The 57,671-nt window shown below is 42.3% G+C and carries 43 protein-coding genes (1 of these 43 running past the window's edge); 23 read left to right on the top strand and 20 right to left on the bottom strand.

The window, feature by feature from the left end:
* A partial coding sequence (locus AC1DV1_RS24850) for a transposase family protein (protein WP_477355482.1) occupies positions 1-121 on the bottom strand: 121 nt, incomplete at its 3' end.
* 201 nt (positions 122-322) lie between these two features.
* Here AC1DV1_RS24850 and AC1DV1_RS24855 point away from each other — a divergent pair.
* From AC1DV1_RS24855 to AC1DV1_RS24870, 4 genes are all read left to right on the top strand, one after another.
* Complete coding sequence (locus tag AC1DV1_RS24855) at positions 323-925, top strand: porin family protein (RefSeq protein WP_477365141.1); 603 nt, start codon at positions 323-325, stop codon at positions 923-925.
* A 219-nt stretch (positions 926-1,144) separates the two neighbouring features.
* A complete protein-coding gene (locus AC1DV1_RS24860; protein WP_477365145.1) occupies positions 1,145-2,950 on the top strand; it encodes a glycoside hydrolase family 9 protein in 1,806 nt (601 codons plus the stop codon).
* Positions 2,951-2,963: 13 nt separating this feature from the next.
* Positions 2,964-5,246, top strand: coding sequence for a glycoside hydrolase family 3 N-terminal domain-containing protein (locus AC1DV1_RS24865; protein WP_477365149.1), 2,283 nt, complete (start codon positions 2,964-2,966; stop codon positions 5,244-5,246).
* Between the two features lie 193 nt (positions 5,247-5,439).
* Positions 5,440-6,474, top strand: coding sequence for a glycoside hydrolase family 53 protein (locus tag AC1DV1_RS24870; RefSeq protein WP_477365152.1), 1,035 nt, complete (start codon positions 5,440-5,442; stop codon positions 6,472-6,474).
* Between the two features lie 85 nt (positions 6,475-6,559).
* Here AC1DV1_RS24870 and AC1DV1_RS24875 read toward each other — a convergent pair whose 3' ends face one another.
* Complete coding sequence (locus tag AC1DV1_RS24875) at positions 6,560-8,248, bottom strand: gliding motility protein RemB (protein WP_477365155.1); 1,689 nt, start codon at positions 8,246-8,248, stop codon at positions 6,560-6,562.
* Between the two features lie 201 nt (positions 8,249-8,449).
* Between AC1DV1_RS24875 and AC1DV1_RS24880 the strand changes: the two genes are divergently transcribed.
* Positions 8,450-11,476 carry a glycosyltransferase family 117 protein gene (locus AC1DV1_RS24880; RefSeq protein WP_477365158.1) on the top strand — a complete coding sequence of 1,009 codons (3,027 nt, stop codon included), beginning with the start codon at positions 8,450-8,452 and terminating at the stop codon, positions 11,474-11,476.
* Positions 11,477-11,718: 242 nt separating this feature from the next.
* Here AC1DV1_RS24880 and AC1DV1_RS24885 read toward each other — a convergent pair whose 3' ends face one another.
* The 9 genes from AC1DV1_RS24885 to AC1DV1_RS24925 form a co-directional block, all read right to left on the bottom strand.
* Positions 11,719-14,310 carry a BamA/TamA family outer membrane protein gene (locus AC1DV1_RS24885; RefSeq protein WP_477365161.1) on the bottom strand — a complete coding sequence of 864 codons (2,592 nt, stop codon included), beginning with the start codon at positions 14,308-14,310 and terminating at the stop codon, positions 11,719-11,721.
* A gap of 52 nt (positions 14,311-14,362) precedes the next feature.
* Complete coding sequence (locus AC1DV1_RS24890; RefSeq protein WP_477365164.1) at positions 14,363-16,711, bottom strand: GAF domain-containing protein; 2,349 nt, start codon at positions 16,709-16,711, stop codon at positions 14,363-14,365.
* A 20-nt stretch (positions 16,712-16,731) separates the two neighbouring features.
* Complete coding sequence (locus AC1DV1_RS24895) at positions 16,732-20,334, bottom strand: BamA/TamA family outer membrane protein (protein WP_477365167.1); 3,603 nt, start codon at positions 20,332-20,334, stop codon at positions 16,732-16,734.
* Complete coding sequence (locus AC1DV1_RS24900; protein ID WP_477365171.1) at positions 20,327-20,953, bottom strand: phosphatase PAP2 family protein; 627 nt, start codon at positions 20,951-20,953, stop codon at positions 20,327-20,329. The genes AC1DV1_RS24895 and AC1DV1_RS24900 overlap by 8 nt, the downstream gene beginning before the upstream one ends.
* 4 nt (positions 20,954-20,957) lie before the next feature.
* Positions 20,958-21,818, bottom strand: coding sequence for an SdiA-regulated domain-containing protein (locus AC1DV1_RS24905; RefSeq protein ID WP_477365174.1), 861 nt, complete (start codon positions 21,816-21,818; stop codon positions 20,958-20,960).
* Between the two features lie 4 nt (positions 21,819-21,822).
* Positions 21,823-23,862: a polyphosphate kinase 1 gene (ppk1, locus tag AC1DV1_RS24910; protein ID WP_477365177.1), complete on the bottom strand. Its 2,040-nt coding sequence runs from the start codon at positions 23,860-23,862 to the stop codon at positions 21,823-21,825.
* A gap of 38 nt (positions 23,863-23,900) precedes the next feature.
* Positions 23,901-25,124, bottom strand: a complete 1,224-nt coding sequence (locus AC1DV1_RS24915; protein WP_477365180.1) for a Pycsar system effector family protein — start codon at positions 25,122-25,124, stop codon at positions 23,901-23,903.
* 248 nt (positions 25,125-25,372) lie between these two features.
* The gene (locus tag AC1DV1_RS24920) at positions 25,373-27,958 is read right to left on the bottom strand and encodes a DUF3857 domain-containing protein (RefSeq protein WP_477365183.1); all 2,586 of its coding nucleotides are present in this window, start codon (positions 27,956-27,958) and stop codon (positions 25,373-25,375) included.
* A gap of 117 nt (positions 27,959-28,075) precedes the next feature.
* Positions 28,076-29,230: a putative sensor domain DACNV-containing protein gene (locus tag AC1DV1_RS24925; RefSeq protein WP_147060335.1), complete on the bottom strand. Its 1,155-nt coding sequence runs from the start codon at positions 29,228-29,230 to the stop codon at positions 28,076-28,078.
* 209 nt (positions 29,231-29,439) lie between these two features.
* On the opposite strand from AC1DV1_RS24925, the gene AC1DV1_RS24930 reads away from it, so the two are divergent.
* The 5 genes from AC1DV1_RS24930 (at position 29,440) to AC1DV1_RS24950 (ending at position 35,732) form a co-directional block, all read left to right on the top strand.
* Complete coding sequence (locus AC1DV1_RS24930) at positions 29,440-30,612, top strand: MFS transporter (protein ID WP_477365186.1); 1,173 nt, start codon at positions 29,440-29,442, stop codon at positions 30,610-30,612.
* Positions 30,613-30,746: 134 nt separating this feature from the next.
* Positions 30,747-31,556, top strand: a complete 810-nt coding sequence (locus AC1DV1_RS24935; protein WP_477365189.1) for a glucose 1-dehydrogenase — start codon at positions 30,747-30,749, stop codon at positions 31,554-31,556.
* A gap of 227 nt (positions 31,557-31,783) precedes the next feature.
* Entirely contained in the window at positions 31,784-32,263 is a 480-nt protein-coding gene (locus AC1DV1_RS24940; RefSeq protein WP_477365192.1) for a hypothetical protein, read from the top strand.
* 631 nt (positions 32,264-32,894) lie between these two features.
* A complete protein-coding gene (locus AC1DV1_RS24945) occupies positions 32,895-33,374 on the top strand; it encodes a hypothetical protein (protein ID WP_090650348.1) in 480 nt (159 codons plus the stop codon).
* Between the two features lie 147 nt (positions 33,375-33,521).
* Entirely contained in the window at positions 33,522-35,732 is a 2,211-nt protein-coding gene (locus tag AC1DV1_RS24950; protein WP_477365195.1) for a bifunctional alpha,alpha-trehalose-phosphate synthase (UDP-forming)/trehalose-phosphatase, read from the top strand.
* A gap of 133 nt (positions 35,733-35,865) precedes the next feature.
* Here the strand turns inward: AC1DV1_RS24950 and AC1DV1_RS24955 are convergent, their stop codons facing one another.
* The gene (locus AC1DV1_RS24955; protein ID WP_477365198.1) at positions 35,866-37,650 is read right to left on the bottom strand and encodes a glycoside hydrolase family 15 protein; all 1,785 of its coding nucleotides are present in this window, start codon (positions 37,648-37,650) and stop codon (positions 35,866-35,868) included.
* A gap of 149 nt (positions 37,651-37,799) precedes the next feature.
* Here AC1DV1_RS24955 and AC1DV1_RS24960 point away from each other — a divergent pair, with 149 nt between their 5' ends.
* The 9 genes from AC1DV1_RS24960 to AC1DV1_RS25000 all read left to right on the top strand — a co-directional run bounded on the left by AC1DV1_RS24960 (position 37,800) and on the right by AC1DV1_RS25000 (position 47,676).
* Positions 37,800-38,435, top strand: coding sequence for a peroxiredoxin (locus AC1DV1_RS24960; protein ID WP_274213402.1), 636 nt, complete (start codon positions 37,800-37,802; stop codon positions 38,433-38,435).
* Between the two features lie 140 nt (positions 38,436-38,575).
* Complete coding sequence (locus AC1DV1_RS24965) at positions 38,576-38,773, top strand: cold-shock protein (protein ID WP_090650362.1); 198 nt, start codon at positions 38,576-38,578, stop codon at positions 38,771-38,773.
* Between the two features lie 112 nt (positions 38,774-38,885).
* Positions 38,886-40,118, top strand: a complete 1,233-nt coding sequence (locus AC1DV1_RS24970) for an MFS transporter (RefSeq protein ID WP_477365201.1) — start codon at positions 38,886-38,888, stop codon at positions 40,116-40,118.
* Positions 40,119-40,247: 129 nt separating this feature from the next.
* Positions 40,248-41,162 carry an oxygen-dependent coproporphyrinogen oxidase gene (gene hemF / locus AC1DV1_RS24975; protein ID WP_477365204.1) on the top strand — a complete coding sequence of 305 codons (915 nt, stop codon included), beginning with the start codon at positions 40,248-40,250 and terminating at the stop codon, positions 41,160-41,162.
* An 11-nt stretch (positions 41,163-41,173) separates the two neighbouring features.
* A complete protein-coding gene (locus AC1DV1_RS24980; protein ID WP_477365207.1) occupies positions 41,174-41,572 on the top strand; it encodes a hypothetical protein in 399 nt (132 codons plus the stop codon).
* Between the two features lie 163 nt (positions 41,573-41,735).
* Positions 41,736-44,300, top strand: coding sequence for a DNA gyrase subunit A (gyrA, locus tag AC1DV1_RS24985; protein ID WP_477365211.1), 2,565 nt, complete (start codon positions 41,736-41,738; stop codon positions 44,298-44,300).
* Between the two features lie 47 nt (positions 44,301-44,347).
* The gene (locus tag AC1DV1_RS24990) at positions 44,348-45,424 is read left to right on the top strand and encodes a tetratricopeptide repeat protein (protein WP_477365214.1); all 1,077 of its coding nucleotides are present in this window, start codon (positions 44,348-44,350) and stop codon (positions 45,422-45,424) included.
* 6 nt (positions 45,425-45,430) lie between these two features.
* A complete protein-coding gene (locus AC1DV1_RS24995; protein ID WP_477365217.1) occupies positions 45,431-46,672 on the top strand; it encodes a tetratricopeptide repeat protein in 1,242 nt (413 codons plus the stop codon).
* Positions 46,673-46,881: 209 nt separating this feature from the next.
* A complete protein-coding gene (locus AC1DV1_RS25000; RefSeq protein ID WP_477365220.1) occupies positions 46,882-47,676 on the top strand; it encodes an SDR family NAD(P)-dependent oxidoreductase in 795 nt (264 codons plus the stop codon).
* Between the two features lie 78 nt (positions 47,677-47,754).
* Here AC1DV1_RS25000 and AC1DV1_RS25005 read toward each other — a convergent pair whose 3' ends face one another.
* Positions 47,755-47,952 (bottom strand): hypothetical protein, encoded by a 198-nt coding sequence (locus tag AC1DV1_RS25005; RefSeq protein WP_477365223.1) that lies wholly within the window; start codon positions 47,950-47,952, stop codon positions 47,755-47,757.
* A 224-nt stretch (positions 47,953-48,176) separates the two neighbouring features.
* On the opposite strand from AC1DV1_RS25005, the gene AC1DV1_RS25010 reads away from it, so the two are divergent.
* The 4 genes from AC1DV1_RS25010 to AC1DV1_RS25025 are packed head-to-tail and all read left to right on the top strand — an operon-like array spanning position 48,177 to position 51,169.
* Positions 48,177-48,620 (top strand): DUF4442 domain-containing protein, encoded by a 444-nt coding sequence (locus tag AC1DV1_RS25010; RefSeq protein WP_477365226.1) that lies wholly within the window; start codon positions 48,177-48,179, stop codon positions 48,618-48,620.
* Positions 48,621-48,629: 9 nt separating this feature from the next.
* Entirely contained in the window at positions 48,630-49,088 is a 459-nt protein-coding gene (locus AC1DV1_RS25015; RefSeq protein ID WP_477365229.1) for a GNAT family N-acetyltransferase, read from the top strand.
* Between the two features lie 25 nt (positions 49,089-49,113).
* On the top strand, positions 49,114-49,737 hold the full coding sequence (locus AC1DV1_RS25020; protein ID WP_477365233.1) for an AlbA family DNA-binding domain-containing protein: 624 nt from the start codon (positions 49,114-49,116) through the stop codon (positions 49,735-49,737).
* A 52-nt stretch (positions 49,738-49,789) separates the two neighbouring features.
* Positions 49,790-51,169 (top strand): MATE family efflux transporter, encoded by a 1,380-nt coding sequence (locus tag AC1DV1_RS25025; RefSeq protein WP_477365236.1) that lies wholly within the window; start codon positions 49,790-49,792, stop codon positions 51,167-51,169.
* Here AC1DV1_RS25025 and AC1DV1_RS25030 read toward each other — a convergent pair.
* The 7 genes from AC1DV1_RS25030 to AC1DV1_RS25060 all read right to left on the bottom strand — a co-directional run.
* Positions 51,166-52,068, bottom strand: coding sequence for a histone deacetylase family protein (locus AC1DV1_RS25030; protein WP_477365239.1), 903 nt, complete (start codon positions 52,066-52,068; stop codon positions 51,166-51,168). The genes AC1DV1_RS25025 and AC1DV1_RS25030 overlap by 4 nt on opposite strands.
* A 4-nt stretch (positions 52,069-52,072) precedes the next feature.
* The gene (locus AC1DV1_RS25035) at positions 52,073-52,927 is read right to left on the bottom strand and encodes a bestrophin family protein (RefSeq protein ID WP_477365242.1); all 855 of its coding nucleotides are present in this window, start codon (positions 52,925-52,927) and stop codon (positions 52,073-52,075) included.
* Positions 52,928-52,936: 9 nt separating this feature from the next.
* Positions 52,937-54,223: a kynureninase gene (kynU, locus tag AC1DV1_RS25040; protein ID WP_477365245.1), complete on the bottom strand. Its 1,287-nt coding sequence runs from the start codon at positions 54,221-54,223 to the stop codon at positions 52,937-52,939.
* A gap of 36 nt (positions 54,224-54,259) precedes the next feature.
* Positions 54,260-54,862, bottom strand: a complete 603-nt coding sequence (locus AC1DV1_RS25045; protein ID WP_477365248.1) for a DNA-3-methyladenine glycosylase — start codon at positions 54,860-54,862, stop codon at positions 54,260-54,262.
* Positions 54,862-55,509: an alpha/beta fold hydrolase gene (locus tag AC1DV1_RS25050; RefSeq protein ID WP_477365251.1), complete on the bottom strand. Its 648-nt coding sequence runs from the start codon at positions 55,507-55,509 to the stop codon at positions 54,862-54,864. The genes AC1DV1_RS25045 and AC1DV1_RS25050 overlap by 1 nt, the downstream gene beginning before the upstream one ends.
* Positions 55,509-55,985 carry a GAF domain-containing protein gene (locus tag AC1DV1_RS25055; RefSeq protein WP_477365254.1) on the bottom strand — a complete coding sequence of 159 codons (477 nt, stop codon included), beginning with the start codon at positions 55,983-55,985 and terminating at the stop codon, positions 55,509-55,511. Before AC1DV1_RS25055 ends, AC1DV1_RS25050 begins: the two co-directional genes overlap by 1 nt.
* 148 nt (positions 55,986-56,133) lie before the next feature.
* Positions 56,134-57,671: the 3' portion of a GMC oxidoreductase gene (locus AC1DV1_RS25060; RefSeq protein WP_477365257.1), read on the bottom strand. The gene runs 172 nt beyond the window's last position; 1,538 of the gene's 1,710 nt are visible here — the last part of the coding sequence; its start codon lies off the right edge, out of view — the gene reads right to left on this strand; it ends in the stop codon at positions 56,134-56,136.

The following is a 57,671-nucleotide window of genomic DNA, read 5'->3' on the forward strand; positions in this document are numbered from 1 at the left end:
CAGCACCACATAACACTGCCAAGACCGATAAAATGATTACTTCCAGTAAATTATGCTTCTTATTATTGCCCGTGCGTGGATCGGGTATCCATCTGAAATGATCGTGAAGGGATGTGGGCATATTCTTTTTTACAAAGAAAAAAACTTGAAAGCCTTTTTGACAACCGCAACCCTTAAACTTATCACCTCTTTATCAACATTTTGTTGGCAACACCTCCCGTTTTTAACGTTTCTTATGCGTCAGCCCTGTGCCGATAATCTACTTTTTAATTACTTCTAAATAATTTTCATAAATTTATCGACAAATCATAACCCTTTGAAAATGAAAAAAACATTCTTACTTACATTTAGTATCTGCCTGTTATCTATAGGCTTTGCATCTGCCCAGGTGATACCAAGCTTTTCATTTGGCGCTAAAGCCGGATTAAACTTTTCGGCATTTCCTGCAAACGGAAAATATGACAACAGCTCGCAAGCCGGTTATTTAGGTGGCGTTTGGGCACGGTTCGGCGCACTTGGCTTTAATTTTCAACCGGAATTATATGCCACAGCAAAAAACCTGACCATTAAGGACGATGCAGGAAATGAGAACAAGGCTAAGTTTACGAGTTTGGACGTGCCCTTGCTTATAGGTACAAAAATAGGCGCATTTGGTTTAGGCGGACGTTTTTATGGCGGCCCTGTTCTTTCTTTTACTATTAATAAAGATCAGAGTTTTAGCGGAGCGAGTAGTGAAATAACAAAATTAAACTATAAAGATGCTAATTACGGCATCCAGCTTGGCGCCGGTGTAGATATTAAAGATTTTTCGGTTGATTTAAGGTATGAAGGCGGTTTAAATAAAATCGGTTATGGCCCCGGTTATTCACATACCCGCGTTAGCATCTTTAGTCTTTCATTAGCTTATAAAATATTTTCGCTGTAAAAGGTTAAATCCTAAACGATATTATTACAAGGCTTGCCGTACTGTGGCAGGCCTTTTTTTATTCAAGTCTTACCGCTGGTTACTCAACATAAAAGTGTCTTTTTAGTATTATAATTTCAGGCTAATTGGCAATAATAGTATTATACTTATTGTAAGTTGTACACCTATATTTAAATTCCGGTTTTTATCTAATAAAAAACAGGTAAAGAGTGTAGCATAATGAGTATAAATTCAAATAAAGTTAAAGTTTTAGCAGGCAGATTAACAGGTATATTTTTATTGCTGTTGATTGTTCAATTAGGGGTTGCTCAAATTAAAGATACTTCGTCAAATCCAATCAGGTTAAACCAAATTGGCTTTTATCCAAATGGCCCTAAAAAGGCAATAGTTTTAAGCGGCGATGGCCGTTCATTTAACATTCGCGCGTTAAATAAACGTACTGTATTCAGGGGGATTTTAACACCGTCTGTAAACCCGTCGTTCGCGGGCAAAACCACATATATAGCAGATTTTAGCAGTTTTAATAAACCGGGCGAGTACGTGTTGACTGTAACCGGCGCAGGAAATTCTTATCCATTTAAAATAGCAGGTAATGTTCACCAAAACGTAGCTAAAGGGGTTATCAAAGCCTATTACTTTATGCGGGCATCAACTGCGCTGCCGGTAAAGTATGCCGGTAAATGGAGCAGGGCAGAGGGGCACCCTGATGATAAGGTATTGGTGCATCCTTCGGCCGCAAGCGATAAACGGCCGGCCGGTACCATTATCTCATCGCCCCGTGGTTGGTACGATGCCGGCGACTATAACAAATACGTGGTAAACAGCGGCATCAGCACAAGTACCTTACTTTCGTTATACGAGGATTATCCTGCCTATATGAAAACCGTTAAGCTTAATATACCCGAAAGCGGTAATGGCGTGCCCGACCTGCTGAACGAAGTGCTCTGGAACTTGCGGTGGATTCTTACCATGCAGGATCCTAACGATGGCGGTGTGTATCATAAATTAACCAATGCAGTATTTGATAAGTTTGAAATGCCGGATAAAGATTCCACGCCCCGGTATGTAGTGCAAAAAGGTACGGCCGCAGCTCTTGATTTTGCTGCGGTTATGGCACAGGCCTCAAGAACTTTTAAGCGATTTCCGCAACAAACACCGGGCCTGGCCGATTCATGCCTCATCGCAGCAAAAAAAGCCTGGCAATGGGCCGCTAATAATCCAAATGTTGCTTACCGGCAGGATGAGAATAATAACAAGTTTAGTCCGGCTGTAACCACCGGCGGTTATGGCGATAACAATTTTACCGATGAATTTATCTGGGCAGCATCCGAATTGTTTGTTAGCACCCGTGATGCTGGTTTCCTGAAAAATATCAGCCTGTTGCCCGATGATAAAATGCCTGTACCGGCCTGGGGCCAGGTGAAGCTACTGGGCTATTATACGCTGCTTAAAAACAACGCAGCCATTCCTGAATTGCCCGAGATTAAAAAAAGATTAATAAACACCGCCGACGGGTTGATCAAAGGTGTGGATGACAATGCTTACCAAACCTCGATGACACTATCTGCCCGGCATTTTGGCTGGGGCAGCAACTCAGATGCGGCCAACCAGGGGGTTTTACTATTACAGGCTTACCGGTTATCGCACGATAAAAAGTACCTGGATAACGCGCTGACCGACCTGGATTATCTGCTGGGAAGAAACGCTACAGGATACTCGTACGTAACAGGTTATGGCACTAAAACGCCTATGCACCCGCATCACCGCCCATCTGCAAGCGATGGGGTAACTGACCCGATACCTGGATTGTTGGTGGGCGGGCCAAACCCCGGCATGCAGGATGGTATCAAAGTGCCATCTAAAGTGCCCGACGAAGCTTACATCGACGATACCCAGGCCTATGCAGCCAATGAAGTTACCATAAATTGGAATGCCCCAATGGCATACCTTGCTAACGCGATAGAAGCTTTGCAAAGTCAGCTAAGCGTAAAAACGAAATCAACTAACTCGAAACCTCTCAAATAAAATCAATCAACAAATGCGAAAAATTTACATAACGGCAGCAAGTTTACTTTTGCTCAATGTAATGTCACCGGCAGTACAGGCTCAAAAAAAGCCGGTGGTGAGTGCTATCGATGCAAAGGTAAATGCCCTGATAGCTAAAATGACATTGGAAGAAAAAGTAGGTCAGATGACCGAAGTTACCTCCGATGTGGTGTCAAAAACAAATGTGGCCGATCATCAGCTAGATGCCGATAAGCTAAAAGAAGCCATCATGAAATATCATGTAGGCTCTATCCTTAATGTAAGCGGGCATGCCTACAGCCGCGAGCATTGGTATGATGTAATATCGACCATCCAAAAAGCCGCCGACCAGGACCGTTTAAAAATTCCGGTTATTTATGGTATAGATGCCATACATGGTGTAACTTATACCGTAGGCAGCACGCTGTTTCCGCAGGAAATTGCTGTGGCGGCCACATTTAACCGCGATATTGCCCATAAAGCAGGTGAAATTACTGCCTATGAAACCCGTGCCAGCTATATTCCATGGAATTATTCGCCGGTGCTCGATTTGGGAAAATCGGCCCTTTGGCCACGCATTTATGAAACCTTTGGCGAAGATCCGTACCTGGTGAAAACCATGGGCGCAGCTATCATAAAAGGTTACCAGGGTAATGATGTAGGCGATAAATACCATGTAGCCGCCTGTATGAAGCATTACCTGGGCTATAGCTTTCCGTTAAGCGGTAAAGACCGTACCCCGGCCTGGATCCCTGACCGTTATATGCGCGAATACTTTTTGCCTTCGTTTGCTGAAGCCGTAAAGGCCGGTGCCAAAACATTAATGATCAACTCGGGCGAAATTAATGGGGTACCCGTACATGCCAGCAAATATTTGTTGACCGATGTATTGCGCGGCGAACTGCATTTTGATGGCATAGCCGTTACAGACTGGCGCGATATTCAATACCTGCATGATCGTCATCATATAGCTGCCACCCAAAAGGATGCAGTGATGATTGCGGTTAACGCCGGTGTTGATATGAGCATGGTACCTTACGATTATACTTTTTTTACTTACCTGGTTGAGCTGGTTAAGGAAGGCAAGGTGTCCATGGCCCGTATTAACGAAGCTGTACACCGTATTTTGAAAGTTAAGTACGAACTGGGCTTATTTGAACGCCCGGTTGGCAATCCTGCTGATTATCCGAAATTCGGATCGGAAGAGTACCGTATGGCAAGCGTGCAGGCTGCAAATGAGGCCATCACATTGCTTAAAAACAACAGCAACGTGCTGCCACTTAAAAAAAGCATGAAGGTACTGGTAACCGGCCCTACGGCCAATACTATGCGTTCGTTAGACGGGGGATGGAGCTATACCTGGCAAGGTGATGAATCGGATAAGTTTGCCGCTAATAAAAACACCATATTGGAAGCTATTCAGCAAAAAATAGGAAAAAACAACGTTAGCTATGAAGCTGGTGCTGCTTTCGACAGCCTGCAAAACATCGACGAAGCTGTTAATGCCGCTAAAAAAGCCGATGTGGTGGTACTTTGCCTTGGCGAATTATCCTATACCGAAAACGTAGGTAATATAGAAGACCTGAATCTTCCTCCTGCTCAAATTCAACTGGCACAGGCCTTGGGAAAAACAGGTAAACCAGTAATATTGGTATTGGCTGAAGGCCGCCCAAGGATTGTTACTGATGCAGAGAAACTTTCGGCAGCTACGCTGATGGCTTATTTACCGGGTAATGAAGGCGGCGATGCTATAGCAAGCATATTATTTGGCGATGTGAACCCATCGGGTAAATTGCCGATAACCTATCCGCGTTTCCCTAACGCTTTAAATAACTATTACCGTAAAAACCTGGAAAACGGCAACCCTGATGATAAACATGGTTACAATCCATTATACGAGTTCGGCACAGGTTTAAGCTATACCACATTCAGTTACAATAACCTGCATATCAGCAAGCCTGAGCTAAAGGATAACGAAACCTTAACCGTTACGGTTGATGTTAAAAACACCGGGCAGGTTGAGGGTAAAGAATCGGTGCTGTTGTACACCAGCCAGCAATATGCCAGCATTGCTCCGGATACCAAACGTTTAAGGGCGTACGATAAAATCTCGTTAAAACCAGGCGAAACAAAAACTGTATCATTTAAAATAACCCCGAAAGACCTCGCCTTTGTAAACGATATAAGCAAAACCGTAACCGAAGCAGGGGAGTTTAAGATCATGGTAGGCGATCAAACGCAAAGTTTTAACTATGTATCTGCGGTTACGGTTCCATCGAGAACAGGTAGACTATAATTTGAGCTGAAAGCAGAAGGCTTAATGCCCAAAACCAGGAAATAACGTTACCGAAGCAGATATTGAGAATTTAGCGTGAGCCGAATTTTCAATATCTGCTTTCTGTTTTTGATGCCTGCTAAAAGCTTTCCGCCTTAGGCTTTCAGCTTTTAGCATTACATTTGTTTGCCGATTATTAATAATAATAACTAAGATGAAGAAGATTTTGTGCTCTGGTATTTTGCTGTTAAGCTTCCTTAATTTTTCGTGCTCAAAAGGTAAAACCGATAAAACGCCAGACCCGGTTGTTGATCCGCCTGTTACCATCGCGAAGGGTGCTGATGTTAGCTGGGTTACCGAAATGGAAGCCAAGGGTATCAAGTTTTATGATAAATCGGGCGCGCAGCAGGATTTGTTTGCACTGTTAAAAAGCCTCGGATTTAATGCCATAAGGCTACGTGCCTGGGTTAACCCAACAAATGGCTACTGCAACACTGCCGACCTTGTGGCTAAAGCGTTGCGGGCCAAAGCCCAGGGTTTTAATATTATGATTGATTTTCATTACAGCGATACCTGGGCCGATCCGGGCAAACAGGCCAAACCAGCCGCCTGGGCCGCACTCGATTTTGCCACTTTGACCACCACGGTGCACGATTATACCAAAAGTGTGATGAATACCTTAAAAGATAATGGTATAACCCCGATATGGGTACAGGTTGGTAACGAAACTAACGATGGCATGCTTTGGGAAGATGGCCGCGCCTCAAAAAACATGGCCAATTTTGCAGCCCTAATCAAAAGCGGTTATGCTGCAGTTAAAGAAGTGAGCCCAACAAGCCAGGTAATTGTACACATCTCCAACGGTTATGATAACGGTCTTTTTCGCTGGATGTTTGATGGGTTGAAAGCCAACGGAGCCCAGTGGGATATCATTGGCATGTCCTTATACCCATCCAAAACAAACTGGGCCGATTTGGATTCGCAATGTTTAAACAACATGAACGATATGGTTTCCCGGTATTCAACCCCGGTTATGGTGGTTGAGGCAGGGATGGAAGCTGGCGCACCGACAGAATCTAAAGCTTTCCTTTTGGATATTATCAGCAAAGTAAAAGCTGTAAATGGCAGCAACGGCAAAGGCGTTTTTTATTGGGAACCCGAAGCTTATAACAGCTGGCAGGGTTATGGTTTAGGAGCTTTTGATACCTCCGGAAAACCTACTGTGGCGCTGGACGCATTTGCCAATTAAAAGGCACAAAAAAACGCAACACAATTAAGCATCGCGTTTTTAATAATATTAAAATATCAATTTTGTAAAATCTCCGGGGTGTGATTTAAAAATCATGATATAGATTTCTGAACGAGCTTCTCAGTCCAAAGGTAAGCATCGTTGTTTTGTTATCTGCTTTAGCACTTTTTTCCTGGCGGTATAAACCGCTTAATTCAAAACGGAGGTTATATTTAGGGTTAATCAAAAATGAAATGGTGCCTTCGGCATAGTAAAGCTGGGTGCTTAGTCCCTGGCCAACGGTTGTGGTGGTAGTTGCCGTTGGTACAAATGGTTTATTCACAATTTTGCCATTGTTGCCGGCGGCGAGCGAATCGGTACCGTACTTGGCGTAATTTACCTGCCCTTGCAGATCAATCCTACCAAAAGAGTAGTTTAGGATACCCAGGGCTTCCCTGAAATTTGCACCATAAGGATGTGCTAACGGATCGCCATAAAAATTGTAGCTGCTTATGGTGTTGGCACTTTGATAAGTATACGGTTTAACTGTATTAAATTCAAAGAGGTAGTTAAAGTGCTTAACAGCAAAAAGATCGGCTCCGCGGATACCCACCTGAACACCATTGGTATTATCTGCATTATTACCCGAGAAAAAACTACCAGCTTTAAACCTATCCAGCAATAACTGGGCGTACAATGCGGTTTTATCAAGGATTTTGTATTTGGCTGTAAACCCAACCAAAGTATTGTCTTTTGGTTGCTGAGATGGCCCCAATGAACTGGAGAAGAAAATTGGATTTATCATGTTGGCATCAAAGCCGCGCCTGTTGCCGGTTGCATCTGCTTCCGGAGAAATAAGAGCGTTAAAGAAACCAAACGAAACCCGGTTACTCACGTTCCAATCGATGTAATGAAAAAATGCCCATTTGCGGCGGTTGCTTCCAAACGTATCGAATTTTTTTTCTTTCACGTCTTCAATATAAGCCCAGGTAGCCATATACTGTACATGTTTACCAAGATTGGCCGTTACCCTTAACAAGGGCATATTGGCGGCATAATCTGATAACAACAACGACCGGTAACCATCCCCGATAAACATTTTATCCTCGCCCAGGGTAACGTTCACGTTTTTTGTAACATTATAAGATATAATTGCTGTTACATACGACCAATCTGCCGAGTTTTTGGCTATGCCCTTGTAATTCCTTAAATAAGCCTGGCCTGGTATAAATTGATTGGCATTTACAACAGTATTATAATACGTGGGGAATTTGGCAGCATTTTCAAAACCGCTGGTGTAAAAAGAAAAGTTTTTGCCAACAGTACCGCCAAACTGGTAACCCCGGGTATTTAAATAATTACTTGAATTTACCGTTAAATTTGCGAATTGCCCTTGCGACGAAAATGTTTGAGCCGGACCGCCGCTTTTTGCGTTAAAATCCTTACTTACGTCTAAATCAAGAATAATATCCCCGTAAAAAGTATAGTTAGGCCTGTTAACTTCAAAAAGGTGTTCATTTAATAGTTTGCGTGTAAACCAGCTTTTACGGTCGGGATTTACGCCAACATTCATCACCGAATCATAACTATGCTGGATAAGGCTATCTATCAAAAATGGGCGTAACGAACTGTGGAATGCAGTTTTAGTTGAATAAATATCGGCGTTGAATTTTTGGTACAACTGGTAGGAGTTTGGCAGATAAGTTGACTGCGCCTTAACTCCTTGAACCGAAACCAGGATGACTCCGGCTAACAAAAATAATTTTATGGATAAAAATGGGTAGATTTTTTGCATCGCAACAAAATAAGTATTATTTATGGTAAGATAAAAATTTTCATTGGTAATAGATTTGCAGAACGTGTTTTGATGTGTGAATATGGCTGTTCTAAAAAGTTAATAAATGTTAAATTTGGCACAGGCAAACTGTTTTTTTTAATTACCATTTAAAAATAGTGATATTTGCCCGCGCGATAAAAATCCTTACTATTTATATAAATGCAGTACAAAAAAATCAATAATCTTTTAGGCTGGCTTTGCTTTGTTATAGCTTCAATTACCTACATTTTAACATTAGAACCCTCAGTTAGTTTTTGGGATTGCGGTGAATTTATTTCATGCGCCTACCGGTTACAGGTAGCCCACCAACCTGGGTACCCTGTTTTTGCCATGTTGGGCAAGGTATTTTCGCTACTATCATTCGGCGATGTTACTAAAGTACCTAAGTATACAAACATGGGTTCGGCCATCGCAAGCGGGGCTACCATTATGTTTTTATTTTGGACAATTACCGCATTGGCAAAAAAAATGTTGCTCAACAAACGCGATGAAGAAGTTAGCCAAACAAACCTGATATTGATTATGGGTGCCGGCCTGGTTGGCGCATTGGCGTTCACATATACCGATACTTTCTGGTTTTCGGCTGTCGAAACCATAGTGTTTGCTTTATCGTCACTATGTACAGCCATTGTATTTTGGGCCATTTTAAAATGGGACGCCCACGCCGATGAAAAAGGCGCCGATAAATGGCTGGTTTTTATTGCCTATGTTATAGGTTTATCAATAGGTATCCACCTGCTTAATTTATTAACCATACCAGCTTTGGCTATTGTTTATTTTTTCCGCAGGAGTAAAAATATCAATGTAGGCAACGGAATATTGGCGTTTTTGACCGGGATAGTTATCCTGGGCCTGGTACAGTATGGGGTTAGGGGATACACCATTAAGTTTGCTGCTTATTTTGACCTTTTCTTTGTAAATAGCCTGGGAATGGGCTTTGGCAGCGGGGCTTTCTTTTTTATGCTAATTATAGTGGCCGCGCTTGTATTGGGTATTATATATAGTATCCGTGCAAAAAAGCCAACGCTTAACCTGGCATTGTTATGCCTGGCGTTCATTTATTTTGGTTATGGCTCATTTGCCTATATTCCTATCAGGGCAACCGCAAACCCCGATTTAAATAACTCGCACCCAGATAATGCATTTACTCTGTATGGTTACTTAAACCGCATTCAGTACGGCGAAAATCCTTTATTGGTTGGACAATACTATGATGCCCAGGTTACCGAGCAAAAGGAGGGAAGCATCATTTATCGTAAGGGAAATACTAAATATGAGAATGCTGGTAAAAAAATTGAAACGGTATATGATCATACCACAATTTTGCCGCGCATGTACAGTACCGACCCGCAGGATGTACAGTTTTATAAAGAGTGGCTACGCATCCCTGAAGGACAGGCGCCAAACTTTGCAAACAACTTAAGCTGGATGTTTACCTGGCAAATGTACCAGATGTACTGGCGTTATTTTTTATGGAATTTTGTTGGCCGCTACAATGATGCCGATGGGCAGCAAAGTATGGTAGCCATTGATGGTAACTGGACAACCGGGATATTTGATGGCGGCAGGCATCTACCAAAGTCAGTTACAAGTGCTGTAACCTATACGCCATTATATGCTTTACCGCTCATTATCGGTTTAATTGGGGCTGCTTATCATTTTAACCGTAAAAAGAAAGATGCGCTGGTAGTGTTGTTACTTTTCTTCTTTACAGGGCTGGCTATCGTGTTATATGTTAATCAAGCTAATGTCCAGCCGCGCGAGCGTGATTACTCCTACGTTGGCTCCTTTTATGCGTTTGCCATTTGGATAGGCTTAGGCGTTATAGCTATTGCCGAAAGCGCCCGTAAGTTTATTGACGGCAGAACCGCCGCTTTAGCATCAACAGCTATATGTTTATTGGCTGCGCCTGTTTTGCTGGCCAGCAAAGAGTGGGGCAATCATGATCGCTCAACAAAAATGACTCCGCATGATATGGCTTATAACTACCTGATATCGTGCCCTAAAGATGCCATCTTATTTACCTATGGCGATAATGATACCTACTCGTTATGGTATGATCAGGAAGTTGAAGGCATCAGGCCCGATGTACGCATCGTGAACCTGAGTTTATTTACCGGCGACTGGTACATCCGCCAGATGCAGAAAAAAATGAATGAATCGGATCCTTTGCCTATTACCATGCCTTATGATAAATATAAGGAGGGTGTACGCGATGCCATTTATTTTAACGACAAGAAATTGGACGGTCCGCAGGAAGTAAAAGAAGTTTTTGACTTTATAACATCTGATGATAAAGCTACACAAGTTGAATACCAAAGCGGCGATTTTGGAAATTACCTGCCTACTAAAAACCTGAAACTAACCATAAACCCAGACCAGGTAGTAAAAATGGGCGTGGTAACGCCAGATCAAAAAAGCAGGCTTGCAAGTATAATGGATTGGAAATTTCCGCCAAATTATGTAACTAAAGAAAACCTGGCCATATTAGATATACTTGCACATAATAACTGGAAAAGGCCTATTTGCTTTACTACAACCATCGGCAATGAAAACCTGATTGGTTTGCAGCCATATTTGTATAAAGAGGGTTTTACATACCATTTAATACCTTTCCAAAAAGATACAACGGTACATGATCAGTTGAGTAAAACCAACACCATGGTGATGTACAATAATGTGATGACCAAGTTTAAATTCGGCAACTTTAAAACGGCTAAATATCTTGATCACGAATCAACATCGATGTTTTACCCGGTAATGACCACTACTTTTACCGACTTGATTCAAAACCTGATGAAGGAAGGACATAATGACCTGGCTTTGAAAGTGCTGCACAAGTACGATCAGGAAATGCCCGACATCAACCCTTATATTGACATAGCCGGCCGTAAAATATTTTTAATACAGATGGCATTTCAATTAAATGATGTAGTGTTGGGTACCAAAATGGCAAACCATCTTGATGAGTACGTAACCGATCAGCTTGATTATAATTATCACTTGCTAACAACAAACGACAATACTTTGAGCAAACGTGATATACAAATTGGTTTACAGATACTAAATGGGGTAACCGATTTTGTAAAAGAAAATAACCAGCCGGCGTTATTTAAAAAATTCGATGGGCAGTTAAAGGATTACGTTAAAAAGTTTGCACCATTATTGAATGACGGGCAACAATAGTAGCCCCCTCTAAATCTCCCCCGGGCGGGGGAGACTTTTGATTTGTATGGTATAAAAGGAAATTTTTTAAAAGGAAATTTCCTTTTATGCTTTTATAGGGAGCTTTTTTTACGTTTATTGTTTTTATAGATTGATTGTTTGTTTTGCATGTAGTTGGACAAACACACCAAACCTCAACCAACAAATGGCCATCAATATTGGGGTTTCAAAAACACAAATAAAATAACGGAAAATCAGTAAGCTTAAAACCGCAACCCAATAGTGATATAAGGCAACGATCCTTCTTTTGAGAAACCCATCACGGCCTCAATTAATACCAATTGGGCGGGGATAATGTAAAACCCGCCGCCATAGCCATCATGCCATTGATCTGATTTTTCGCCGGGTACCCAAACGCGACCTACATCGTTAAAGCCGATAATACCCAGGGAACCGGGTAGGAGGTATGATGTAAAATCCAACAGTTTAAGGCGTAATTCCAGATTGTTATAGGCAATAGTTTTGCCGGTAAACCTGTTGGTGTGGAAACCACGGAAATTTTGCGCACCGCCAAGTTTCATCAACTGAAAATACGTGGCATCACCAACCGTAGTGCCAAGGCCGGTTCTGTTGGCTATCACCAATACCGAATCCTGGTCGGGATTGAGGTAAAAGCTAAACTCCGACAGGATTTGCCCGTAGGTGTTGTGGCTGTTTTTGCTTAAGCCGGTGTAGCCGCTAATGGTAGTATTCCATAAAATGCCTTTGGTGGGGATGGTTGCCTTGTTGCGGGTATCCAACCGGGCGCTGGCCAAAACGCCGGTGTAGAATTTTGTACCAAATACATTTTGATCGGGATTGGCCTGGTTGTATCCATTTAAAAAACGACTGGTATTGTTTGAAGCACTGCTGTTATAATATTGCCCGGCTATGCCCTCACTAAACTGCCAGTTATTATTGGTTTGACTAAGGGATACATTGGCAGTAACAAAATCGTAACGGTTACGATAATAGCTAATTTCCTTATCGCCCTCGTTTTCAAAAACGGTATTGTTGCCTATGCCAAAAAAGTTACTGAGGTTGTGCGGGCCCAAGGATTTGATATTAACACCCAGGTCATTATTACCTATAGCCTTCTTCCAATCGGCCATGTAGGTGAGCATGAATGATTGCCTGCCCAGGTTATAATTCACCAGGAATTCATCACGGAAGGCATAGGGCTCTTTTCTGAAACCGTGCTTTTCCCAGGATAAACCGGCTATCAATGAAATTCCTAAATCCGGGCTATAATTGGCCAGTATGATGGGCTCAAACCTGTCAAATTTAAAACTCTTTTTATCGTACTGATTTACTGCCGTATCTGTTGACGTACGAATCTTCGCGTCGGAAGATGATGGTAACTTATTCTGCTGATCGGATCTATCGTACACATACAAACTACTTTTATTGTGCAGGTTTTTATCTACGTAAAAACTATCTAGCCCATCACCGCCAACCATCCGCACTTTTATAGGCGATGGATTGCCACCGGTAACAACAAACTGATCGTCGCCGGCAAAACCGTACAACCTTACCTCTTCGGTTACGTCTGGTTTAAAGGTGCGTTTGTAGGTTATTTTATCAACACTTCCATCTTTTTTGATCTTATTAACGGTAACCGTAAGGTTGCCTCCGGCTTCATTACTAATGGTAAACTTATCAGTTTTATCACTTGCGGGTATCTCTACCTGTTTTGCTATAAAACGATAATATTCCGTGGCCTGCTTATTCAATATGTTCCTGCGGGCAATCATTTTGCTGATAATTTCCACTCCCGAAAGTTTGAAAATGGCATCGGGCATCCGTTTAACCGCACTTTTTATCAGGTTGTCGGTTAACGTACTTTGCACAAAGGCTATCTGTTCTTTCCAATCCTCTTCACTTAAATCATTCAGAAAATAACGGTCAAAATACCGGGCGTTAAAATTCCAGCCGTTAATGTCCCTTATTTCGCCACTGTAACCCTGGAACTTTGATTTGAGCCATTGGTGCGCCACTATCCACGGAAACAGCCCCGAAGTTTTGTAATACACCTGGTCGCGATCACGTGGCACAGGTTCATAGGTGGCTCCCTTTTCGCCTTCCAGTTTTTCCCAGCGCCATTGGTCTTCGTGCCTGTCCCAATCGCCCAGCAGCATATCCAGCAGGCGGGCGCGCAGTACGGTTTTTTCATCAACCCGGTTATCGTTGTCGTCTTGTAGCTTACGCTGCACTTTATCGGTGTTGTCGGTTTTTTCGGCATCCAGCGGTTCGCGCTCTTCAAACAAGAAAACCTGGTTGGCAAAATCCTTGCAGTAATCGCCCAGACCCGGATCATCGGGTACGTAAACAATTTCGGGGTTAGAGTGGGGGATGCCCAACGCTGCAGCCAATGGCGGCACGGTTAAAGCGGAGAAAGGATGCGCGGCAGATACCTGGTCTTGCAGGATATCCTTGGCTACTGTTGGCCGCAAGCTTGGCGGCAACCCTTTTTCGGGGTATTTCTGGATGGTTCTTAATACCCATTGCTGCCCCGTAGGGTCTTGCAAGCGTAACGATTTGGTTTGCTGCCCGCCACCTTTTTGCAAAATTCTTAAGCCGCCTTTTTCAGTCTGAATATGAAAAATGCGCAGTTTTACCGGGGCGGCCCACAACTTACGGTAATTTTCGCCAAGGAAAAAGCGATGGGTGCCGCTCACGTTGTTGTATCCGGGCTCAATAGCCAATTTAATGCTATCGCCTGGGGCTTGCGCAAAAGCACGCATTGCACCTACTGTTGCTAATATCAGCAACAATAAACTCTTGGCCGGCCTGTTTTTTAGGTGTGTATTTTTCAAGGTGATAAGCTAATAACGCATAATACACAATAGTTTAATACCCCGTTTTGTTTTATGATTTAAAATCATAATTCACCCCAACCCTCAAGGCCTTTAGCCCGGTAACACCCTGCAATTCCTCCAGGTCAAGGTATTCAAGATCATTATTTAAGATATGCGAATCTTGTAGGTATTTAATGTATTCCTGGTATTCTGTTGCTTCGTTGGCATTAAAATATACCATAGCTATTTTGCCCGGCTGGGTAAGGCGTTCAACAGTTCCGGCTATCAATACTTTATCAATACGCTTTTTAACTACCTCGTACCTGATGTTGTAAGCGCCTTCTACATCAAAACGACGTTCGTCATTCCTGAAACTGATCTGTATCGGGTTTGAGTGGATAAAAATCAGCTGGGTTGTTTGCAGTGGATGCGAAATCTGGTCGATTAAAGAGCTGGTAATCCTTGCTATTTCGGCCATCGATCTTAATTGCCACAGGCGGATATTTTTTAAATAGAGCAAATCAAAAACCCGGCTGGGGGCAATGGCCTGCCCTATGTAAATATCATATTCGACACCATCCGTCCTGAATTTTTCGAAATAACAGGGATATGATTCCTGTACTTCATCCTGCGCCACCTCCAGGTAATGATTGATGCTGTTGTTGATAAGCTGCATGGAATTTTCCAGGTTACGCCTGTTGGCAAAAGAAAGGCCTGTATCTTCAGATAATGCGGCAAAATATTTATCTATTACCGGTTTTTCGTCGGGATAATTCTGCCTGAAATGTTCCAGGAATGGATTTAGCTCATCTTTTACAAAGCCATCCAGCGTAAGCTCGTCGTTTGTGGTAATAAAACCGCTAACTTTTTGCAGCCACTCATCGCATTTAAATACCAGGTTATCAATAAGGCGCAGGTGAATGTGTTTTTTTAAAGTGGTAAGGGTTTCCATAACCAGTGTAAGGAATGCCTTTAAATCATCCTGTAAAGCGGTGTTACGTTCAATGGTAGAGTTGCGGATGTCTATTGCCCCAAATAGGGGATATACGTTATCAAACACAACAGTTTCTATTTCCTGGTTCTTACGCCTTTTATTGCCGCTTTTAAGATATTCCCATGCCACCTCATTGAATTTCCACTGAACTGATGGCTGTAACGACGTGAATTTATCTTTAATTACCCGTTCAATACGATCGTTAAACTGATCGATGCTGTTTTGGAGTAATTGGGCTATCAGCGGCATAGCGGTTTGCAGTTTCGATAACAGCTTTTCATAAAATGCTATTTCTTTGTAAGCATAAACTTCAAGGATACCCACATTTTTTTTATTGTAGTAAACCGGGAAAATACCGTATGATTTAACGCCCGATTGCTTTAACACCTTTAAAAAAGGATACTTTATGGTCTTCTCGTCATTAATGACATTAAAAAATATAGGCTTGGGGTTTTGGTTATAGTCATCGGCAATGGCGACAAAAGTTTCCTCGGCCATGCTGTATTTTTTTGCAGATGACATGAGCACACTTTGCGAACATTCATCCGTATCAAATATCGGCCGGTTATTTACCGTTAAAAAAGGCATCAGGCCAAATTCAATGGCGGGGTCTTCGGATAGGGTTTTTAACGAGTTGATGATGTGCTCATATTGCTCGGTTTCGTTACTGGAGTGGTTAACCAGCTCGTTCCGGATGCTTTCCATGGCGTGGGGCAAGGTAACATCTGTTAATGTTATTACCGAAAATCCTTCGAATTTAAAATTGGAGAGTGGTAAAATGCGTTCAAGTACATCTATACCTTCAAAATCATTAAGGTAAGGCTCAATCGCTTCAAAGCTTAATACAGGCAATTCTCCCTTTGATACAACCTTAACAAATTGCGGATTGGTAAAAATGTTGTAGTAACGCGTAAGTTTGGTATCGGGATCTACATAGCTGTACAACAACTCGTTCCTGAGAATTGTGCTGAAGCCGTACATCCGCTCCAGTATCAGGTTGTAAATAAAACGTTTCTGGCGCTGGGCAAATATGTCCGGGTCGGCCATGTTAACCGCATACAGCCCGGAGTGGTGACTGGAATGAAATTCAAAAAATGCCTCTGTACTGAAAAATATCTTTTCAGGTACCGGGGTGCTCAGTGCCCAAAAAAACTCTTTTTCGTTTAAAATCGGTGGCGTAAGTATGCTGTAAATCAGTTCCAGCGTACCCCTGTACATTTCGGCATAATCGGGGTTCACCTCCAGATCGATACACAAGTCTGTTTCAAACTTATTGAGTACGTATTTATAAAACTCCGATTTAAGGGTCTTTTCTGTTTTTACACGCTCCTTTAAATGCGCTACAAAAGGATCAAACGTAAGGCAGGTTTCTACCTGGCAAACATTGCAATCATTTTTACTTATGTTGAGTACTTCGGTGTGCATTTTTTATAAATTACCTTAGTTTAAAACCTGAAGGCCGTTGATAAATAAGGATACCAACCTTCTTCAGAATGTCCGGCCACAATTTTTATAACCGCTAATTTGGCAGGGGCAATATATAGGCCGGCGCCGGTGCCATTGTGCCATTTATCAGAATGTTCGCCATTTTCCCAAACGCGGCCAATGTCATAAAAACCCACTAAACCAGCCTGCCCGGGTACAATATAACTTGCAAAATCAAACAATTTTAAGCGCAGTTCCAAATTGTTATAAAAACTATATTGACCGGCAAAGCGGTAAAGCCTGTAACCTAACAAGTTATCCTGCCCGCCTAAAAATAACGATTGATAAAAGGCAGTTTTACCAATGGTAACGCCTCCGCCTATTCGTTCGGCCAGCACAATAGTACCGTTGGTATTTAAGCTTTTATATAATGCCGCCTGCGGTATCAGTTGTATGAACGAGTTTGAATTACTATTTAATCCCGTGTACCCCTGCAATTTAACATTTACATAGCTTCCCCAGGCAGGTAGCACCTTATTGTTACGCAAATCGTTGGTAAAGTTAAAAATTGCGCCGGCAAAAAGTTTTCGCTGATCAAATGTATAACTATCTGTACTATTGGTGAGTAACGGGTTTGTAATTAAACGACCTGTATTGTCAGCAGCATTTAAATTATAATACTGCAGTGATGGCCCAATGGTTACCGTGGTGCCCCCAGCGCTATGCCAGGTTAGGGCAGGATCGAACTGAACGGTAGTGAACCGGGTCCGGTAAAACTTTTTGTAATTCCCGGTTTTATCAAATACTGTTTCGTTACCCCGGCCAAAAAAGTTAATATTCTCCGGCGAATTGGCCTGGAATTGCAATAACAGGTTAGCGTTGCCAATAGCTTTTATCCACTCCCCGCTGTAACTGGCCCTGAAAGCTTTTGTTGAAAATGAGTGGCTCAAAAACACCTGCTGTACATCGTTATACGGGAATTTACGAAAACTATCCTGGTGTGTATACTTAAAACCAAGTCCCAATAAAAAACCTTCATCGGGGTTTATCTCGATATTGGCCATAGGCATGGTAACGTTTGACAGATTTACGGCCATGTACGAAATATTGGCGCTATCGGCCGAGAAATACTTGCGCACCCTGGTACTATCACCTGTTAATTTCAGCGTACCGGGGTCATAAATCTGCACTTTGTTTTTTGAACGTACAATGTTATAATCCTTTGCATCAACACTATCAACAAACCGGAGCTTTATGGGCGATGTGGCGTTATTTAAAACAACTTTATCGGCCCCGGCACCCAGGTAAATCCTGATCTCTTTGGTAATATCGGGCATAAAATTGATGTTCATCAACGTATCCCGCACTTTACCGCCACTGCTGATTTTGTTGATGGTTATATTTAATCCATCACCAGGGATATCTTTAATGTTAAAGAGCTCATTTTTTTTAGACGTATGGATCTCGACAATTTTATTGCTGATCTTATAAAACTCCTCCATAGCGGCCGGGATATTTGCCCGGCGTTCCTTTAGTTGTTTCAATAACACATCATGCCTTAATTTATAGGCAGATGCTGGTAACCGGCGCAAGCCGACTTCTAAAACATCGTCAGTTTCGGCAGCCACAAATTCATTAACAATGCGCGTCCAATCTTCGTGATTGTATTTCATCCCCGGAAACAAATCGGCAAACATGCTGCTCCATAACGAGTAGTATATACTTTTAATTTTCCCGCCAAAGCCTTGCAGGTCGGGTTCTGCCCATTCCCTTGATGCGATGTATGGAATAATGCCCTGGTTGGTGTAAAGTGCCTGGTCGCGGTCGCGGGGTACGCCGGTATAATAAATACCTTTGTCGGTTTTAGTGCCTTGCCAGCGCCATTGGTCGCCCCGGCGGTCCCAATCGCCAATCAATAAATCAAGCAGGCGGCCGCGTAAAAATGTTTCGGCATCTATCCTGTTATCGTTATCCTTTAACATGGTGGTCACCATTTTGAGCGAATTATCTGATTTGCCGGTAGGCTCCCGCTCTTCAATAAGCACTGCTTTGTTATCAAATACTTTGTTAAACTTGCCCAGCTTTTCATCAGGCGACATTACACCGATTTGCGGGTTGGTATGCGGCACATGCACGGCATCGGCCAGCGGGGGCACTATCAATGCGGAAAACGGGTGCTGGGCACTCATGGCATCGTTTACCCAATCCCGTGCAAACGTTTCCTGGAACTCGGGAGGTAATAATTTTTCCGGACTTTTTTCAACGCTGCGGATAACCCATTCCTTGCCGGTTTTGTCAATTAAACGCAACGAGTGTGTTTGAAAACCACCACCCAGTTTCTCGGGCGTTAGTCCTCCCTGAAAAGTGGCGATATTGATAACCGGCAGTTTGGTATCAGCGGCCCATTCCTTACGATAGTTTTCGCCAAAGAATAAACGATGGAATTTACCTACGCTATCATATGATGGATGCACTTTTATCACCAGGCTATCGGCAGTAATTACTTTCAGCTGGTTTGCTACTGATGGTTTAACCGGCGTGTAAGGCTGGGTGTAAACAAACGCTTGTTTTACCCCGCTTTCACCATCAATATAGTAAGTAAACCGCATGCTGTTATCAGCGAGAATATCGGCTATTACATAGCCCTGGGTAGCATCAGCAAACAGGGAGTTTTTGCCCTTTATTGCATAGGTATGCTTGGCGCCTGCGCCGCTTACCACCTGTAGCTGATCGTCTTTTATAAACTGCAGACCATGCTCATGCCCCGCCACGTGGATTACATTGGGGAAGTCTTTAAATACGCCATCAATCCGTTTCATCATGTCCTTATATAAAGGGTGGTTTAGGTCCTCGGGGTTTGGAAATGACGATCGCAAAAAGGGATACAGCGAACCTAACACAGGCAACGGAATAAGCAGGTTGCTGTTTACAGCCGTCAGCGGGAAAATGTGATCCTTTAGCGAAAAATAGCCGCCATGAGTGCCATAACTTTGAAACGGATGGTGCGATGACAGCAGGATAACCTTGTTGCGGTTCCGGCTCAGGATTTGTTCAAATTTGTCAATAATGTCCTCTTTGGTTTTACAATCGCACTCGGCGGCATCATTGGCTTTGCTGTACTGGTATAGCCACCATTCGCTGTCAAAAGCTATAACTGTCAGGTTATCCCCCAGGTTTATTTCAACCGGGTCCGGGCAGCCGTTGGCAGGCACCATTTTTAACAGGCTATCCTGCTGCTCTTCTAAAAATGCCCATTCCCTTTTTATTTTGGCCAGGCCCTGCGGCCCCATTTTATCCCAATCGTGGTTGCCGGGTAAAAAATAAACGGGTGCGCCATTGGCCCGCATAGGCTGGTATTGTGATTGAAGTATCTGCTGGGTTTGCTTCTCTTCGGGGCTGCCGGACAAGCCCATTCCCCTGGGGTAAATATTATCGCCAAGGTACATCACAATCGTTTTGTTTTTGATGATGTTGGCTGCAGCGTGCTTCAAAACGGCGCTTTGCTGTATGTCCATTTCGCCTGCATCGCCTATAAGTATCACCCGGTATTTTACCAAATCCTGGGCCAGTAAATTGAAGCCGGCCGCCAGTATTATCAATAGCAGAAGTAATTTTTTAATCATGCCCTTCATGAATTACAGTATGCTTTTTAAATAGTTTTTGGTTAAGCCAATGGCCCGCATATGCAGTGCCGATACCCACGGCGGCACCTGCAAGCACATCAGATGGATAATGCTTCCCCAGGTACAGGCGCGAATATCCGACAGACGAAGCCCACAAATATGCAGGCACGGTTACATACCACTTATGATATTGTATGGATATGGTAGCTGCTGTAGCAAAGGCAAGACTGCTATGGCCCGACGGAAATGATTGCCCGTGCGTGGGCGAAGTCACAAATACATCATTGGGGTATCTATCTGCAGGCCGCGTGCGGTTTACGCTCATTTTAACAACGTAAGTAAACAATTCGGTAGCGCCCAAATTAATCACGGCCTCTAAACCATTTTGTTTTGCGGTTTGATTGCCGCTTGCCAGTCCATATATCAACGTACCGAAAGAAGCCGCACCCGCTACGTAGTAGGCCGATGTACTGGTGGTACGCCAATAGCCAGACGTTGGGTTTTGTGGATTGACACTTTTTAAAATATCGATATCTGCATTTTGAGCGTAGCAGAACTGAAAACCTATTAGGTTAATTAATGTAGATAATACAAACAGTAGTTTTTTTCCCTTGGTCATCAGTTTATTTGGTATAACTAAATTTTAAAATATTGCCTGCGCTTGTCTTACTGCCTTCGTTTGAGATATAAAGATTGTATTGATTGTCAAATGCAATCCCTTCGGGCTGGTTAAAAATGGCAGGGTCTAAACTGTAAATCGCTTTTACCTTCCAATTGCTATCGGCAACCACCAGCATTTTATTAACTGATGATAAAATATACCATTCGTTGGTTTTGCTGTTTTGAGTTAATGCTGATGGATGGAAATTGATCTTCTTTTTATCGGTTATCTTTTCAATAGCTTTTACATCTACGCTAAAACTCCCGCTTTGCTTAAGTGTGCCATCGGCCTGTAAGGCCAAAATATAGCCGCTGCTGCTTTTGGTGGTATTGTCGTCGGTGCAATGCTTACATAATAGATATATCAGCCCGTTTTTTTCATCGGCATGCATCCCTTCATATTCGCCATCGGGTAATAACCCTTCTAACTTTTGCACATCCGGAATTTCCTTATTCCGTACCTGCCTAAACGGGAACGTAAACAGTACCCCATCGCTACGCAGCATAATTACCTGGTTATGGCAAATAGCGATATCTTCATAATCGCCCTTTTTACCAAATTTGCTATAGCCAACCTGCTTATCGCCCAGTTTCATGTAATAAATGTTCCCGTCTTCGTCCTGTTCGGCATAAACCGAATCGCGTTTGCCGTTGTTAAAGGCTATACCAGATACTTCAAGCAGGCCATCGGGCATATAATATTTGATAGGTTTATTGAGGTTGTATCCAGTGGGGCTATCGTAGCCTTGTGTGCCTGTTTTGTTGGCACAGGAGATGCTTAGCAACATACCTGCTACAATAACACCCATCAATGTGTTGCGCATATCCTTAATCATTAAGCTTCGATTTTAAAAATTCATAAATTGCCTTTTGCGATTGCACTAAAGGTGGTACCGGCTGTATATTGATGTTTTGCAACTCATTGTTAAGCCTAACGGCCTGTACGTTATCATTAAGCTGAAGGTTTATCAACTGCAAAACTTCCGCTTTTATATGGTCATCATAAACCGGGAAACAAACCTCAACCCGCCTGTAAATATTCCGGTTCATCCAATCGGCCGAGCCAAGAAAAACCTTTTTGTCGCCGTTATTGTGGAAGATGAAAATCCGGCCATGTTCCAGGTTGCGGTCTACAATGCGCCTTATCGTGATGTTTTCGCTCATTCCTTGCACACCGGGTATCAGGCAGCAAATGCTGCGTACTATCAGCGATATTTTTACTCCCGCGTTTGAGGCTTCATAAAGTTTGGCTATTAGCGTACGCTCTTCCAGGTTGTTTAATTTGATAGTGATGGATGCCGGCAGCCCTTGTTTGGCGTTGGTAATTTCCTGGTCAATCAACGCCAAAAAGCGGTCCTGCAAATTAAACTGGGCTACCAGCAGGTGGTTAAAATCAATAGGGTATCCATCTGCCGATTTTTTACCCTTTGCCAAAAACATGAACAATAATTCCATTTCCCGCAGTAACAACGAATTGGCTGTCATCATGATATGATCGGTATAAAATGCGGCCGTGCTTTCGTTAAAATTGCCGGTAGCAAGCAGTCCCGAATATTTGTCGCGGCCATCAACCTGTCTTTTTACCAAAGCAATTTTTGCGTGTACCTTTAATGCGGTATTGCTGTAAATAATATCCACACCGGCGGCTTTCATTTTTTTTGCCCATTTAATGTTGTTGGCCTCATCAAACCGGGCTTTTAGCTCGACCATAACGCGCACCTTTTTGCCATTGTTAGCCGCGCTTATTAAAGCATTTACAATGCGCGAATCGCTGGCCACCCTATAAAGGGTAACAGAGATTTCCCTAACCGAAATATCGGTAGCAGCTTCATTAAAAAAACGAAGAATTGTATTGTACGATTGATAGGGCGTATGAAAAATATAATCCCGCGTTTCAATATGGTCAAACAACGATCCTGCATCGCTCACATGGTAGCCCACCAAAGGAGCCCAGCGTGTGTAACGTAACGATGGATTATTAACCGGCAGGCCCGATAAGTCTTTAAGGTTGTGGTACATGCCACCTTCCACCACGCTTGAACTTTGCAGGTTAAATTTATCGGTTATAAAATGCAGGGTGCGTAAGGGCACGCCAGGCTGGTGCAAAAAGCGGGTGGCAATACCCAGGTCGCGTTTTAGCAATTGTTTTTCAACCTGTTCAGATAAGTCGCCCTGGTACTCATCATCCAGGTCAAGTTCGGCATCGCGGGTTATTTTAATGCTGTAACAACCTGTAAGCACCTCGTTTTTGAATAATTTATCCAGGTTATGCCTGATTATATCATCCAAAAAAACAATGTATTGCCCATCATCTGTATTAACGCTGTAAAACCGGGGCAGCTGGTTTGATGGAATGTTAAGGATTACATTGCGCTCGGTTTTGTTTTCAGCTTGCAGGCTTACCAAAAAGTACAACCGGTTATTTTCGGGGAAAAAATTCTTTTTGGTATCAGCCAGGTCTATCGGTTGCAAAAAAGCCATAACCTGGCTGTAAAAATAGTCACTTACCTTATCCGCAATTTCATTGGGTATCGGTTGGTTAAAAAGCAAGGTAATTTTTTGGGCTTTTAGTAAAGGGATAATCTCAGCGGTAAAAACCTGTCCGAATTTTTGTTGCTGATGGCCTATCAGTTCCTGGGCTTCCAGCAATACATCCTCTTTTTCGCTGTTGCCGTGTTTGGCCAGGTTATGCAGGGCGAGTAGTACAGGCATCCGCACCCGGTAAAACTCGTCTAAATTGGACGAAAATATCGAGAGAAAATTTACCCTTTCCATCAATGGCAAGGTTTCTTTTCCGGCCTCCATCAAAATCCGTTCATTGAAAAGCAGCCAGCTTAAATCCCTGTCAAAAAATGAGTAATGATCCATAGGTAGATATATTTTGTAGCGATTTGGTACTTACCGCTTTAGATCAGTGTTGAAATAATGAACGCCACAACGGAAATGATAAGGCCGAACATGAATACATTGTATGATGCCCGCAACAACCGGTATTTTTTTCCCAGCACCACACCTTGCGAATAATTATCGCGGATGAGGCTGCCGTACAGGAAGTCGCTGTCGTCCATCATTTTAACCATTCCCTCGCTGTATTTCTCGAGGGACATGCGGTAAAAATTACCAAAAAATAAAAGGTTAACGGTTTTATTCTCGATATCCTCATGTGTAAATACCCCATTAGGTATCGATGGCCGGGTTGCTAGTATCGAAAAAGTAATGGTGAGCAAACTTACCCCAAGCAGCATAAAGGTTGGCACCAGCAGGTTAGAGTGCTCATCAATTTTGCGCAGCACCAAACTAATAATGGCCGATAAAATGATGGAGTTCACCGTGATCATGATATGGGCCTTATTATCGGCCATATCGCTCAATCGCTGGTGATTGCTTGAGCTAATGCGAAACATGGTCTCGATACCGCGTTCAGGTTTATCCGTTTTATGCTTTTTGCCATGCTTTTCGGTATCAGCTTTATCTTCTTCTGTGTCAGCCACAACACCTTCTTCGGCCAGGGCTATTACAGGCGTTTTGTCCTTTACCAGCGCCTGTTTGCCTATCAGCTTATCCAGGTTTTTTTGCTGCTGATCGCCAAGCAGCAGGCGGCAGTAATCAGTAAAATACTGGTGCGATTGCAATAGTTCGATACTCTTTTGACGCCACTCGTCTTTATCGAGTACAATGTTTTTTACCTTTTCAATTTCTTTACGCACCAGTTTACTGCGCTCATTAAAATCATCTGTTCCTAAATGAAAAAGATCGGCATCGCATATAATTTCCTGTAACAAACCAACGGGTTTCTGTGGCATTTCGGTAGCCATAATACAGCCCTTTACTTTTTCAATTACCGTATCGGCTACTTTTAGCTGTTTAAGCTCGTGCCCGGCTATGCTGATGCTCTTTGCTTCGTGTTCGGCTTTGTCGGTAAAATACCCTGTATCATGAAACCACGAGGCAGCTACCACAACAAAAAAATCTTCATCGCTAAGCTGGTAGTGGTTGGCAATTTTTGTAGCAGCGGCTACAACATCTTTGGTATGCTGAAGGTCGTGATAAATTAAATTGGGGTCCTGGTAGGCATCAAAATAAGATATCACATATTTTTTTACGTCTTCTAATAACTGTTGAAATTTCATTGGCCTGTGTAATTATTTAATCAAATTTATTCTAAAAATCCCTATTTGCTGTTGATTTAATGTTATAAGCTAATTTATTACTGATAATTAATTGATGAGGGCTAAACTGAATTACAACCTAAACTTCTTTGCTAAACCTATGCCGTTAATTAAATATCTAATTTTCAAACACTTAATTAAAATCCCCTGTCCTAAAGTTTTGATATATCGCTAAATCACGGTATTACGTTGCTAAGTTGTAATATAATTTAGTCTTTAGCTGTCGGATATTGTGAATCGGGACCTTCGTAGCTATAATTGTATGGCGGATATGGCACAATAAAAGTATCTTCAACCCGGGTAGACCTTTTGAAATACGGGATCCAGATAGCAGAAACAACACATGCCCTTAATAAAAAGGACAGCGACTGCGAAACAACTTTATCATTATGCACGGTTAACGAAATGGTGTAAAAAACAGCGCCAAATCCTAAGGCATATAAAAAATAGCCGGTAATAACTTTAGGGAATATATCGCGCTTATTTAATAAGAGGATAAGGGAAAAAACAGCCAGCATCATGAGTATAATATTGCCGCCGGCCCCAACAACCAATAAAAGTTTGTGGTTGAAGCCGTATTTACTGGCGGTATACGAATTCCAGGTAGCCATATCAAAAAAATTGCCGTTGTAAAGATTCCAGGCAACGCTAAGGACTGTTGCCCCAAGGCCAATGGCTATCAATATGAGCCAACCACCAATAGGTATAAAGGTTGAGCCGTAACTAAAAACAATGGCAGGCGTTTCGCGCTGGTAAAACCATACACCTAAAAACATCAGGCCAACTACCAAAAAGCCGGCAAAAATAACCATCGGGTTGTTGATGTTTGATCCAGGTTCGCTGGTTGCTCCGTAACTAAAACTGTAGCTCAGGCCGTCGCTGTTAAGCTTTTTGATATCTCCTTTAAATTCGTCCAGCTTATCTACAGGCACATAATCCTTTAAGTAAGCAAGTTTGTAGTTAAGCTGTAAGGTATCGCCCGATGAGGTATAATCGGACGAAAATTTATAATAATCCCTTGTAATCGCATTGGTTCTGTCGGTAATATCCCAGCCGCCTTTTAATATAACGTTTATAGTGTAGTCATAATCAAGCGGGTAATTTAATGATACAGGCGTCTTTATTCTCCCGTTTAAAGATGGCAACTGCTGCGAAATGTAGTTGGCATATAAATCGGCCGACTTTTTATTAGTCTCGGTATCTACCCTGAAAAAATCTTTTATCGTATAGGTTTCCGTGGTGGTAAGTACGTTTTTATCCAGATCGTCGACCACGGTAATCGAGTCTTTTTGTTCGATTTTGGTATACGTTTTTGCATAATAATCCAGGTAGCTTTTCTCCGTTTCGGCCATGCCTGATGAGGCAAGACGGCTACGGATATCATCAGCTTCGTTTAATGTATAAGTAGTTTTTACGGTGAACAGTACTGGTGCACGATCGTTTTTTACCGTATATAAATCGTTAAAGATTACTTTACCCGGTTTGGATTGAGGTATGGTAGTAAGCGAAGAATTACCTGCTTTTAACACTAACCCTTTACCGTAATTAGGGAAATAAATATCTGTACCAGTGCCGCCCTGGTAGTCAATGGTGGCATCAACCCAAACCTGCTTGCCCTGTACGTTAGCAGTAACCACAGCATGGTCAAATGCATAGTAAGTTGGCAGATAATCTTCGATATGCGCCCGAACACTCGAATTCACCAGTACCATCGACGCATCTATCCCGTCGGCCTTCAGCATCGATACCAGTAACAACGATTTATCTTTACAATCGCCGTAGCGTTGTTTAAATACTTTTTCGGGATTATTGGCTTTGTGCGAGTATTGTCCCATTTCGATGCCCATATACCGCACCTCGTTTTGTACGGTTTTAACGGCCTCGCGGAAATATTTTACCTCGTCGTTGCCTGTTTTGACCTTTATTTCGGCTATGCGCTGCGCCAGTTCGCCTTTGATATTGATTGCTGCCGGATTAATGCCAAGCGCCCAGTTAACTACACCTGCCCAGCCCTCAAATTCACTGATCTGTACACGGGGCCTGCTTTCGTACCAGGCAGGCTGGTTATCGTCATCACGGGCAGGTGGTACCTGGAAAGCCTCATATTCGTATCGCTTTAAGCCGGTACTTTGAGTAACAGCCACTTTGGGTATGGTATTGATGGCCTTAAAGTTTAATTTCCGTTGTGCCGATGCTATGAGCACGGTATATTGATGCGCTATGGGCTGATACCATTGAAAAGATATATCATCGCAAAAACGGCCGTTAAAAATGGGGTTGCGGCCGGTGAGGGTGTAGGAATATTCAATCCTGTCGCCTTTGCGGATATCATCAAGAATTAACAATGCCGAGTAGCTGCCCTGGTAAATAAAGTTGGATAGATCCTGCTCGTCGGCAATTACCTTAAAGCCAGCTACATTTAAGCGATTAACAGGCTTATTGTTGCGCCAAACGGTTATTTCATGAAAATCAAGACGCTGGAAGCTTGGATCGAAACTAACGTTTATTTGCGATGCATTTTGAATGCCGGTTTCAGATACTATCTCTTTAATTACGTGGTGATAATCGGCCTTCAGCTCAACATGTATCTGCTGTTCTATCAGCGCGAAAAAATATCCTTTTTCTATAGTACGCGCGGACGGCCTTTGGTTGTAAGGTTTGCAAACACTTAGCCAGCCGGGCCTGGGTGTTACATGTACCGCGGGCGTACCTGCCGCCATAACGCACTGGTTATTAACAAACAACAGTAAAACACCAGTAATAAGGCTAAAGTATAGTTTAAAGCAATTTTGCATACCGGCTATGAAAATAAAAAAAAGAAGCCGGATTAATGATTATTTATTAAATATTTAGCTTGCGCCAACTCCAGTACCACAACTACTGTGTATACGCTTTACATTTTGATTAGCAGTTTACAGCAACAAGATATCTATCTGGTGTGCATGCACCATATTTACCACCGGCGACCATGCAAAAACCGTAAACCTGCCATCCTGCGAAGCCACCAATGCTATGGCGTCTTTTTGATCGAACACAAACTGAGCTGCCGATAAATGCCTGGTACCGCCATTTTGAGCCGGATGGATCACCCTGGTGGAGCAGCCAACAACAGGCTCGGTTACTACAATCTCTTCTACACGGGTGCTTTTTGACGAACGGCCTATTTTGGCCCCAAAGGCCAGCAATTCATGTTTATCGTTAATTACAGTAGCGCCATCTATTGATGTTAAACCTCCGATGGTGTCAACAGCGCGGCGCAATTTTTCCTGCCAGGGCGTATGATACTTTTCAATCCCCTGGTGTATCATCAAATCGGTAAGACCCGAAAACGCCGGCGAAACAGGGTAGGAGATAGGCTGGATGATAGACTCCAGCCAGTCATCGCTGCCCGATGGGACCACCAGTAAAATACCGCCACGTTTATGAGCCTGCATAGATGCCGCCAGTTGCACCAGCACATTCACCGGATCGTTCCACGACGATGGTAGGGTAAAATCAAGCATCGAGGTTAGTATGTTGGGGCAGTCAGACAGGGTAGATCCGTTCTCGTCGACCACCTTTATTTCGTCGCCTTTTAAAATGGCAATATTTACAAACTTGCCAAAACCATCAACCCGGCGATGTTTTATTACCAGCAGACCTGGTTCAATTACTTCTAAAACAAAACAATAGGCAGGTATGGCAAGGGTTGTTCCCCAAACATACAGTTCACCATCCTCTAAACAAACGCCAAGATGTATCCCCGGCTGCTGCACTGCCGAAGCAAATTTGGTAAGTATGTTTGGAGCCAGCTTAATTTTATGGCCAAATAACAAAGGTTGCCCTGCACTTTCGGGTGGTAAAAAAGCAAGCGTGAATTTTGGCGAATAGCCTTCTTCGCGGCGCAAACTGGCCCAGAAAGCTAAATCTATAAGGGTTTCAATGGTTTGAATATCAGGCGTAAGACCAAGCTCGGCAGGGTTATCTGCCGCTAATGAATGAAAATGCTTAAAATGCCGTTCAATTGCCGGAGCAATTTTTCGGGCTGCTTTATAGGTTGGTTCAGAGGTAATTGTCCTTGATTCCATGCTGTTTTTAAGATGATGCCTGCCGGTATGGCCGGTTAAAAAGATTGTCTACCAAAAATAGGTCATAAAAGCCGCCAACACAAACAAATGCCTCAAAATTGCAATTGGCGGATAATTATGACCGCCGGATACCTTGTCATCTATGCAGAAACTTTGAGCCGTATACGTAAACAGCTGGCAGGCAAATAATTTATTTTTACTTTTGGCGAATGGATAACACCAGTGTTGCTAACAGGGCTAAACTACGTACCGGCATCAGTATCTTTTTCTTTATTTCGGGGTTTGGGTACTCATCCTGGGCATCGCGCATCCCCTCACTGCAACAGCAGTTACATTTAAACGAAGCAGAATTAGGTGCGGTTTTATTTGCCCTGCCAATTGGTCTGATGCTTACCATGCCCATCACCTCCAAAATGCTCAGGCATTTCAGTAGCCGCAGTATTATGTTTTTCGGGATAACTGCATTTACCTTGTTGCTTTGCCTGCCTGGTTTTACTGCCTATATGTGGGAGCTTATTCTGGTGTTGTTTTTTATAGGCTCAACGCGTAACGTAATTGCCATAACCGTAAACGCGCAGGCGGTAGGGGTGCAGGCCATGTACGATAAACCTATTATGGTTACTTTTCACGGCATCTGGAGCCTGGCAGGTTTTGCCGGGGCAGCGGTGGGTTATGTTATGGTATATTTTAATGTTGCGCCAACCTATCACCTCATTGGTGTAAGTGTTGTGCTGTTTATCCTTACCCTTTGGTTTTATCCCAGTACGCTGGAGCAAGCCCCCTACGGTCAAAGCAGCGCCACCGTTTTTACATTCCCGGATAAAGACCTGCTTAAATTCGCGCTCATTGCCTTTGCTTGTATGGCCTGCGAGAATACGATGTATGACTGGTGCAGCATTTATTTTCAAAAAGCGCTGAACGCTCCAAAAGCTACCTCAACAGCTGCCTTTGTGGTTTATATGTTTTTTATGACCCTTGGGCGTTTTACAGGCGATAGGATAGTAGCTGCCACCAGCATTAAAAAAGTATTGAACTTTAGCGGCGTATTTATTTTACTCGGTTTTTTAATGGCCGTGCTTTTACCTTATATATATACTGCTTTTATTGGCTATGCCATGGTTGGTTTAGGTATCTCATGTGTAGTGCCACTGGTATTCAGTATGGCAGGCAGGTCAAAAACATTAAAAAGCGGGCAGGCACTGGCGGCAATATCTACCGTAAGCTATCTTGGCTTTTTAATTATCCCGCCCTTTGTTGGCTTTGTAGCCCAGGCTGCCGGTTTACGCTGGGCATTTGGGATAGTATCGGGCTTCGGCGCACTCATCATCATGATGGTTGCCCGCATTAAAGAAGAAGCGGAAGCAGACGAAGTTTTGGCATAATTCGTTCAGGTGATCGGGAATAAATTTGAAAACCGGCTATACTGTTTAATACCGGTCCAAAAAATCCTGTTAATCCTGTTAAAACATTATTCCCGCTATTTTATTGGTTATATTGAACAATCAAAACTTTCAACATGAATCAAACTCCATCGTTAAAAGACCAGTCGGCCCTGGTAACAGGTGCCGATAGCGGCATAGGTAAAGGCGTTGCCCTGGCGTTGGCCGCCGCCGGTGCCAAAGTAGTAATCAATTACGCGCACAACCAGGCGGCTGCCGACGATGTTGTAGCCCAAATAACCGCCTCTGGGGGCGATGCTTTCGCTGTACAGGCCGATGTAAGCCACGAAGACGAGGTAAAAGCCATGTTTGCCCAAATGTTTGCACGTTATGGCACCATTGATATATTGGTTAACAACGCAGGCCTGCAAAAAGATTCCAGATTTGTAGATATGACATTGGCTGATTGGAATACGGTGATCAGTATCAACCTTACCGGTCAGTTTTTATGCTCGCGCGAGGCTTCCAAAGAATTTATACGCAGGGGAGTAGTTGAAGATAGGAGCATGGCCGCCGGTAAAATCATTTGTATGAGCAGTGTACACGAAGTAATTCCCTGGGCTGGTCATGTTAACTATGCCGCCAGTAAAGGTGGTATCAGTATGTTTATGAAGAGTATAGCGCAGGAACTTGCCCCTCATAAAATAAGGGTTGTTGGCATTGGGCCGGGCGCTATTCAAACCCCCATCAACCAATCGGCCTGGGATACACCCGAAGCCCTTGATAAATTATTAACCCTGATACCTTATAACCGGATAGGCAAACCTGGCGATATCGGGCAGCTGGCGGCCTGGCTGGCATCGGACCAGGCCGATTATATAACCGGTACCACCATATTTATGGATGGGGGCATGACTTTATACCCCGGATTTGCCGACAATGGTTAACTCCATGTAAATTAAGCGTAAATATATTGGTTTAGCACCTTGCTAAATCGATATTAACCTATTTTTGTGCTGAAGATATTGTAATATGTACACTAAGTAAATTGCGAAAAATTAAATTTTATACGTCAATTTGACTGTTATTATCAAATATTCATAAAAATTAAATTTTATTTGCCAAATTTACAACATTACCCTATTTTTGTTGTGGATTTAAAATTTAACATAACATGAAAAAGATATTTATTACAACTGCAATAGCCGCTTTATTAAGCGTTAATGTATTCGCTGCCGATGGCGGTAAAAAAGCTGACGGAGGTGCAAACGTATCATACGTAGCATTACATGGTTTTACTGTTGACTTTGCTGATGCAACAGATGTAAACTGGACAGTCACTAAAAATTGCCAAAAAGCATCGTTCACTGTTGATGGCGTAAGAAAAACTGCTTTTTACAACCTTAGCGGCGAGTACCTTGGTGTAACTCAACGCGTTGACGTTAAAGCTATCCCGGCTAAAACAATGAAACAAATCAACAAAGATTACGCTGGTTACGAAGTTGGCGAAGTAATTGTTTACCAGGCTAACACCGAAATAAATTCAAACATCGATGCCACTTCATACTTTGTTGATCTGAAAAACGACAAACACGAAGTGCTTGTAAGGATAACCCAACAAGCAAACCTTGAGTTTTTTCAACAGGTAAAGTAATTTAAAAAAAAATCACAACTATTATCACAAGCCATCCTGGTATCCGGGGTGGCTTTTTTGCTTAAAAGGATTTAGCAGGGTTGTGATCAAATAAATTAAGGCGCACCCATGATGTGTTCTAATTTCTAAGAGCGCACATGACATGTTGAATTTTTGAAGTGCGCAGGCCTGTCACCCTGAGCCTGTCGAAGGGGCGCGCGGAGAGGCCTTTGCCCGCTATGGTTCGACAAACTCACTATGACAGCCCTTTTTTACGATGGCATTCCTCCTTCAGAGTTTCACCTAATTTTACCACTCACCATGACAGCCTTTTTACAATATCATTTTTCCCTTCAGTCTTTCTGGAAATACTAACTCAGGTGAATGGTAGTATTTGCTCGCCCGAGTTAATGATATTAGCAAATATATAGCACCCAGTTTAGCTGTTTACTGCATTTGGATTTAGCTAAACCGATTTATTAGTCTTTCAATTCTTTAAGATATTGTAAAATATACACTAAGTGCATTGCCAAAAATTAAATTTTATACTTTAAATCCACTATAATTATCAAATATTCATAAAAATTAAATTAAAGTTGCCAAATTTATAATATTAGTCTATTTTTGTTGTGGATTTAAGATTTAAAACAACATGAAAAAGATATTTTTAACAACCGCAATTGCCGCTTTATTAAGTGTTAATGTATTTGCTGCCGATGGCGGTAAAAAGAATGATGGAGGTACTAACGTATCATACATAGCGTTACATGGTTTCACCGTTGACTTTGCTGATGCAAAAGATGTGAACTGGACTGTAACTAAAAATACCCAGAAAGCAACATTTACTGTTGATGGCGTAAGGAAAACTGCTTTTTACAACCTTAACGGCGAGTACCTTGGTGTAACTCAACGCGTTGACGCTAAAGCCATCCCCGCTAAAACAATGAAACAAATCAGCAAAGATTACGCTGGTTACGACGTAAACGAAGTGATTGTTTACCAGGCTAATACCGATATTAATTCAAACATTGATGCTACTTCATACTTTGTTGACCTGAAAAACGACAAACACGAAGTACTTGTAAGGATAACTCAACAAGCAAACCTTGAGTTCTTTCAACAAGTGAAATAATTCGCCAAAAAAAATACCCTTATATAAGCCATCCCAATTATTGGGGTGGCTTTTTTATTTTATCATAATCGCAATAATTATATTTTATCAAACAACTTGGCTGTTTAAGCCTTTATAAAGTATTAGTTAATATATTTTATAATTATTATGCCAAAGACTATTATTGTTTCTAACCGGTTACCTGTAAAAATCTCTAAAACTGAGGGTGACTACAATTTGTCGTCAAGCGAGGGAGGTTTAGCAACCGGCTTAGGTTCAATTTACAAGCAGGGTGATAACGTATGGATAGGGTGGCCCGGTGTTGAAATTACAGAACAGCAGGATAAAGATACAGTAACAAAACAGTTGAAAGAACTGAGCCTGGTACCGGTTTTTCTTGACCAGGAGGAGATTAATCAATATTATGAGGGTTTCTCGAACGAGGTTTTATGGCCCGTTTTTCACTACTATGCATCTACCTATGCCACCTATAAACAGTCAAACTGGGATTATTACCAGGCGGTAAATAAAAAATTCAGGGATGTAATACTCACTATTGCCGAACCCGGCGATGTTATTTGGATACATGACTACCAATTGCTGCTGCTGCCGGGATTGGTTAGGCACGAAATCCCCGATGTTTCTATCGGATTTTTCCTGCATATCCCTTTCCCATCGCATGAGATGTTTAGATTGATCCCCTGGCGATCGGAATTATTGGAAGGAATGCTCGGGGCCGACCTGATTGGCTTGCATACCTTTGATGATGTAAGGCACTTTTTAGGAGCTACCACCCGTATTTTGCCGGTAACATCGTCCGCAAATATCATCGCGACCGGCGAGCGGTCCATCGTAGTCGAATCGTTTCCCATGGGGATTGACGAGCAAAAATATGCATCGTTACCGCTGCAGGACGATGTAAAACACCAGGTAGAACTGATCAAGAATAACTTTAAGGATGGTAAACTCATACTGTCTGTTGACAGGCTTGATTACAGCAAAGGTATATTACAACGGCTTGCGGCATTTGAATTATTGCTGCAATTGTGCCCCGAGTGTATTGAAAATATAGCCCTTTACATGATCGTGGTACCATCGCGAGACACCGTGCCACAGTATGCACACCTGCGCGATGAGATTGATAAAAAGGTGGGGAATATCAATTCCATTTACCGCACCATGGACTGGAGTCCTATCCACTATTACTACAGGTCGTTCCCCCTCGAAACGCTTTCGGCTTTATATACCACAGCGGATGTTTGCCTGGTTACGCCAATGCGCGATGGGATGAATTTGGTGAGCAAAGAATATATAGCCAGTCGCATAAATAATGACGGCGTGCTGATTATGAGCGAGATGGCTGGCGCATCTAAAGAATTGATAGACGCGATAATTGTAAACCCCAATAATACCGGCGAGGTATGCAGGGCCATATTACAGGCAATTAATATGCCCCTTGATGAGCAAAAAAAGCGCATGATTCCCATGCGCCAGCTGGTGGCTAAATTTAACATCAGGCATTGGGTTAAAATTTTTATGGACAGGCTTAAGGAGGTAAAACTTATGCAGCGTTCATTGCAAACCAGGCACGTGAGTAACACCACCGAGCAATCCATCATTAACCGTTATAGTAAAACCAAAAAGCGCATCATCTTTTTAGATTACGACGGTACGCTGGTTGGGTTCAGATCAGTCATTGAGCAGGCCAGCCCCGATAAAGAGCTTTATAACATCATTCAAAAACTAACTGAGGATCCTGCCAACCAGGTGGTGCTCATCAGTGGGCGAAAACATGAAAATCTTGACGAATGGTTTCAGCATACCGATATGTACCTGATAGCCGAGCACGGCTCCTGGTTTAAACAACCGGGTACCACATGGCACAGAATTGCCGGCCTGTCTGACCAATGGAAACACGATATATACCCTTTGCTGGAAACCTACGTAGACCGCACGCCAGGATCGTTCATCGAAGAGAAAACATACTCGCTGGTGTGGCATTACCGCAAAGCCCAGGCCGGCCTGGGAGAGCTAAGGGCAGGGGAGCTGATGAATAACCTGAAGTACCTGGCCAGCGATAAAGGTTTACAGCTATTGGCAGGGGATAAGGTACTGGAAGTGAAGAATATGGATATCAACAAAGGCAAAGCGGCTTTAACCCTGACAGAGGGTAAAGATTATGACTTTGTAATAGCCTTTGGCGACGATTATACTGACGAGGATATTTTTAAAGCCCTGCCAGAAAGTGCCATAACCATTAAAGTGGGTAGTAATATATCGGCCGCCAAATTTTATCTGCGCAATCCACAGGAAGTAAGAAAATTACTCACAAGCTTTACTAAACATGTTGGACATGACACCAGGATTTTGCAGGACTGATGCAGATGTGCGGATTTCAAATGTGCAGGTTTTAGATTTCAAATGCCTGGTAAAACTTCGTTAATGACGAATTTTACCAGGCGTAAAAAAAAATCCTGTCAATCCTGCAAAATCCTTAAATCGTGTTATTATATTAAAGGAAGATTGGCCTATCCAATTTCATCGCTATCCTGTAAGCCGCATTCATTAACCCCACGTGACTGTAGGCCTGCGGAAAATTACCCCACTGGCTGCCGTCATTTTCGTCCACATCCTCACTGAAAAGCAGCAGGTGATTAGAATATTTGAGCAGGTTGCCAAACTCGCGCTGGGCATCATCAATACGGCCAACACTGGCCAGTGCTTCAACATACCAGAATGCACAGATAAGGAAAGTGGTTTTAGGTTTGCCAAAATCATCTTTATATAAATATCTGTAAAATAAACCATTAGATGCCTTTAGCTCATTTTCAAGTGCAATTAAATGATCCTTTGCCCGCTGCGATGTTGGATCGAGGTAATTCATCATGATAAGCTGCAAGGTGCTGGCATCCAGGTTTGCACTGCCCGCCGAGTTGGTGTATACTTTCCTTACGGGATCATAACAGCTTTCAATATGTGCAGCTGCGCGTTCTTTTAAAGATACAGCCTTGTCAATCAGTTCCTGATTATCAATCGTGCGCGCCATTTTTTCGGCAGCGGAAGCTCCTGCCCATTGAAACAGGTTACTGTAACAGTGGATATTAGCCATATTCCTGAACTCCCAGATGCCGGCATCTTTCTCGTCAATCGTAAATTCAATCTTCTTCAGCAAAAATTCTATCCATCGCACCGAGTCTTTTCTTTCAGAGAATACAAAGCGATGATCGGTATAAAGCGGTAACATAGAAATCATTACCTGCCCGTAAATATCATTCTGAATATGTTCAGATGCCTGGTTGCCAACGCGTACCGGCTGGTTACCCAGGTAGCCTTCCAAATCGGTTAAAACATTTTCTACCAGGTCTTTTTTTCCGGTAATGCTATACAGTGGCTGGTAGCGCTCCTCTGTAGAAAAAGATATATCGGTAACATAGCTAAAGTATCGCTCCATTTCTTCAAAATGGCCAATGTGGTTAAGCGCGGTTATCACATAGTACGTATCGCGCAGCCAGCAGTACCTATAATCCCAATTACGGCCACTTCCCGGCGATTCTGGCAAACTGGTAGTGCTGGCCGCAATAATGGCTCCTGTGTCCTCAAACTGGTGTATTTTCAAAGCCAGCCCGGACCGGATGACATAAGGTTGAAAATAAGTGGCGATAGAGGAGTGTTTAATCCAGGTGCGCCAGTACTGGATAGTTTCCGATAAAAAGCGTTCGGCTGTTGTAATCAGTGGTGCTTCCAATGGTTCGCCGTAGGTGAGCGCCAGGTATTTGATTTCGTTGAGCACAAATGGCTGTTCATCAAAAACATAGCTGATAGGTATGTTGGTGGTTAGCCTGATGTTTTCTTCGCCACCAAGGTATTGAATATGATTACTGCCGCGGTTAACCCTAAGTTTAACAGCGCCGTATTCAGACACAGGCTCACATTTTACTTTAACCCTCGGCGATCCTTCGATGGCTTCAATTTTCCTGAACAGCATCAATGGTTTATAATAGCGCTGATGCTGGTAAAAACGAGGGGCAAAGTCGGTTACCCGGTACATGCCTCCGGTGGCCGGGCTTATTTCGGTAATCAAAACGTTGGTATTTTCAAGGTAGTATTGATGCGATGTGTATTCACCTTCAGGTAATATTGAAAACTCGCCGCCTTTTTTCTTGTCCAGTAAACCACCAAAAATAAAAGTGCTGTCAAATCGCGGCCAGCAAAGCCACTCTATATTTGTGTTTTTGTGTATGTGCGCCAAAAAAGCGCAGTTTCCAATTATCCCGGTATCGTAGGTATGTCGTGCCATTAATGTTAGTTTTTAGCTTGGTTCAATTGTTCAACAACATACCCTGTGTAATGTTGGCGTAAAAAGCGGTATAATTTCTGATTAATTTGGATTTGTCAATTAATGTATATTAACTTAGTAGACTTTATTCTACTAAAATTTAAATAGTCATGAGTTTACGATTAGGCGACAAAGCCCCAAATTTTCAAGCAAAAACCTCGGCAGGAGAAATAGATTTTTACGAATATCTTGGCGATAGCTGGGGAGTATTATTCTCGCATCCAGGCGATTATACACCGGTTTGTACTACCGAACTTGGTAAAACAGCCGCGTTAAAAGATGAATTTGCTAAGCGCAATGTTAAGGTTTTAGCCCTTAGTGTTGATTCGGTTGAATCACATACAGGGTGGATAAATGATATTAACGAAACGCAGGGAGTGGAGGTAAACTTCCCGATTATTGCTGATGAAGACCGTAAAATTTCTGAAGCTTATGATATGATCCATCCAAATGCATCGGTAAATGCAACAGTGCGTTCATTGTTTATTATCGGGCCCGACAAAGCTGTTAAGTTAATTATTACCTATCCTGCCTCAACAGGGCGTAATTTCCAGGAAATTTTAAGGGTTATTGATTCGTTGCAGTTAACGGCCAATTACGGTGTAGCTACCCCTGCCGATTGGAAAGACGGAGAAGACGTTGTTGTGGTACCTGCAACCAAGACAGAAGACATCCCGGCCAAATTTCCAAAGGGTTTTACACTCATAAAGCCCTACTTACGCACTACTCCGCAACCAAATAAATAATTTTATTTGGTTTATTAATTATTTTATATATTTGAAAAAGATAGGGTTATCTATTCCGTCTGAACATTAAAACCATTTTATTTTCAGTTTGGCTTTAGTTTTTAATCTCACAACAATTTTTTAATACGATAATTATAATTATGAAAACTGGAAAAGTAAAATGGTTTAACACACAAAAAGGTTATGGCTTTATTGTTACCGAAGACGGTAAAGATCTTTTTGTACACTTTAAGGATGTGCAAGGCGGCGTAAATGCCATTAAAGATAATGATAGCGTTACTTACGAAGTGGAAGAAGGCAGAAAAGGATTACAGGCAGTAAATGTTAAAAAAGCATAATTAACCAAAGTTCTTGATAAGGGACCTCTGCATACACAGGGGTTTTTTTTGTGCTTTTTTTTGAAATTATATCCATAATTCTGCTACTTTAGCCACCCAATTATATACAACTATGACTGACTCTACCGCCGCCAAGGCAACCAGGAACATGATTTTCCTTGTACTTGTAGCATCGCTTGGCTATTTTGTTGATATCTACGATCTTTTAATTTTCTCGATAGTAAGGGTGCAAAGTCTTAAGGATATTGGCGTGCCGGCGGCCGAACTTTTGGCTAAAGGACAATTCATTATTAATGTTCAAATGTTCGGCCTTTTGCTGGGCGGGATTTTATGGGGAATAATAGGTGATAAATTAGGTCGCATCAAAGTTTTATTTGGCTCCATTTTGCTATACTCCATAGCCAATTTTGCCAATGGTTTGGTAACAGATGTAAATACTTACGCTATTATCCGTTTTATTGCAGGGATTGGCCTTGCCGGCGAACTTGGTGCAGGTATTACCCTGGTATCCGAGACATTAAGTAAAGAAAAGCGCGGTTATGGAACCATGATCGTGGCGGTTATTGGACTTTTTGGAGCGGTGGCTGCCGTAAACGTAGCTAAATATGGATGGCAACGGGCTTATTTTGTAGGCGGCGGTTTGGGCATCCTGTTGTTGTTACTTCGGATAGGCACCTTTGAATCGGGCATGTTTAAAAGCGTGGAGCGAAGCGAGGTGTCTAAAGGGAATATGTTCATTCTTTTCACCAGTTGGCACAGGTTTAAAAAATATCTTTTTTGCATTTTAATAGGGGCACCGCTGTGGTACGTAGTGGGTATCCTGGTAACTTTCAGCCCAGAATTTGGTGTGGCTTTGCATGCAAAAGATACCTTAAGTGCAGGCACAGGCGTATTATACACCTACATTGGTATTTCTGTCGGCGATATTTTTGCCGGCTTGCTTGCCCAGGTAACAAAATCAAGAAAGCTTACCATGGCTGTATTTTTATTAGTATCAGTAGGCTGTGTTGTGTATTATTTAAGGGCATTCGGCTTATCAAACCAGCAATTTGTTTGGATCTGTTTCTTTATGGGATGCTCAGTTGGTTATTGGGCAACCTTTGTGACCATAGCAGCCGAACAATTTGGAACCAACATCCGCTCGACAGTTACTACTACGGTTCCAAATTTCGTTCGCGGTGCGCTTATACCTATAACCCTTGCCTTTAATGCTTTTAAAGTGCACTACGGCATGATAACCAGCGGCTATATTATGATGGGCATACTTACCCTAATTGCCTTACTGTCATTAAGTCAGTTAAAAGAAACCTTTGGTAAAGATTTGGATTACGTGGAGATAAGTTAATTTGAATATGAGCTAATTTGAGAATTTGAAGATTTGAAAATTGGAGGACCATTGTCCCTTTTTTCATCTTCAAATTCTCAAATCAAATCGCAGTTATTTAGATTCTCAAATTAAATTACATTTGCACTAATGATTAGCAAAGAACAAATAGCTGCAGACTACCAACAGATACAGGACGAGATATGTGCGGCACTTGAACTGACAGATGGCCAGGCTAAATTTGAAGAAGAAAAATGGGAGCGGGAAGGCGGCGGCGGTGGCCGCACGCGTGTTATCCAAAATGGCGATGTTTTTGAAAAAGGGGGTGTAAACTTTTCGGCCGTGCATGGCCAGCTACCCGATAGCATGAAAAGAGCTTTACAGGTAGAATCTGATGATTTTTTTGCGACTGGTGTTTCCATCGTAATTCATCCAAATCATCCAATGGTGCCTATCATCCATATGAATATCCGGTATTTTGAAATGCCATCTACTATCGGTGGTGCAGATAAACCCATAAGGTGGTTTGGTGGCGGCATCGATCTTACGCCGCACTATGTTATTGAGGAGGATGCTAAATTTTTTCATACCAGCTTAAAAAACGTTTGTGATAACTATTATCATGATTTTTACCACCGGTTTAAACTTTGGGCCGATGACTATTTTTACATCAAACACCGGAACGAAACCAGGGGTGTAGGTGGCGTTTTTTATGACAGGCTGACCGCCAATGATGAATTATCATGGGAAAATATTTTTGATTTTTCGAAAGCTTTAGGGCTTTCTTTTATACCAACTTATACCGAATTGGTAAACCGTAACCGCAATAAACCATTTACCGAAGAAGAGCAATTGTGGCAATACCAACGCCGCAGCCGCTATACCGAGTTTAACCTGGTTTATGATGCCGGGACCAAATTTGGCCTGGAAACCAACGGGCGTATTGAATCTATATTGATGAGCCTGCCACCAACCGCTAAGTGGGTGTATAACTACCAGGCAACGCCGGGCAGCGAGGAAGAAAAAACACTATCTTTATTAAAAAAAGGAATTAACTGGGCGTAATATCATTACCTATGAAAAAGCTTGTACTGCCAATTTTGACAATTTGCTTATTGTGCTCATTTGCCGCTATGGATTATCCGCTTAAAGGCGTGTGGGAATATAGGGGAGGTGTAGTTAATGACAAAATAGACAGTGCTTCAACTGCTTATACTTTACAGCGCACTTATGATAAATCGCACTATAAAGCTGTTTTAAAGGAAAAGGGCGAGAAGGATGTGGTTTACGAAAAAGGAGACTACCAATTGCTGGCCGATACCTGTTTGGAAACACAAACCTACAGCCTGCAATCCTCAGAATTGCTCAATAAAGTAGTGAAATATACCTATACAATTAATAATGATACACTTAAATTATTCACCGTTTTACCCAATGGTAATAAGATTGAAGATCACTGGGTAAAAATCAAATAAACCAAACCTGCAACGTTAATAAATTAGCCTGTGTGTATAAATTATGCATGCATATTGTTGCCGAAATTGGCACATTAGTCAACTATTTTCTTAACTTCGCAGGTCGTTTAAAAATCAATTTTTAACACGAAAAACAGAGAGAAGGTTCTACAAATAAATAAAAATGGCTGACGATAATTCAAGCAAAGAAGACAGAATAATTTCGATAAATATTGATGAGGAAATGCGATCTGCATACATTGATTATTCAATGTCGGTGATTGTTTCCAGGGCGCTGCCCGATGTCCGCGATGGATTGAAACCGGTACACAGGCGTGTGTTATTTGGCATGCTTGATCTGGGTTTAAATAACAATAAGCCCTACAAAAAATCGGCCCGTATTGTGGGCGAGGTGATGGGTAAGTATCACCCGCATGGTGATAAATCTGTTTACGATACCATGGTACGTATGGCCCAGGAATGGAGTTTACGCTACCTGCTTGTTGAAGGACAAGGTAACTATGGTTCGATAGATGGAGATGAGCCTGCAGCTATGCGTTATACCGAGGCCCGCTTGCAAAAGCTTGCCGAAGAGATGCTGGCCGATATCAACAAAGACACCATCGATTTTCAGTTAAACTTCGACGACTCGTTACAGGAACCAACCGTTTTACCTGCAAAATTCCCTAACCTTTTGGTTAACGGCGCTTCGGGTATCGCAGTGGGTATGGCCACCAATATGGCGCCGCACAATTTATCGGAGGTTATTGACGCCACTATGGCGTTAATTGATAACCGCCAGATAGAGGTTACCGAGCTGATGAAATATGTAAAAGGTCCCGATTTCCCTACAGGCGGTATCATTTACGGTTTTGAAGGCCCGCGTGAGGCGTTAGAGACAGGCAGGGGCAGGATTGTTATCCGCTCAAGAGCCGAGATTGAAACTCACGGAAACGACAGGGAGCGCATTATTGTTACCGAAGTACCTTACCAGGTAAACAAAGCGCTGATGATTGAGCGTACTGCCGAACTGGTGAACGATAAAAAACTGGAGGGTATTTCTGCAATCCGTGATGAATCGAGCAGGGAAGGTATCCGCATAGTTTATGAGATAAAACGCGAAGCTAATGCAGCTATCGTACTAAATAACCTATTCAAATACACCGCGTTACAAACATCATTTAGCGTAAACAACATCGCGCTGGTTAATGGCCGCCCGATGATGCTGAACCTGAAAGACCTGATACACCACTTTGTGGAGCACAGGCACGAGGTTGTAATCCGCCGTACCAAATTTGAGCTTTCGGAGGCTGAAAAACGCGCCCACATTTTAGAGGGTTTATTGATCGCCTTAGATCATTTGGATGAAGTTATCCGCCTGATCCGCGCATCACAAACTCCTGACGAAGCAAGGGAAGGTTTAATCGCCCAGTTTGGATTAAGTGATATCCAGGCACGCGCCATTTTGGATATGACGCTTCGCCGGTTAACCGGACTTGAGCGTGATAAGATCAAAGACGAATACGCGGCCTTGATGAAACTGATTGAGCACTTGAAATCTATCTTAGCTGACGAAGGTTTGAGGATGCAGATCATTAAAGATGAACTGTTAGAGATCAAAGAAAAATACGGAGACGAGCGTCGTACCGAAATGGTTCACTCATCTGCCGAAATGCAGACTGAAGACTTTATTGAGGATGAAGATGTGGTGATCACCATATCACGCGAAGGTTACATTAAACGTACGCCTTTAACTGAATATCGCCGTCAGGGCAGGGGTGGTAAGGGCTCTATCGGAAGCAATAGCCGCGATGCCGATTTTATTGAGCATTTGCTTGTTGCATCCAACCACAACTACATGTTGTTCTTTACCGAATCGGGCCAGTGTTACTGGCTACGTGTATTTGAAATCCCCGAAGGAACGCGTACTTCAAAAGGACGTGCTATCCAGAATATCATTAATATCCCTAAAGAGGAGAATATTAAAGCTTACATTAAGCTAATCAGCCTTAAGGATAAAGAGTACCTGGAGAACAACTTTATTATCATGTGTACCAAAAAAGGTACCATCAAGAAAACTTCTTTAGAAGCATACTCACGTCCGCGTGCTAATGGTATCAACGCCATTAACATTAACGAAGGCGACTCATTATTAGAGGCAACCTTAACTACCGGCAGCAGCGAAATAGTAATGGCGCTTAAATCGGGCAGAGCTATCCGCTTCAATGAATCTACTGTAAGGCCAATGGGACGTACCGCAACGGGTGTTCGTGGTATTACTTTGGATGATGAAACAGACGAGGTTGTTGGTATGATCAGCATCAACGACAGTGAAACAACTGTGTTGGTAGTATCAGAAAAGGGTTACGGTAAACGTACTGATATTGACGACTACAGGGTAACCAACCGTGGCGGTAAAGGTGTAAAAACTTTAAATATTACCGAAAAAACCGGAAACCTTGTTGCCATAAAAGGTGTTACTGATAAAGAAGATTTGATGATCATCAACAAATCGGGCATTATTATACGTATCGCCGTAAGTGAACTGCGCACAATGGGCAGGGCTACGCAAGGTGTACGCCTGATAACGCTTAAGGGTAACGACGAGATTGCTTCGGTTGCTAAAATTGAGCACGACGAGGATGAAGAGAAGGAAATTGATGAAAATGCAGAAGCAGGTGCAGCCGACGAAAACGAGGCAACCGAAAGCAGCGAAGAATCAAAAACTGACGAACCACCAACTGAATAACAAATATGCAGTGCCGTAAAATTGTTTTATCGGTTTTAATACCATTCATGACTACAACTTTCGCCTTCGCTCAGTCCGAAGCGCTGAAAGTTGTAGTTAATAACCTTGCTTTCTATAAGCAAAGTAAAGATTTGAAATACCTGCGGGCAGCAAAAAAATCGGCAGATAGCCTGGTAGTTACCAAATCAGACTCAGCAGATTTAGCCAGGAATACCTACCGGGCTTTGATTAACGCGAGTATTTTATTTATCGATTCTGCAAATACGTTGGGCCAGCCAGCCACGTTATTGGCACAGACATCGGACCTTACCGACAAACTCTCGGCCAAAAGCAAGATATACAATTATCAGCCCGAAATGGATTATGTAAAACGCTGCCTGGCTAACGTTTATATCAGGAAAGGATTTGAATTTGTAAATAATTCCGATTTCGCTAATGGGCGGCAGTCATTTGAAAATGCCAAAAAATACGCCCCTAATTTTAAGCAAATCAATGATTACATAGCCTATGCCAATAATAAGATGGGTAATTTGGTAGATGCGGCTAAGTATTACAGTAACCTATTAGCTGTAGATAGCACCCGTACCGAGTACATTGAAACTGCGTCGAGTATTTATAAATCATTAGGTGATACTTCAAAAGCACTGCAGATACTAAAAAAAGGCAGAAAGCTTGTACCAAACGATCGTTTTTTACTGCTTGACGAAGCGAACATATATAACAATTTAAAGGATTACAAAGCGTTGGAGCCATTAATTGCCCAACTACTTGATATTAATTCAAATAACGCCGATATTGCATTCGTAGCGGCCAATTGCTACGACCATCTGAACAAATACGACCAGGCCGAATCGCTCTATTTACACACTATTGAATTAAATGGATCCGCTTATGATCCGGCATTTAATTTGGGTTTGTTATATCTAAAGCAAAGTGCTTTAACAAAGCAGGAGGGGGAGAGTGATAGGAATATCGGCATGGCTATTCAATGGCTCGAAAAGGCTAACGAAATATCGCCAAATAACGTAAAAGGTTTGCAAGCACTGCAAATTGCGTATGCAAAAACCAATAACAAGGATCAACTTGATAAGATAAACAATAAATTAAAACAGCTAACTAATTAATAAAACATGAAAATCAAACTTTTGATGGCTGGCCTTTTGGGCTTAGTTTCAGCAACAACGTTTGCACAAAAAGGCGAATTGAACACTGCCAAATCAGAATATGAAAAGTATGAAGGTTTAAGAGGTACACCTTTAGCCAAAGCAAGTTTAACAACTGCCCGTACATCAATTGACAAGGCTGCCGCCAATGAAAAAACGGCAACATTGCCGCTTACTTACGCATTAAAAGGCGCAATTTATTCAACCTATGCCAACCAGGATACGGTAGCTGCTACTTCATTACCGTTATTTACAGCTGCAGAAGAAGCTTTGAAAAAAGCCAAGGAGTTGGATACGAAAGGCGAGAATAAGCAACTGATTGAAACCGGCAACCTGAATTTGGCTCAATATCAACTTACAAAAGGTGTTGCTGAATACGGAAGTGGTAAATATGACCTTGCTTATAAATCGTTTGATTATTACCGCACCATATTACCTGAAGATACCAATGCTATTTATTACACCGGGTTATCGGCAGCAAATTCAAAAAACTATCCTGCTGCAATATCAAATTACACAAAGCTGGTAACAACCAAGTTTTCAAAAGTGCAAGGTGTATATCTTGATCTGTCGTCTGTTTATTTATTAAATGCAGATACTGCAAGCGCGCTCAAAGCAGTTACAGAAGGCGTTGCAAAATTCCCCAACAATGCAGAATTACGCAAGAGAGAAATAGAAATAAGCCTGCAAACCGGTAAAGAAAAAGAAGTATTGGAAAAAATTCAAACTGCTTTAGCCGCCGATCCAAAAAACAAAACGTTGTACTATTACGCTGGATTAACCTATTCACAAACAGCCGAGGCACTTGGTAGAGAGCAAACTAAAGCAAAAGATGCAGCTACAAAAGCCAAATTACAGGCAAGCAAGGTTGAGAATTATAATAAAGCTGCAGAAATGTACAAAAAGGCGTTAGAAATAGATCCTAACTATTTTGAAGCCAACTTAAATTTAGGTTACGTTATCATCAACCCAGCGATTGATGATTATAATGCAGCTAATAAATTACCAGCTAACAAACAAAAAGAATATGATGCCGCTATTGCAAAAGCCAAAGCGCAATTTGAGGCAGCAAAACCATATTTGCTAAAAGCTGCAGACTTGAATCCAAAATCTGTTGATGCATTAACAAACTTACGCACCTATTATCTGGGCGTAAAAGATGATGCAAATGCAACAAAAATCAAAGCTCAGTTAGACGCAATTAAGTAATTGAAAGAGGGAAGGCTAAAAAAGCCTTTCTTTTTGAAATATCAATTTAACATAATGTTAATTATGTAATAAATGATAAATGTTGATATCTTGCTTAAATGCTCATTTTTGTCAGCATGGTTTAATCTTTCGAGTTAAAACCCTGCAATCCAATAAGCAGGCATTAATCTTGCGTGCTTATCTCAAAAAATAATAAATACAAAACACATATGGATTTACAACTTAAGGGCAAGGTTGCTTTGGTAACAGGCTCAACTGCAGGTATTGGCTACGCGATCGCCAAATCATTAGCCGGCGAGGGCGTCCGGGTGTACATCAATGGCCGCGATCAAACTAAAATTGATGCGGTTGTCGATAAACTAATCGGCGAAACCGGTAACAAAGACATTAAAGGCATCGCTGCCGACTTTTCGGATAAACAGCAAATTCAAAACCTGCTAACTCAATTACCGGAGGTTGACATCCTTGTAAACAATGTAGGTATTTTTGAACCGAAAGAGTTTTCGGCAATTACTGATGAAGACTGGTTTAAATTTTATGAAGTAAATGTGCTGAGCGGCGTGCGTTTATCACGCGCCTATTTTGATAAAATGATAGCCAAAAACTGGGGTCGCATTATTTTTATTTCGAGTGAATCGGCGCTGCAAATTCCCGCCGAGATGATTCACTACGGAATGACCAAAACGGCACAAATAGCAATTGCCAGAGGATTAGCCGAACTGACTAAAAGCACTGCCGTTACCGTAAATTCAGTATTGCCCGGTCCAACCTTCTCCGAAGGCGTTGGTGATTTTATAACAGCCTTAGCCAAAGATCAGGGTTTGACAGACGCTGAAATGGAGAAAGAATTTTTCGAGAGCGTGCGGGGTACCTCTCTGATTAAACGTTTTATAACGCCCGATGAAATTGCCAGCCTGGTAACTTATGTAGCGAGCCCACTTTCGGCAGCCACCAACGGCGCAACTTTAAGGGCCGACGGTGGTGTCATAAAAACCGCGTTTTAACCACCCCGGATTTACTAAAAACACCGTAAATTTTACCATAAAAATTCAGGGATTTTTATGGTAAAATTTAGAAGATAATTACTGCTTTTTAGACGTATCTTTTTTGGCTGTATCCGTTTTAGCAGTGTCAGTAGTAGCTGGTGCCGGAGTAGTTGTAGAGGCCGAATCCATCTTTGTGCTATCAGATTTGCCGGCGTCTTTAGTCGAACTACATCCTGTTGCAATTGCGCCTGTCAAGGCCGCGACTAATGCGAAACTTAAAATTTGCTTTTTCATAGTTATTGATTTAATAGTGTGTATCGTTTTTAATGAACATACTAATTAACCTGATAAGCCTGATATTGTTTAAACAAGTTTGCACATTAGTTTAAATTTTTGAACTTTTTTAGAAATAAATTGAAATTAAACTGTCAATTTTTGTTTCACTATTGAACTATTTTGTCATAAATTTCAGATATTTAAATTCTATGGTTGTATCGGAACGAGTGTTAAAGTGGGCAATGCGTTTGTACCCTCCCCTCCTTTTGCAACGCATCTGGGTAGTGGGTTTTGATAAGGGTTATAAGGGGGTTAAAGTAAAAATCAAAAAAAGCTTTTTAAACAATAATTATAATAATTCAATTTTTGGGGGTACACTTTTTGCCGCTGCCGACCCGTTTTACCCACTGTTATTTTATCAATTGTTTACAAAAAAAGGATACAGGTTAAAGGTTTGGTCAAAATCAGCAACTGTAAAATATTTAAAGCCGGGTTCTTCCGATCTGCATTTTAAGATTATATTGGGCGATGCTGAAATCGCTGAGGCAGAGGATATATTGAAGACGGTTGGAAAATACACAGGCCATCATCCCATTGACATTTATGATAAAGACGGTGAAATATGTGTTTCATTAATGAATGAGGTTTATGTACGTAACCTGGATTTTATCGATCAGAATTTATAATTTTAGCTGATGACTACTTTTATTGATGATACTCGTTTTAATGAGAAAGGTTTTATAATATCAACAGATAAGCATTTATTGCCTATTGACGTTATATACAATTATTTAAATGATGATTCCTACTGGGCCCAGGGTATCTCGCGGAAAACGCTTGAAAAAGCGATAGAAAATTCCATGTGTTTTGGCGTCTATAAAGAAGGTGCTTTCGCCGGTTTTGCCAGGGTTGTTACAGATAAAGCCACTTTTGCGTATCTGTGCGATTTGTTTATTTTACCTGAATTCAGAAAACTGAACTTTTCAAAATGGCTGATGCAAACCATCGTTAGTGATTCGGATTTGCAAGGATTGCGTCGTTGGTCGTTAGCTACAGCCGATGCTCATGGCTTATACGAGCAGTTTGGATTTTCGCAATTAAGCAAGCCCGAAAACTGGATGGAAATATTTACACCATATATAAAACCTCAGTAATTAGTTTAAGGAAGCGGGACGCATAATGAATATAAAAAAACTGATTTTTGAGGGCGAGGGAGTTAAACTCGATTTTAAAAAGACAATTACCAGTTGCGAAAAGATAGCCAGAACAATGGTATCATTCGCCAATAATAAAGGTGGTAAGCTATTAATTGGCGTTGCCGATGACGGAAGCATTAAAGGGGTAAAATCTGAGGACGAAGAGCGTTACATGATAACAAGGGCTGCCCACATGTTTATCAGGCCGGCGTTGGAACCTACTTTTGAAGAAGTGTATGTTGACGACAAACTGGTATTGATAGTGGATACGCCATCCAGCGACCTTAAACCCCACTATGCCCTTGCCGACGACGGTAAATGGTGGGCTTATGTAAGGGTGAAAGATAAAAGCGTATTGGCCAGTAAAATTGTACTTGAGGTGCTTAAAAGGTCGTCAAGTGAGGAGGGGGTATTAATAGAATATTCAGATAACGAAAAAACACTTCTCAGTCACCTGGAAAAATCCAACCGGATCACGATAAAAGAGTGCAGTGAACTACTGAAAATGGGGCGGCGACGCACCCAACGTATTTTGGTTGATCTGATACTTTCGGGGCTCATCCGGATTAATACAACCGAAAAAGAGGAATATTATACGGCTTGTTAGTTCGTTCTTTGTCGCGTTCAATCGTTACTTTTGCACCCCTGCAAAATAAGTCATGAAAGCCATATACCATAAATACCGCCCATTTTATAGCGAGAGTTTAAAGCTGGCTATCCCGGTAATGATATCGCAACTTGGGCATATCATGGTTCAGATATCAGACTCAATCATCATTGGTCATTTTACCAATAAAGTATCATTGGCCGCGGTTTCGTTAGTAAACAGCTTGTTTATGATACCGCTTGTTGTGGGCATGGGGATATCGTATGGCTTAACCCCGCTCATCGCTCAAAATAATGCGCGCAAGGATTTTAAGGAATGTGGTTTATTACTATCAAATAGTTTAATGTTAAACCTCCTGACCGGCATTGTCTTGTTTTCGGCGATATATTTTGGTACGTTGCCTTTAATTGGCCATCTCGGGCAGGCACCATCAGTGGTAAAAGCGGCCACACCTTATCTTTTCTTGTTAAGTCTGTCAATTATTCCGCTGCTTATTTTTAACACATTTAAGCAATTTGCAGAGGGCTTGGGTTTTACCAAGCAGGCTATGAAAATATCTATTTGGGGAAATGTGATCAATATCTGCCTGGGAATTATATTTGTTAAAGGCCTGTTCGGTATCCATCCTATGGGTATAAAAGGAGTTGGTTACAGCACACTGATTGATCGTTGTATTATGGCAATTGTAATGTCTTTTTACGTATTTAAATCCCCCATATTTAAAGGTTATTTAAAGAGTTTTGCTGTCAAAAACATCGATCGGCTGCGTGGCTTCCGGATCTTGAAAATTGGTGCTCCGGTTGCCTTGCAGTACATTTTTGAGGTTAGCGCATTTGGTGGCGCGTCTATTTTAATAGGTACCATTGGTGTAAACCAGCAAGCGGCTCATTTGGTTGCGCTTAACCTCGCCTCGGCTACTTATATGATGGCCACCGGCGTATCAGCTGCGGCTGCGATAAAATCGGGTAACTATTTTGGCGTCAGCGATCACAAAAACCTGCGGCTTGCAGCTATATCTAATTATCATATCGTATTGATATTGATGGGCATAACAGCAGTTATTTTCGCTGTTGGTCGAAATTATTTACCCTGGATTATAACCTCCGACAAAAACGTTATCATCATAGCTTCGCAATTACTGATAATAGCGGCTTTTTTTCAACTTTTTGATGGAACGCAGGTTGTTGGCCTGGGCGTATTGCGCGGAATGGGAGATGTAAATATTCCAACTTTTATCACCTTCCTGGCTTATTGGGTAGGCGGTTTGCCAATCGGTTACTTGCTTGGCATCAAATTAAAAATGGGCGTTTATGGCGTTTGGTACGGCCTTGTATTGGGTTTGGCTATTGCCTCTGTGCTGCTTTTCTGGAGATTCAACCTGATCAGCAAACGTCATAGGGATACAACAGTACCGATATTAGCGAAAGATTAAAAATATAAATCAATAGCTGCTTTAAAAGTATTGCAGTGTGCATCCACAATATCCCTGATTTGTGGCGAGTACCCCCCTCCCATGCTTACCTGCACCGGAAAATTATTGTTGATACATTGCTCAAATACAAATCTGTCGCGTTCTTTACAGGCTTCTTTGCTAACAGATAGTTTGCCCAGTTTATCGGTACTCAAAACATCCACGCCCGATAAGTAAAAGGCAAAATCTGGTTTTTGCTGGCTGATTAACTTTGGCAGCGTTTTATATAAAATGTCCAGATACTCTTCATCGCCAATTCCATCTGCTAACGGGATATCAAGGTCTGATCTTTCTTTTCTGAAGGGGAAGTTTTTGTCACCATGCATCGAAAATGTAAATACACGCGGTTCATTTTCAAATATTTGAGCAGTGCCATTTCCCTGGTGGACATCTAAATCAATGATTAAGATAGATTTACATAAATTGCTATTTAACAAATAATTAGCAGCAATTGCCTGATCATTCAACATACAAAAACCCTCGCCCCAGTTTGTGCCGGCATGGTGTGTGCCACCTGCTATGTTAAACGCAATCCGGTTAGTGAATGCTGATAAACAACCATCGATAGTTCCCTTAGCGATTCTTAATTCGCGCTCTACCAGTCGCGTTGATATAGGGAATCCTATTCGCCGCTGTTCTTTTGTGGGAAGTGTTAAATCGCGAAGTTGCTGCCAGTAATATTTGTCATGGGTTGTAAGTACAATATCTTCGGCCAGCACCCCGGGCGAGAAAATATCTTCGGGTTTGACAAGTCCTTCGTGTAGCAGCTGTGCAGGGGTCAGTTCATACTTCAGCATCGGGAAACGATGTCCTTCGGGCAGCGGATGAGCGTATATCGGGTCGTAGGCTATTTTAAACATATTATTAACCCAGGATCTCCCCTACGTGTTTCTGGATATTTTCGCAAATATTATCCAGGGGAAGGTCATTGGCGTCGTATCCAAATGGGTCTTCAATTTCCTCGGCAAGTAACTCAATGCTGGCAAAAACAAATAGTACAAAACCGATAATCGGTATAGCCAGATATTTCATCTCGAACGCCCATGTAAATGGAAGCGTCATGATATAGGTGAAGATGAATTTCTTGATAAAAACATTGTATGAGAACGGTATCGGGGTTTTTCTAATTCGCTCACAAGCTCCACAAATATCTGTAAATGAAGTTATTTCAGTTGTTATACTAAACAATTGCTCCGGGTTTATAACCCCCTGTTTGTTAAGCTCATAAATACGCCCGATAATAGCAGATGCCACCTGGTTAGGCACATGTTTTTCTGCATCAATAACAACAAAGGCCTGTTCTTCTGGTATATAAATATCCCGAAGGTGATTTCGTAACACTCTTGCATATAACGGAATCAGGTAGTTGAAAAACGCCCATTCCTCTTCACCAATAAGGAATTTTAGTTTTATGGCCAGGTTACGGCTGCTATTGGTTAAGCTACCCCATACTTTCCTGCCTTCCCACCAACGGTCATAAGCCGAATTTATCCGGAAGGCCAGCAATAATGATAATACAAAGCCCACGGTCTGATGTACAAAGCTTACTTTTTTGAGGAGGCTGCTATCTGGTAAATGCCAAAAATCTATCAGCAGATAAATTACGACACCGGCATAGGCACTAACGGCAATAATCAACGGCAGAAGCTCGCGCAGGGTGTCGGCTTTATTGAGTTTAAAAATAAAAGAGAACCATTCTTTGGGATTGTAATAAACCATATTGATAATTTACTTTACAGCTTCTATGGCATTTGCCAGGTGTTTTGCTGTATGATACACATCCTGGAAGGAATTGTATAATGGAACCGGGCTTAGGCGAATCACATCCGGTTCGCGCCAGTCACCAATTATACCGTTTTCGGCCAGGTAATTGAAAATCGCTTTGGCATTCCGGCTGCAAACTATCGACAACTGGCAACCGCGATTAACTTCCTTTGTCGGAGTGATAATGCTAAAAACATTCTCACCCAGATCTTTATTAATCGCGTTGATCAAAAACTCCAAATAGCCCGTTAGCGCAACGCTTTTCTTACGAAGAGTATTGATATCACCTAGGGTATCGAAAATAGCCATAGAGGCCTTAAACAAAGCCAAAAGAATTATCGGGCTGGTGCTCACCTGCCACCCTTCGGCGCCAACGGCAGGATCAAAACCCGGAGCCATTAAAAAGCGCTTATCGGCGCGGTAGCCCCACCAGCCTGCAAGGCGGTTCATTGCTTTATCTGCGAAGTGTTTTTCGTGCACGAATATTCCGCTGATACCGCCAGGGCCCGAATTCATATACTTGTACGAGCACCAGCAGCCGAAATCGGCTCCCCACTCGTGTAACATCAACGGCACGTTACCGGCAGCGTGTGCTAAATCGAACCCGGCGTAAGCGCCGGCTTCATGGGCAGCCTTAGCTATAGCCTGCAAATCAAAAAACTGGCCCGTGTAGTAATTTATTCCACTAAACATTACTAAAGCTAATTCATCACCGTGCTCTTTGATGCAATTTAAGATATCTTCGGTACGTAATGTTACTTCGCCTTCGCGTGGAAAAATCTCGATAACAGCATTTTTAGGATCAAGGCCATGAAACTTAACCTGGCTTTCCATGGCGTACTGATCTGATGGAAAAGCGCCGCCTTCCATAATAATTTTAAACCTTTTACTATCTGGCTTATAGAAACTTACCATTAGTAAATGAAGATTTACTGTAAGCGAATTCATGACAGTAACCTCCTGCTCCTTAGCACCTACAATATTAGCTATCGACCTGTTAAGGGGCTTGTGGTATTCCAGCCATGGATCACTTCCCTGGAACCAGCCTTCAACCGCAAGATTTTGCCAGTTTGCCATTTGATCGGCGATATATTGAGCAGCAGATTTTGGCTGAAGGCCAAGAGAATTACCACAAAGGTAAATGGCATCCTTTCCCTTATGTTTCGGGATCAAAAAACGATCTCTGAACTCTTTCAATGGATCAAGTTCGTCCTGTTCAATTGCAAATGCTAAGCTGTTTTGGTAATTCATTGTCCAATATTACAAAAAAAGGCATTTTAAACCGGGTTATTTATTGGGTTTACTCACGTATTTATTGCCTTTTACATAAAACCGATAAGGTAAAAAAGCATCTTCGCCAGCATAACTTACCCCAATACGGGGGCCGATAGCAATTTGTTCATCTGTAAAACTAAGACCACGGTCCTCTATCCAAATGGTATCGCTTTGCAAACTTATCGCGTTGATATTGCGGGAGATACCTAACGACTTAGCCACCGAACCCGGCCCCGCCGTAATAGTGGGCTTAAGTATGGGTATATTGCGCCTAACCTGCATGGCCTCAATGCCATCCGTAGGGTTTATTGCACGGATAAGTATAGCATGGGGTGTACCCTCAACATTAGTTACTATATTAAACATCTCATGAATGCCATAGCACAGATAGACGTAAGCTATGCCGCCTTGCATAAACATGGTTTTGGTACGGGGAGTTATCCGGTTACCATACGAGTGAGATGCCTTATCAATTATTCCATTATACGCTTCTGTTTCAACAATATAACCTCCGGTTGTTACACCATCGATACAGGTAAACAAGTACTTGCCAAGCAGGTTTTTACTGATGGAAACTACGTCGTTTCCTAAATAATAATCCTCGTTTAATTTCATTACTGATGGAGGATTGATTTTAATAATTTGTTTATTTCTGATGCTTTATCAAAAATCATAATGTGCGTACCTCCTTTTACAATGGTGGCATCTTTTATTTTTTTGTAATCAAAAACCAAATCTTTATCGCCGGTAATGTGGTAGATGTTTGCGGGGATAATATCATTTTTCCATGCTAAAATAGCACTCATCGCCCACTCGATAAACACAGGTGAAGTACCTTTCAGCATCTCCATGAACACCGTTGCGTCACCTTTAGCCATCCTTCCGAACACCGGCCTGATCATAGAGCCCATCGAGGTCATCAATTTACCTGAAATGAGTTTTTGAACTGGAACATTTCGGAAAAAGCTAAAATAACCCGGAGCCTCGTCGCTAATCTTGATGCTGGATATCAGGATCACTTTTTCCATCGGTAAAATTTTGGCAATTTCTACAGCGAGCATTCCTCCCAGCGAGTTGCCAATTACTATTGAACCAGGTTCTATATTGTATTGATAAATAAGCTTTTGGGCGTACGTAGCTAAAGTATCATCTTTGCTTGGCTCTATCCAGTTTATATGTATAACCTCATGGCCGTGAAGGTCGATATTCTTGTAAATCCGGGTGTCGGCACCAAGGCCCGGTATAATGTATATCCGGCTCATTAAAACTTAATCAGTTTTACTATTTGCTCTAGGAACAAAGCATCAGTTTCATCAAACTGATCAAGCAACTCGCTGTCTACGTCCAGCACGCCTGCAACAACATTGTTATGGAATACAGGTACTACAATCTCCGACCGGGAAAGCGAACTACATGCAATATGACCAGGAAATTCCTCAACATCCGGCACCACTAAAGTTTTGGCCTGCTCCCAGGCAACGCCGCAAACGCCTTTGCCCAATTTAATACGGGTACACGCCACCGGACCCTGAAACGGCCCCAAAACAAGCTCATCATTTTTTACCATGTAAAAACCCACCCAAAACCATTTAAACTGCTCTTTTAAAGCAGCGCTAATGTTCGCCAGGTTGGCCACTAAATCGGTTTCGCCATCAAGTAAAGCTGCTATCTGGGGTACCAGTGTAGTATATTGTTCCGTTTTGTCGGTTGATGCGGTTATGTTTAAATCCTCTGCCATAACGCAAAGATGGATAATTTGGCAGCAAGTATTTTAGTCCAAAAGTCAATTTTTGCATATTAATTTAAACCTTAAACAAGCACTTTTTTAACAAAAGTACTACCAAACACCCATCTTCAAATTTCAAATCCTCAAATTTCAAATCGATTTAAATATTCCCCTTTTTCAACTCATCCGCTGCAAAATTTGCAGCCCGAGCGGTTAACGCCATATAAGTTAAGGATGGATTTTGGCATGCCGACGACGTCATGGCCGCGCCATCGGTAACAAAAACGTTTTTGGCGTCCCAAACCTGGTTATGCTCATTCAGCACCGATGTTTTAGGATCGCGGCCCATACGCGCTGTACCCATTTCGTGGATGCCATCGCCTATATTGTGGCCCCGGTCGCTCGTTTTTACGTTTTTAACTCCGGCACTTTCCAGCATCGCTTTAGCTTCTTTTACAATGTCGATACGCATTTTCATTTCATTTTCCCTGATAACCGCATCCATAGATAAAATTGGCAACCCCCATTTGTCTTTACGGGTTTTATCAAGGGTGATTTTGTTATCGTGGTAAGGCAGCAGTTCGCCAAAGCCGCCTATACCTATTTGCCAGTCACCTGGTTCGGTTATTGCATCTTTGTATTGCGCGCCAATATTCATTTCGGCTATTTCACGGCTCCAGCCGGTACGGCTTGCGGCACCCTGGTAACCAAAGCCACGCAGGTAATCGCGCTTATCGCCAAATAAATTGGCAAAACGCACAATATAAATTCCATTGGCACGCCTGCCGTAATAATACTTGTCTTCAAACCCTTCAACCGTGCCCGATGCACCTAAATTATAATGGTGATCCATAATATTGTGCCCCAGTTCGCCGCTACTGCTACCCAGGCCACCCGGCCAGATATCTGTTGCCGAATTCATCAATACCCACGCGCTGTTTAAGGCAGAAGCATTAACAAATACAACCTTGGCGTAATATTCATAAGTTTTGTTGGTTTCGGCATCCAAAACCTCTACACCTTTTGCTTTCTGCGTGTCTTTATCGTATAATATACGGGTAACAATGCTGTACGGCCTCACCGTTAAATTACCGGTAGCCAAAGCGGCCGGTAAGGTAGACGACTGCGTACTAAAATATCCCCCAAACGGACACCCCTCCCAACACCTGTTTCTGAACTGGCATTGTGTACGGCCGGGTATAGCGGCCGTAAGGTTAGCAACGCGGCCTATGATCATATGCCGTGTGTCGTTATAATTCTTTTTTATTCGGGCGGCTACATCCTTTTCTACCCAATTCATATCCATTGGTGGTAAAAAATGTCCGTCAGGTAAGTGAGGTAATCCTTCTAACGACCCACTTATCCCGGCGAATTTCTCCACATGGTCATACCAGGGTGCCAGGTCTTTGTAACGGATGGGCCAATCAATGGCCCAGCCATCTTTTGCGTTGGCTTCAAAATCAAAATCGCTCCAGCGATAACTTTGGCGCCCCCATAAAATAGAGCGGCCACCCATTTGGTACGATCGCCACCAGTTAAACGGCTTAACCTCGTGATAAGGCGCTTCCTGCTCGTTTACCCAATAATCCATAATAGGTTCCTGGGCGCCCCAGTTACGTGAAATTACCGGGCGTGCCTTGCGCTGCTCCTGTGTTACAGAACCGCGGTGCTCAAAGTCCCACGGATCTTTGGCCGCTG

The organism is Mucilaginibacter sp. P4_D1, assembly GCF_056401935.1.

What these genes read in the sequence shown, in the direction of transcription:
- AC1DV1_RS24915 (WP_477365180.1), bottom strand. Translation starts at nt 25,124, where the DNA reads ATGAAATTTCAACAGTTATTAGAAGACGTAAAAAAATATGTGATATCT.
- AC1DV1_RS24900 (WP_477365171.1), bottom strand. Translation starts at nt 20,953, where the DNA reads ATGACCAAGGGAAAAAAACTACTGTTTGTATTATCTACATTAATTAAC.
- AC1DV1_RS24965 (WP_090650362.1), top strand. Translation starts at nt 38,576, where the DNA reads ATGAAAACTGGAAAAGTAAAATGGTTTAACACACAAAAAGGTTATGGC.
- AC1DV1_RS25015 (WP_477365229.1), top strand. Translation starts at nt 48,630, where the DNA reads ATGACTACTTTTATTGATGATACTCGTTTTAATGAGAAAGGTTTTATA.
- AC1DV1_RS24945 (WP_090650348.1), top strand. Translation starts at nt 32,895, where the DNA reads ATGAAAAAGATATTTTTAACAACCGCAATTGCCGCTTTATTAAGTGTT.
- AC1DV1_RS24860 (WP_477365145.1), top strand. Translation starts at nt 1,145, where the DNA reads ATGAGTATAAATTCAAATAAAGTTAAAGTTTTAGCAGGCAGATTAACA.
- gyrA (WP_477365211.1), top strand. Translation starts at nt 41,736, where the DNA reads ATGGCTGACGATAATTCAAGCAAAGAAGACAGAATAATTTCGATAAAT.
- ppk1 (WP_477365177.1), bottom strand. Translation starts at nt 23,862, where the DNA reads ATGGATCATTACTCATTTTTTGACAGGGATTTAAGCTGGCTGCTTTTC.
- AC1DV1_RS25005 (WP_477365223.1), bottom strand. Translation starts at nt 47,952, where the DNA reads ATGAAAAAGCAAATTTTAAGTTTCGCATTAGTCGCGGCCTTGACAGGC.
- AC1DV1_RS24895 (WP_477365167.1), bottom strand. Translation starts at nt 20,334, where the DNA reads ATGATTAAAAAATTACTTCTGCTATTGATAATACTGGCGGCCGGCTTC.
- AC1DV1_RS24970 (WP_477365201.1), top strand. Translation starts at nt 38,886, where the DNA reads ATGACTGACTCTACCGCCGCCAAGGCAACCAGGAACATGATTTTCCTT.
- AC1DV1_RS24960 (WP_274213402.1), top strand. Translation starts at nt 37,800, where the DNA reads ATGAGTTTACGATTAGGCGACAAAGCCCCAAATTTTCAAGCAAAAACC.
- AC1DV1_RS24905 (WP_477365174.1), bottom strand. Translation starts at nt 21,818, where the DNA reads ATGCGCAACACATTGATGGGTGTTATTGTAGCAGGTATGTTGCTAAGC.
- AC1DV1_RS24955 (WP_477365198.1), bottom strand. Translation starts at nt 37,650, where the DNA reads ATGGCACGACATACCTACGATACCGGGATAATTGGAAACTGCGCTTTT.
- AC1DV1_RS25030 (WP_477365239.1), bottom strand. Translation starts at nt 52,068, where the DNA reads ATGTTTAAAATAGCCTACGACCCGATATACGCTCATCCGCTGCCCGAA.
- AC1DV1_RS25020 (WP_477365233.1), top strand. Translation starts at nt 49,114, where the DNA reads ATGAATATAAAAAAACTGATTTTTGAGGGCGAGGGAGTTAAACTCGAT.
- AC1DV1_RS25055 (WP_477365254.1), bottom strand. Translation starts at nt 55,985, where the DNA reads ATGGCAGAGGATTTAAACATAACCGCATCAACCGACAAAACGGAACAA.
- AC1DV1_RS25000 (WP_477365220.1), top strand. Translation starts at nt 46,882, where the DNA reads ATGGATTTACAACTTAAGGGCAAGGTTGCTTTGGTAACAGGCTCAACT.
- hemF (WP_477365204.1), top strand. Translation starts at nt 40,248, where the DNA reads ATGATTAGCAAAGAACAAATAGCTGCAGACTACCAACAGATACAGGAC.
- AC1DV1_RS25045 (WP_477365248.1), bottom strand. Translation starts at nt 54,862, where the DNA reads ATGAAATTAAACGAGGATTATTATTTAGGAAACGACGTAGTTTCCATC.
- AC1DV1_RS25050 (WP_477365251.1), bottom strand. Translation starts at nt 55,509, where the DNA reads ATGAGCCGGATATACATTATACCGGGCCTTGGTGCCGACACCCGGATT.
- AC1DV1_RS24880 (WP_477365158.1), top strand. Translation starts at nt 8,450, where the DNA reads ATGCAGTACAAAAAAATCAATAATCTTTTAGGCTGGCTTTGCTTTGTT.
- AC1DV1_RS25035 (WP_477365242.1), bottom strand. Translation starts at nt 52,927, where the DNA reads ATGGTTTATTACAATCCCAAAGAATGGTTCTCTTTTATTTTTAAACTC.
- AC1DV1_RS24995 (WP_477365217.1), top strand. Translation starts at nt 45,431, where the DNA reads ATGAAAATCAAACTTTTGATGGCTGGCCTTTTGGGCTTAGTTTCAGCA.
- AC1DV1_RS24875 (WP_477365155.1), bottom strand. Translation starts at nt 8,248, where the DNA reads ATGCAAAAAATCTACCCATTTTTATCCATAAAATTATTTTTGTTAGCC.
- AC1DV1_RS24950 (WP_477365195.1), top strand. Translation starts at nt 33,522, where the DNA reads ATGCCAAAGACTATTATTGTTTCTAACCGGTTACCTGTAAAAATCTCT.
- AC1DV1_RS24940 (WP_477365192.1), top strand. Translation starts at nt 31,784, where the DNA reads ATGAAAAAGATATTTATTACAACTGCAATAGCCGCTTTATTAAGCGTT.
- kynU (WP_477365245.1), bottom strand. Translation starts at nt 54,223, where the DNA reads ATGAATTACCAAAACAGCTTAGCATTTGCAATTGAACAGGACGAACTT.
- AC1DV1_RS24935 (WP_477365189.1), top strand. Translation starts at nt 30,747, where the DNA reads ATGAATCAAACTCCATCGTTAAAAGACCAGTCGGCCCTGGTAACAGGT.
- AC1DV1_RS24890 (WP_477365164.1), bottom strand. Translation starts at nt 16,711, where the DNA reads ATGCACACCGAAGTACTCAACATAAGTAAAAATGATTGCAATGTTTGC.
- AC1DV1_RS24920 (WP_477365183.1), bottom strand. Translation starts at nt 27,958, where the DNA reads ATGCAAAATTGCTTTAAACTATACTTTAGCCTTATTACTGGTGTTTTA.
- AC1DV1_RS24930 (WP_477365186.1), top strand. Translation starts at nt 29,440, where the DNA reads ATGGATAACACCAGTGTTGCTAACAGGGCTAAACTACGTACCGGCATC.
- AC1DV1_RS24855 (WP_477365141.1), top strand. Translation starts at nt 323, where the DNA reads ATGAAAAAAACATTCTTACTTACATTTAGTATCTGCCTGTTATCTATA.
- AC1DV1_RS24870 (WP_477365152.1), top strand. Translation starts at nt 5,440, where the DNA reads ATGAAGAAGATTTTGTGCTCTGGTATTTTGCTGTTAAGCTTCCTTAAT.
- AC1DV1_RS25010 (WP_477365226.1), top strand. Translation starts at nt 48,177, where the DNA reads ATGCGTTTGTACCCTCCCCTCCTTTTGCAACGCATCTGGGTAGTGGGT.
- AC1DV1_RS24925 (WP_147060335.1), bottom strand. Translation starts at nt 29,230, where the DNA reads ATGGAATCAAGGACAATTACCTCTGAACCAACCTATAAAGCAGCCCGA.
- AC1DV1_RS24980 (WP_477365207.1), top strand. Translation starts at nt 41,174, where the DNA reads ATGAAAAAGCTTGTACTGCCAATTTTGACAATTTGCTTATTGTGCTCA.
- AC1DV1_RS25025 (WP_477365236.1), top strand. Translation starts at nt 49,790, where the DNA reads ATGAAAGCCATATACCATAAATACCGCCCATTTTATAGCGAGAGTTTA.
- AC1DV1_RS24990 (WP_477365214.1), top strand. Translation starts at nt 44,348, where the DNA reads ATGACTACAACTTTCGCCTTCGCTCAGTCCGAAGCGCTGAAAGTTGTA.
- AC1DV1_RS24865 (WP_477365149.1), top strand. Translation starts at nt 2,964, where the DNA reads ATGCGAAAAATTTACATAACGGCAGCAAGTTTACTTTTGCTCAATGTA.